The organism is Litchfieldia alkalitelluris, assembly GCF_002153425.1.
GTDB classification, from domain to species: domain Bacteria; phylum Bacillota; class Bacilli; order Bacillales; family Salisediminibacteriaceae; genus Evansella; species Evansella alkalicola.
On sequence record NZ_KZ119600.1, the window covers coordinates 378,835 to 436,505 of the forward strand.

Below are 57,671 nucleotides of genomic sequence, written 5' to 3' on the forward strand. Positions count from 1 at the left end.
CAGTTTACTAGAATTTGAGGTGAAAACAGTCCAAGGAAACGAGTATCAAGGACAGTTTACTAGAGTTTGAGGTGAGAACTGTCCAAGGAATCGAGTATCAAAGACAGTTTTCTAAATTTAGAGGTAAAACCTGTCCAAGCAAAGCAATAAGTCATGCATAACAGGTACTCATTTGCAGCTGAAGAATAGAAACTGTCCGTGCTGCGCTACCCAGAACATCATTCCCCAAAGAATAGAAAATGTCCGTGCCCCGCACCAAAAACATCATTCCCCCAAAAATGAAAAAGTCCACACCACCTCACCCCTAACCGAAATCAACCATTCCACTTTGAAAAATCATTATAGTAATTTGGTAAAAAAAGTTGTTTTTTCAAAAAAAATACGGACAAATTAACTCATTTTTCTGCATTGTTCATGTTATGATAGGCTTATGCAACTATCAGATAAATAGATTGATAGGATGCCGATATTATGTAGTAATAATATATAAGTTAACCTTATTGGTTTGTAAATACAAAGGAGGGCGTTGTCTTGAGGAGTCGTTCAGAACAATCTGTGGTGAGAGAGCCACAGGTAGCTAGCATGATAGAGAATGTAGAAAAAGTAGTAGTTGGGAAACGAAAAGAAATTGAATTAAGTGTCATTGCACTCTTAAGCGGTGGGCATGTTTTGTTAGAAGATGTCCCTGGAGTAGGAAAAACGATGCTGGTGAGGGCGATCGCAAAGTCATTAGGTGCGAACTTTAAACGAATTCAGTTTACACCAGATTTGCTACCATCTGACGTAACAGGTGTTTCTGTTTTTAACCAAAAGACAATGGAGTTTCAATTTAGACCAGGTCCTATCATGGCAAATGTTGTTCTTGCAGACGAAATTAACAGGACTTCTCCTAAAACACAAGCAGCTTTATTAGAGGCTTTAGAAGAGGGCAGTGTTACAACTGACGGACAAACGCGGGAACTTGATTCTCCTTTCTTCGTCATGGCTACGCAAAACCCAATTGAATATGGGGGAACATACCCATTACCTGAAGCGCAATTAGATAGATTCTTGTTTAAGTTTAAAATAGGGTATCCAACAAAACAGGAAGAATTAGATGTATTAAATCGTGTTGAAAAGAAGCACCCAATTGAGGGTATTAAACCTGTTCTTACATTAGCAAACTTAGTGGAAATGCAGAAGAAGGTTGTTGATGTCTATGTGGATGAAACAGTGAAAAGATATATTATCAACCTAGTAAATTCTACAAGAAAGCATCAATCTGTTTATTTAGGTGCAAGTCCACGTGCCTCCATCGCATTGATGAAGGCTGCTCAAGCTTATGCTTATATCCAAGGACGTGACTTTGTCGTGCCAGATGATGTTAAGTATTTGGCGCCATACACTTTGCAGCACCGAATTCTTCTTAATTCAGATGCAAAGCTTTCGAATCAAACGAATGAACGGATTGTTCAAGATGTGATTGATCAGGTATCAATTCCTGTTGGGAATGAGACTGCAAGATGAGCAGGAAAAAACAGATTTGGTACGGGCTAAAACTAGTTTTCAGAAGCCTATTCGTCCTGGGGCTGTTTGCTGCATTGTTTAGCTATGCCATGTTCCAAGGTGGATTTGTAAGCTGGTTTTTATTCTACAGTATTATGACACTAGTGGTTCTAATGCTTCTTTACGCTTTAATCCCCCTTGGGAGCTTTATGGCGGAGAGAGAATTTGGTGACGGTGTCCTTTTAGCAGGTGCGATAACGCAGGTGAAGGTGACAATCAGGAGAAAATGGCCATTTCCATTTTTATACTTATCAGTGGTTGATGATATTGACCAAAAGCTACTTAAGCAAATGCCCCGTTACCATAACAAGATGATATTTTACCCAACGATGAAGCGGGAGATAACGTTCACGTATGAAATTCCTGAAATTAAGCGTGGGGAATATGAGCTTCATGGTGTGTGGTTGGAAACAAGTGATATGTTCGGTTTGTTTGAAAAACAAAAGTACGTTTCCTTGAAAGAAACGGTTCTCGTGTACCCGAATTATCATAATATCGAACACTGGTCGGCATATGAAAAGCATGAAGCTGAGACACATATGTCCTCCCTTGATTTTGTAGAAGACGTTACATCAATTGCAGGAGCGAGGGAGTATGTTCCAGGAGATAAATTAACGAGTATTGATTGGAAAGTCACTGCAAGGTCCAATAAGTTAATGACCAAGGAATTTGAGGACCATTACGGTCAAAACTTTTTAGTGATTTTAAACAACCACCTTCCTGATAATCACTATCAAACACTAGAAGCTTACGAAAAATCAATTGAGCTTGCAACGTCCATTGTCATGCTTTCTAATCGTACACACTTGAAAATGAGCCTTTGGACGATAGGGGAAACAAGTAAAGCATTTTCAATGGATGCTGGTGCAGATCATCAAAAAAATATTGTAAAACACTTATCTAAGATTGAGGCGGATTTCCAAGGAGAGTTTGGAGCATCATTGAAGGAGTATGAGGATCATATTCCGCAGGGCATCACGATGATCATCGTTTCAACTGAAGTAACAGACGACATGTTAGAACGAGTTAGAATCTACCTATCTAGAAGAATAAATGTGTATTTCTGTTTAATGGATCGTGGGAAAAAAACAGATGCATGGGAAGAAAAGCGATTTGAACAACTTAAGCGATATGGTGCCGAAGCTTACATTCTATCAGGTAGTAATTTGGACCATGCAATACCAACCTACGCAAGTGCAGGTGATTAGATGAAACGACTGAATGGACAACAATCATTCTCTATTACACACTTATTTATATATGTATTAGCATTTCTACTTTTATGGGAATGGCTCCGTCCAATTCCGACGGTTTCAGATACAGGGCATATTGATGTATTTGTATGGTTTGCATTTTTTAGCGCCGTACTAATCTATTTGCGTTTCCCATTTAAAGTTACACTTCCTGCACTATTTGTCGGGACGATCTTTTGCTTAAATTTTATTTTCACCCAGGAAAGCTTTTTTAGCCGAGAAGGTGGTTTGGAAACACTCCGTATTTTTGTTTCTGATGTGATTTATAATTTTCAGCTTATATTTAGCTGGGAACTTGCCTCTTTAACAAATTCATTCCGTACCTTCTTATTATTCATGCTGTTAGCGTTAATTTGTTATTTATTATACTTTTGGATTTTTCATACTAAAAAAATCTTTTTCTTTTTACTATCAACGGTTATCTACATTACAGTGCTAGATACATTTACACCAGTAGATGCTTCTATGGCAATTATCCGAATTATCGTGATCGGATTCTTTATTCTAACCTTACTCCACATGTTGAAAGTACAGGAAGAAGAGAAAGCGATCAAAAGGAAAAGTGGTACGTTTATTTCGACGTCGTGGATGTATACGTTAATTTTTATGGTCTTAATAGCTACAGCTGTCGGATATGCTGCACCAAAATATGAGCCACAATGGAGTGACCCAGTTCCAACGTTGCAGAGATATGTTCTCGGAGAAAGTGGTAGTGGTACAGGTTCCATCAATCGTGTGGGTTATGGTGAAGATGATGAGCGCCTTGGTGGTGGTTTTATTCAAGACCACAATACAGTGTTTTACGCAATTGCACCAGATTCTTCTTATTGGAGAGGGGAGTCTAAACATGAATATACAGGACATGGGTGGACATCAGAACCGCTGGAATATGAGTCTACCTCCCTTTTTGAAGAAGGAAATGTAGATTATTACATGTTCTTTGATTCAGTGGAGGTTGAGGAGCGGGAAGTAAGGATCATGATGGAAGAAGACGTTTCATTTAACCACCTTTTCTACCCGGGACAATTGATAAATGTCAACGTTGGTTCTATAGCTTTTGATGTGGAAGTTGATAATGCTAATATGGAAGACCATTTACCCCTTACATTTATGACGGACGCTAACTCTGGAAAAATCACGTCGTACTCTCGTTTAGAGGAGAGGGTCATGCTAAAGGAGTATCAACTGTATTATGAATATCCAATGTTCTCATTGAATGATCTAAGGAACAGTACTGGAGAGGATCCAGAAAGAATCCAGGAACTCTACTTACAGCTTCCAGATGATTTGCCTGCACGGGTTGGGGAGCTTGCTGAAGAAATTATAGCTGATTATGATAACCGTTACGATCAAGCTGTAGCTGTCGAACAATTCTTTTCTGAAAACGACTTTGAGTATGAAACGGCAAATGTACCAATTCCTGACGATGGTCAAGATTATGTGGATCAGTTTTTATTCGAGACGCAATATGGATACTGTGATAACTATTCAACTGCCATGGCTGTTTTACTAAGGTCGGTTGGGATTCCAACACGTTGGGTGAAGGGGTTTACTGCTGGTGAGGAAATAGAAGAACTTGGTGGCGGGATGAACAGATATGAAATATCTAACTCCAATGCCCACTCCTGGGTAGAAGTTTATTTTCCAGAGGTAGGCTGGGTTCCATTTGAGCCCACTCAAGGTTTTAGTAATAACGTCGAGTTTTACGAAGAGGAAGAAGAGGATCTTGAGATTGATGTAGGTAGTATTGAAGAAGAGGAGTCAGACGAAGAAACTCCTGATCGTGATGATTTACTACCTGAATTTGACGACATGTTAGAAGAATCGGAAGAAGCAATGGCACCTGGTACTGGTGGTACACCAACTTCAGAGGAATGGTTTACACCTAAAAATGTAATTATCTCCATTGTTATACTGATTATGGTCATGCTTTTTTACCAAAATCAGAACAAGTTTCAGAACAGATATTTTATCATGAAGTATAACCTGCTAGGTAAAGATGAGAAATTCATGACAGCTTATGACCGATTACTCTGGATTTTAGAAAACGAAGGGTTACCTCGTGGAGAGGGCGAAACCCTTAGGGAATATGCTTCTCGGGTTGATCTTGTCCTAAGTTTGAGGGCGATGCAACAATTAACAGAAGCCTATGAAAAAGTGTACTACGGTGGAAAAGAGGCAAGTGGTGACTGGAAGAAACAAAAGAGCCAGTGGGAAGAAATTATTAAGACATTAAATAAACATTGATAGATGTAGGTTGTTCCAACAACACCTTTTATCAGGGGAGCCGTGCAAATGGAATTTTGCACTTTGGAAGATGAAAAAATGATATATTCCTTGTTGGAATAACAATTGGATAAACTATCCCCTTGACCATTTCGAAACTATACTGATAAAATTATCTCCGTGCTTATAGAGAAAAATTTACTATTATATTTCCTTCATATATCCTTAGGAATAGGGCCTAAGAGTTTCTACCGGGTTGCCGTAAACAACCTGACTATGAAGGCAGATGTTTATTTGTATTTGTAATGCAACTAGAAATTCTGCCTTCGTGTCTTCGGAGGGAGATTTCTAGTTTTTTTTCTAGTAACTGTCTTTAAAAACAAGGCAGGAAGATCATACTTAAAAGTAACAAAGAAATTGGAAGAATATATTTAGTAAAGGTGGATGTACAATGCAGGAAATCAGCGAGAAAATTATTGTCCTGGACTTTGGTGGTCAATACAATCAGTTAATTGCCCGTCGAATTCGTGATTTAGGAGTATTTAGTGAGTTATTAAGTCATAAAATTACTGCGGAAGAAATTAAAGAAATGAACCCAAGAGGGATCATCTTCTCAGGTGGACCAGGAAGTGTGTATGCTGAAGGTGCTCCAAAATGTGACGAGCGTATTTTTGACTTAGGAATTCCTGTATTAGGAATCTGTTATGGTATGCAGTTAATGACTCACCACTTCGAAGGAAGTGTAGAAGCGGCAAATCATCGTGAGTACGGGAAAGCAATGATAAACATTGAGAATCAAAGTAAGCTTTATGATGGACTAGCTAACCAGCAGTCTGTTTGGATGAGTCATGGTGATTTAGTTAAAGCGCCACCTGCAGGCTTTACTGTTGATGCGACAAATGTTTCTTGTCCTGTTGCTGCTATGAGTGATGAAAGCCGTAATCTATATGGTGTTCAATTTCACCCAGAGGTTAGAAATTCAGAGTATGGAAATGAAATGTTGAAGAACTTTGTTTATAAAGTATGTGAGTGCCAAGGTAATTGGTCCATGGAAAACTTTATTGACATGGAAGTGGAGAAAGTACAACAACTTGTTGGAGATAGAAAAGTCCTTTGTGCATTAAGTGGTGGAGTAGATTCATCTGTTGTTGCAGCACTACTTCATAAGGCTATCGGCGATCAGCTTGTATGTATGTTCATTGATCACGGTTTGTTGCGTAAAGGGGAAGCGGATAGTGTTATGAAAACTTTCTCTGAAGGCTTCGATATGAATGTCATTAAAATTGATGCACAGGAAAGGTTCTTATCTAAACTTGAGGGTGTGAAGGATCCTGAGCAAAAACGTAAGATCATTGGAAATGAATTCATCTATGTTTTTGAAGAAGAGGCTGGAAAGCTTAAAGAGGTAGACTTCCTAGCACAAGGAACACTTTACACGGATATTATTGAAAGTGGAACTGATACAGCACAAACAATCAAGTCACACCATAACGTAGGTGGACTTCCTGAAGATATGAAATTCGAACTCATTGAGCCGTTGAACACATTATTTAAAGATGAAGTACGAGAAGTTGGGGCAGAGCTGGGACTTCCAGATGAAATCGTTTGGAGACAGCCTTTCCCAGGCCCAGGACTTGGAATTCGTGTGTTAGGGGAAATTACAGAAGAAAAATTAGAGATTGTTCGTGAATCTGATGCGATTTTACGTGCAGAAATTAAAAAGGCTGGATTAGATCGTGAAATTTGGCAGTATTTCACTGCATTACCTGACATGCGTAGTGTAGGTGTTATGGGTGATGCTAGAACATATGATTATACAGTTGGAATTCGTGCAGTAACGTCTATTGATGGTATGACATCTGATTGGGCGAGAATTCCTTATGATGTTTTAGAAATAATCTCTACTAGAATTGTTAATGAAGTGAAACACGTAAACCGTGTTGTTTATGATATTACTTCTAAGCCACCTTCAACAATCGAGTGGGAATAAGTAAAATACTGTAAAAGACGAACGAAATTCACTATTTTAATTTTAATATTCGCTTTTAGGGTTGACATTACGGTGGCACGTTGGTAAACTGAACAATGTAAGTAACATAGAAGATTAATGTTCGTATAATTTCGGGGATAGGGCCCGACAGTTTCTACCGAGCTACCGTAAATGGCTTGACTACGAATGATGATAGATTTGGAAATAGCTTCAGATACATTTAATTGCTATTTTTTATATATCGTCGTTATGTCACATTTACTCTCTTTAGCTCTGGGCCCAATGAATTTGGTTCAGAGTTTTTTTATAGTTTGAAAGACTATAAGGTTTCAGGTTTTTGAAAAAATATGATTTTTAAAAAGGAGAGTTTAAGAGATGGATCGTTATTTCCAGTTTCAAGAATTAGGCACTAACTACAAAAGAGAAATAATGGGTGGTATTACAACCTTCTTAGCGATGGCGTATATTTTGTTTGTAAATCCTGATATCTTAAGCGCAGCAGGAATGGATTCAGGGGCTGTCTACGTTGCGACAGCTTTAGCAGCAGCAATTGGTACCATTATCATGGGTCTTGTCGCTCGTTATCCTATCGCCCTTGCACCAGGTATGGGATTAAATGCTTTCTTCACTTTTTCTGTTGTCCTTGGAATGGGAATTCCTTGGCAGACAGCTTTACTAGGTGTGTTTATTTCAGGTATTATCTTTATTATTATAACTGTAGTTGGAATTCGAGAATTAATTATCAATGCAATTCCTGCAGAATTGAAATATGCAGCAGCAGCTGGTATAGGGTTGTTTATTGCATTTATTGGTCTTCAAGGAGCAGGTATTGTAGAGGCAAATCCAGATACGTTAGTACAAATTGGTGATTTAACGAATGGACTTACATTATTAGCAGTTTTTGGTGTTGTCATTACAACTATACTAATTGCTTTAGGTTTACGCGGTGGTATTTTTTATGGAATGATTATCACATCACTGGTTGGAGTAATCTTTCAGCTTATCCCAATGCCAAGTGCTATTATTGATTTTTCAATTCCTAGTTTAGAACCAACATTTGGAGCATTTTTGCAGCCATTTGCAGAACAATCTTTTTCTGAAATTTTCACAATCAATTTGATTGTTGTTATTTTGACGTTTCTATTTGTTGACTTTTTTGACACAGCTGGAACATTATATGGTGTTGCAAATCAAGCAGGGTTAGTTAAGGACAATAAATTACCACGTGCTCAGAAAGCTCTATTGGCGGACTCATCTGCAACTGTTGTAGGGGCAGTTCTTGGTACATCTACGACTACTGCATATGTTGAATCTGCATCAGGGATTGCAGCAGGTGCAAGAACAGGTTTCGCTTCCCTAGTAACGGGCTTGATGTTCTTGCTTGCTTTGTTATTCTCGCCATTACTCGTAGTCGTTACATCGCATGTAACTGCACCAGCATTAATCATTGTCGGAATTATGATGGCTGGAGCGTTAGGGAATATCGAATGGAAAAAATTCGAAATTGCTGTTCCGGCATTCTTAACAGTGATTGCAATGCCATTAACGTACAGTATCGCAACTGGTATTGCATTAGGTTTCGTCATGTACCCAATCACAATGCTTGCTAAAGGTCGTGTGAAAGAAATTCACCCTATCATGTACGGATTATTCTTCGTGTTCATTGCATACTTTATTTGGCACTAAAATTATATTAAAACAGAAGCTCACTCGTTTTTATGCGGGTGAGTTTTTTATTGTTGAGTGAGTTGTTTTAAGAATGAGTTCGGTTCAAGGACAGTTTACTAGTTTTATCAAATGAACCTGTCCAAGGAAGGTCGTTTCAAGGACAGTTTCCCGTTTTTATCAAATGAAACTGTCCAAACAAGAGCAGTTCAAGGACAGCTTCCCGATCATAGCAATTGAAACTATTCCCCATAAGCGCAATGAATGTGATTAATTTCACAATATGAAGGTTTTCAGAACTTACACTATACTCCATTTACTTGAGAATGATTCTCAACGTATACTCTAAGTGAGAATGAATTTCAATTAATAGGTGGTGGCCGTAATGAAATCATTATACGACTTGAAAAAGTGTGAAACATGCGCTGTCATTCAAATACCTGAATGCCCAGCATTACATAGTTTAGGTGTACATAAAGGTTGTAAATTATCTTATGTTATGAAATCTCCTTGGAAAGGACCGTTGGTAGTTGCAACGAATGGATCTAGAGAGCTAGCCATTGATTATGTTTTAGCAAAACAAATTATGGTTGAAGAGGTAAGAACGAATGAAATGCCATAGTGAGGAAATTGGAATGACAGAGTTTAGCGGGAAAAAAAGAGTGTTGTTAATGGGAAATCCTAATGTGGGAAAAAGTGTCATCTTTTCTGCATTAACGAATAAAGCAGTAATGACTGCAAACTATGCAGGTACAACAGTCTCAGCATATAAAGGAAACCTAATTGGCGTAGATGATATAGAAGTTATTGATGTGCCTGGTATCTATTCCCTTGATGCAACTTCTGAAGCAGAAATGGCTGCAGTAAAAATGTATGAAGAAAAAACAGATTTAGTTGTTTGTGTGCTAGATGCAACGAACCTCGAGAGAAACTTAAAGCTTGGATTGGAATTAAGGAAGAAGCAATGTCCTGTTATCTATTTATTAAATATGTGTGACATTGCAGAGCGTAAAGGAATTAGGATCGATAAGAAAAAATTAGAAGAGCGTCTTCAAGCTCCAGTTATTCCAACTGTAGCAGTAAGACGTGCAGGTTTTCAAAGGCTGTTTCTATTAATTAAGAAGTATTTGAAAGATCCAGGTTCTTATCCATACAGTATAAATGCTAGTTTCACCACATCTATAGAGGAGATCTCTTATATTGCTGAAAGTGTACAGGAAAGGATAGAACCGCAGCCAAGCAAGATAGACCGATGGGAAAAGTGGACATTACAACCATTAACAGGGGTGCCAATTGCATTAATAGTTGTTATTTTGTCACTCGGATTTGTTGTTGGAGTTGGAAAAGCTATTCGTGCTGTCCTTCTTCTTCCATTGCTAAATAATTATTACGTTCCATTTGTGGAGAGTTTGGCTGGATTGCTAGTGAGTGATGAGTCTATGATCTATCAAATTTTAGTAGGAGAATTTGGTGTATTAATCAAAGGGATTGAATGGCCCTTTGCCCTCATCTTACCTTATGTCATCTTATTTTATATCGTTCTCTCAATATTAGAGGATAGTGGTTATCTGCCTAGATTAGGAGTTTTAATAGATGGCGTGTTTAAGAAAATAGGTTTACATGGAGGTAGTGTCATTCCTGTAACAATGGGCTATGGGTGCGCAGTACCTGCAATCATTGGGACAAGAGCTTCTTCAAGTAGAAAAGAGCGTATTATCATCGCTTCTTTAGTGACCCTTGCAGTTCCTTGTATTGCTCAGACAGGGGCATTTATTGCTTTATTAGGAGATCACTCAATCCTATTATTATTTGCAATATTCCTTGTATCTTTCTTTATTATGTTTATTAGTGGAACGATCCTTAATAGGAAAATTTCAGGAGTTTTAGAACCGACGTTAATAGAAGTTCCGAACCTTCTAATGCCTAGTAAACAAGCCCTTTGGAGAAAAGTATGGATGAGAACGAAACACTTTATGATAGAAGCTGAAATCCCAATGATTATAGGGATTCTTGTTGCTGCATTAACAATTGAAACAGGTGTACTAAATTATTTTAGCGTGATACTAGAGCCAGTAGTAGTATCTTGGTTGGGTCTTCCTCCAGAAGCAAGTGTCGCTCTCGTATTAGGGGTGATCAGAAGGGAGCTTGCCGTTCTCCCACTCCTTGGAATGGACCTTACAGTTAACCAAATGTTTGTTGGAGCTCTTATTGCCTTATTATATTTACCTTGTATGAGTGTGTTTTTTGTTTTGATAAAAGAATTTCGAATCCGCATAGCTGCAACGATAACTGCAGCCACAATTATATTAGCGTTTCTAGTCGGGGGATTAGTCAACCAATTACTTCGTTTATTTGGAGGGCTACTTTAATGATTCCTTATTGTACGAGAACGTGTGAGAAACTGTTGTGTAAATCAGGTATTTGTCAGAGAGTAGCTTCTTTATACTATGACCATGTAATTGAGAAAGAAATCGCCTTGGCTAACATCACATCCGAGGATAAAGTCGTTTGTATTGGTGGAGGTTCTACTCCATTTACAGCATGCTTAATCGCAGAAAAAACTGGGGCACAAGTGACAGTAATTGATTATGATAAGTGTGTCATGGAAAAGGCTAGAAACTTTATATTAAAGTGGAATCTTGACACCAAGGTTACATTAGAGTGTGTAGATGGGTTAGTCTATAATGTTAGCAAATATACTGTCGTTCATGTTGCAATGCAAGTAACTCCCCAAAGGGCAGTCTATCAACGTATGCTACATTCTATGAGTGTTGGTGGGCGGCTTATATTAAGAAGACCTAGAGTGTTTTTATCGCCGTTTTATGAAGCTCTTCCTGTAGCTGAATATGAAAAGGCATATGAGAACGTTTGGCACCCATTCTCCATGATGAAAGGCTCATGCTTGTTTCTCAAAAATGAAGTGAGATTAATAGGGGCATGAAGATAATCAAATATATATTATATGCTTTGTTGATTGTCCTTGTGGGAGCACTGCTTATTTTTATTGATGACAGTTGGATTTATTATATAAAAGAAGTGAATCCATTACTTTGTTTTAAAAAAAGAGAGGCTTCTACATATTTAATTCGTTGGGATAAAATTCCTTTCATGAGGAAAAATACTGGTAACTATTGAAAAAAGTTACTGGAGGTAACATATCATGCCTGCAATTGTATCCGTCAGCACAGAAATACCACCGTATACAATAGATCAAAAAGACACAGAAAATGTCGTTAGGGAACTCTTTAAAGAACCTTTCCAAGATATTGATAGGCTCTTAAAAATATTTGATAATGGTCAAATTGAAAAGAGAAATTTCGTCGTACCTAAGGAATGGTTTGAACAGGACCATTCCTTTAAAGAGAAAAATGACCTCTATATACAAGAGTCGGTGAACTTAGGAGTAGAAGCAGTTCAGACTTGTTTAGGTAATAAAGAATTTTTACAGAAAATGCTTGATCCAGCTGATATTGACGCGATTTTTTATATATCAAGTTCTGGACTTTCAACTCCTACCGTCGATGCCAAAATAATGAATGTTCTTCCATTCTCGCCAAACACAAAGCGCATTCCAATATGGGGGCTTGGTTGTGCTGGGGGAGGGGCGGGAATTGCGAGAGCTTATGAATACTGTATGGCATATCCAAATGCTAAGGTGTTAGTCTTGTGCAGTGAACTCTGTAGTCTCACCTTTCAGCGGAATGACGTTAGAAAAAGCAATTTAGTTGGAACCTCCTTATTTGCTGATGGGGTTGCTTGTGCGCTAGTAGTTGGTGATGATGTACTGAAAAAGGACTCTCTTGCAAAAGGGGCGCTTCCATTTATAAAAGGGGTTCAATCAACGCTCATGCCGCAATCGGAGGATGTCATGGGGTGGGACGTTACAAATGAAGGTCTTCAAGTCATCTTCTCACGGGATATTCCAAACGTCATTAAAGAATGGTTGAAACCTAATGTGGAGCAATTCTTAGAGAAACAGGGTATAGAGTTAAGAGATATTAAACATTTTGTTGCACACCCTGGTGGAAAAAAAGTGTTGGAAGCATATGAACAAGCTTTGGATTTCACACCTGAGATGACAGATATTCCCCGTCAAGTTTTAAAAGAAAATGGAAATATGTCTTCCCCAACAGTCCTGTATGTGCTAAAAAAATTCATGGAATCAGCACCTGAGGATGGGGATATTGGTTTAATGACAACACTAGGACCAGGCTTTAGCTCCGAATTAATACAGTTAAAGTGGAGGGAAGTGTGATGTTCATATTTTGGGTAGTCATTGTGCTGATTATTGTACAAAGGGGATTTGAATTATGGATAGCAAAACGTAATGAAAGATGGATGAAGGGGCGAGGAGCTGTGGAGTTTGGGCAAGATCATTATAAGTGGATTGTCCTCATGCATGGCGGCTTTTTTCTATTTCTTATAGGAGAAGTAGTGATAACAGGGGGAGAATTAATCCCCCGGTGGCCCGTCATTATAAGTTTATTTTTAACAGCGCAGGTGGGACGAATATGGGCGTTGACCTCCCTCGGGCGATATTGGAACACGAAAATCATTGTATTGCCTGGTGAAAAACTAGTGAGGAAAGGTCCATATCAATGGGTGAATCATCCAAACTATTGGATCGTGGCAATTGAATTACTAACTCTCCCTATTCTGTTTCAAGCATGGATCACTGCTGTAGTCTTTACTGTTCTTAATGGGTCTATATTATTGCTTGTAAGAATTCCGAAAGAAGAGGAAGCATTAAAGTGGCTAACAAATCAAGAGATTGAGTAAAAAAGAAGTAGGAGTTCCTCGATATAATAACGGGTTTACTTTATATGATATGGTCAAACCGGACTGTAGCAAGCATTATTATGATAAAAAACAAGACAAATTCACTATGTGAAAAAGTCTCGTTTTGTATAATTTTTAGTTTTCTCACGCTAAACGGAACTACTTATCAATATAGATTTAGCTTTGATAATGGGAGACCGTTGCTCCGCTTAATGAAAGAAATATGGGAAGGAAAAGCTAACTAGCAGGTAAATTCCAGATCCTAAAAGAATAGGATTAAAGATAATTCCGAGTGCTTCATGCTTAAATGTGTGAGAGCTATCATTGAATGTCTTTTCTTCCATGTCAACTTGCCAGGAAGCAGCGTCTCCCTGTAATGAAAAAAAGAAAATGATACCGAAAGCAACAATACTAATTGTTGTGGCAAGGTCTGTCCAATGGTACAAAGGAATTGTGCTACTTATGAACAGGACGAGCCCATGTAAAACGACCATCGTTAGTAGAAAAAAAACAATTTTAGCCTTCATCCTTACTTCCTCCCTTTCATTCATGTTAAAATCATAAAACGTAAGTATCTATCAAAAGATATTATTGTATATTTTACCACAATATCACATATGAGGAAGCGAGATTTCCAAAAAAAACAGGTTGGTAGAGGTCCTAGCCGCTCACAGCAAAGTAGACACTACGTTGACTGAGCAGATATCGTAGTTTACTATGTGGTAAAAGCGAGCGGACTGTAACAATTACCACTACTAGTTAAGTCTTTTCATGGTAGCATAAAGTAAGGGAGTGAGCTTAAGTATGTCGAAGAAAAGAGCAAAACAGAAATTCTACGTAGAAGATGGAGAAACAATCGATGACTGCCTTAACCGTATGAGAGCAGAAGGATATGTACCTGTGCGGAGGATGGAGGAGCCGATTTTAAAAGAAGTGAAAAAAAACGGTAAAACAGAGGTGGAAGTTGCAAAACAACAAATTGTTTTTGAAGGAAAGCTTTTATAAAGAAGTTTGGATATAAGTTAGGGTGACTAAGACGCGAAGGAACATGAATAGCAGCGCTTCGCGTTCTAGTCGAAGCGAATAAGAAACGAAGGAGAATCCCCACTTTTGTTTGTCTACATGCAACGGATGCTATTGCCACATTAACAACCTCAAAAAAACATTTACTATATCATCTTCCCCATTAATAAATGACTTTTCTAACGATTAGGTGTTTAATAAAATGTTAAAATTTGAAATAATAGACTAATAAATAATAGGAAAAGTATGAATCGGTATGTGTATTACTAAATATTTGAGAAGAAAAAGTTGATTAACCCCCTCACCCTGTACTGTTGAAATAAATTGATATATGGGAGAAACCAAACATGGAAAAAATAATGATCGTTGAAGATGACATTAAGATTGCTAATTACTTAAGGTCCTATATTGAAAAATACGGGTATGAAGTGGTCATTGCTAAAGAATTTGATAAGATCATGGATACATTTCAAAGGGAGATACCCAGACTTGTACTACTCGATATCAATTTGCCTAGTTTTGACGGTTATTACTGGTGCAGGCAGATTCGAAAAGAGTCCATCTGCCCAGTTATTTTTATATCGGCCCGTACAGGTGAAATGGACCAAGTTAGGGCACTTGAAAATGGTGGAGATGATTTTATTACGAAGCCTTTCCATCCTGACATAGTCATTGCGAAAATCCGAAGTCAGCTGCGTCGTGCATATGGGGAATATGCAGTGAAGTCCGAAGAAAGGATATTAATACAAGACGGATTACAATGTTATCCGGAGAGGTTAGAGCTACGTTTTGAAAACAATGTAACTACTTTAACAAAAAAAGAAGCGGACCTTATCGAAATATTGATGGAGCGGTATCCACGAGTTGCTGGGAGACAAGATTTGTTAGCCAAGCTATGGGATGATCAAGTATATGTCGATGAGAATACATTAAATGTTAATATAACTCGTGTTCGGAAAAAGTTTCAAGAGTTAGGGATTGAGGGTGCGGTGGAGACAGTGAGAGGTGCAGGATATCGCTTGTGTGTTACATGGAATGAGGAAAAGCAATGAAACTTTTTATTCGTGATCATTTGTTATACATTGTTTTCCAACTTATCATAAGTCTTTTAGTACCGATTCTCTTTTGGTTGGATGGTTATCGGGGGATTGGTGTAAGTTTGTATGCCATTTTTTTATCACTGGTATTATTTTCGGTATTTCTTATTTACCGTTATATTACAAGAAAGAATTTTTACCAAAAGCTTCAGAATCCAATGGAAAACTTGGATAGTTCTCTTGAAACTACCGAAGGAGCGCCAATATCTGGTGCACTCGATCAATTACTTAGGAAACAATATCGGTTATATCAGACAGAACTTCTACAAGGGGAAGAAAGACAGGGGGAACATTTATTATTTATGGATCGATGGGTCCATCAGATGAAGACGCCCCTTTCAGTGATTGAATTAACGGCACAAACGCTTGATGAGCCAGAGTCATCTAGTATTCGTGAGGAAACAGAGCGAATGCGGAATGGTTTGAATACCGTCCTTTATATGGCAAGACTTAGGACTGTTGAAGAAGATTTTCACATTAAGCAGGTAAAGTTAGCCAAGCTGATACATGAAGTGAATAAAGAAAACAAAAGATTTTATATCCGTCATGAAGTGTATCCACAATTCAAGGAGGAGAGGCCCGGGATCACGGTGGAGACTGATGAAAAGTGGCTTTTTTTCCTTATTACACAATTGGTACATAATGCTGTGAAATACTCTGTCGGAAAAAAGAACTACCTTGTCATATCCATTTATGAAAGGGATAGGGAAGCAGTACTTGAAGTGAGAGACTTTGGAGTTGGTATCCCCGTTGTCGATCAAAAACGTATTTTTAACAAATTTTATACCGGAGAAAATGGTCGGAAGTACCGGGAATCAACAGGGATGGGGCTTTATTTAGTGAAAGAAGTTGCTGAAAAGTTGGAGCACCGCATTGAATTGGAATCAGAGGTCGGAGAAGGAACAACTATCCGGCTTATTTTTTCCGAAACTCAAAACCTTACATCGATGTAAGGTTTGTGAAAGCATAATCGATAGTTTAATGCTCAATGCTCGGGCTATACTTCTTATCAGAAGGCTTTGAGAGGAGAATGATTATGCTAAAAATTAAAAAAGTAAGTAAGGTTTACGAAGGGAAAGTAGCTTATCGTGCCCTGACAGATATTGATTTAGAAATAGAAAAAGGTGAGTTTGTCGCGATCATGGGTCCATCTGGAAGTGGGAAAACGACGTTACTAAATATTATTTCCACTAATGATGTACCTACTACAGGAGAAATTAGTATTGAAGGGAATAATCCACATACACTGAAGAAAAATGATTTAGCTAAATTTCGTAGAAACGAATTAGGATTTATCTTTCAGGATTTTAATTTACTTCACACATTAACGGTTGAAGAAAATATCGTTTTGCCACTCACGTTAGACGGTACTCGTGTAAGAGTAATGAAAGAAAAGGCACAGGAAATTGCTAAGAGTCTAGGGATTTCATCTATTATGAATAAACGTACGTATGAAATATCTGGAGGGCAGGCGCAGCGGGTAGCTATTGCGAGAGCGATGATTCATGAGCCAAAACTATTGTTAGCCGATGAGCCTACAGGGAATCTTGATTCGAAAGCTTCAAAAGATGTTATGAAAATGCTCGTTTCCATCAATGAAAAGGAAAAAACAAGTTTGTTAATGGTCACACATGACCCACAGGCAGCAAGCTATTCAGACAGAGTCGTTTTTATTCGAGATGGTAAGCTTCATTCTGAAATTAACCGTGGGGAAAGCAGACAAGCATTTTTCCAAAAAATCATTGACATGCTTTCGTTGATGGGAGGAGATGGCAATGACTTTTCGTCAATTCGCGTTTAATAATGTAATGCGTAACAAAAGGTTGTATCTTGCGTATTTCCTAAGCAGTATGTTTACGGTGATGGTGTTTTTCACCTTTGCTATCTTTGCATTTCATCCTGCATTTTCGGAAGGGTCTGTGCATAATTATGCGCTGGTCGGAATGGCCGCTGCAGGAGGAATCATTTATGTCTTTTCATTCTTTTTTGTCTTGTATTCTATGAGTTCATTTTTACAGTCTAGAAAAAAAGAGTTTGGTCTGTTAATGATGATGGGAGCCTCGAACAGGCAAATTCGTCTGATGGTTTTTTTGGAAAATATTTTTATAGGAATTGCTGCAACCGTTGGTGGAATCTTGATCGGTTTATTGTTTGCAAAAGCCATTCTACTAACTGCTGAGAATGTATTAATTATTAATGAATCATTGTATTTCTACTTTCCAACGCTGGCAATTGTCATCACTTTAATTAGCTTTATATTTCTATTTTTTTGTATATCTTTATTTTTGTCGTTTATTCTGCGAACAAGTAAATTAATTGAATTGATTAAAGGGGAACAGCAATCAAAAGGAGAACCGAAAGCTTCTATTATTTTATCGGTTATTGCTACCGTATTACTACTAATCGGGTATGGGACAGCGCTCTACGTGAGAGGCGCTGGCGTTGTCTATGCGATGATACCAGTTATTATCGTTGTAATACTTGGAACATACCTTTTATTTACGCAATTGAGTGTATATTTTGTCCGTCTATTAAAAAATAACACATTGGTTTTTTGGCATAAAACAAATATGTTATTGTTCTCAGACCTTTCCTTTCGTCTGAAGGATAATGCAAGGACATTCTTTATGGTGGCAGTCATTTCAACAGTTGCATTTAGTGCAATTGGAACTTTATATGGATTTCAATCCTACCTGTTTAAAGGGGGAAGTGAGATTAGTCCATATTCTATCACGTATAATCCTTGGGCAGATTCTAGTAAAGAAGAGATCGCAGCAGATGTGGATAGAATTAATGGCATTTTGCAGGAAGAAAATGTCGCTGCAAATTACGAAGCGATGGATATGAATTACTATGATATGCCTGAACAAGATATGAGAGTGTTAATTGCAAGTGCTTCTGACTACAATCGTTTTGCAGCTTTAATAGGGGAGGAAAGCGTACACCCTGAAAAAGATGAAGCAATCATAGTTGAACAAAGTGGTGCTGTAATAATGCAGGGACCGAAAGCCAGTGAGGTCTTAATGCAGTCCAATATTACACTTGAAAACGGAGATGAACTCCAACCAGGTCGGATCATCGAGACGGAAGTGTTATCAGCAATAAATGGTTATTATATTGTAGCAGATGAGGTTTATGACCAGCTTGGATCGCCATCGTATAACGATATGAGTGTTGTTTGGAAAGTGGAAGAATGGCAAACGGAGCAAATCATAGAAGTGGGTAGGAAATTAAGTGAGGAACTGGAGTATAAGGCGTTTTCTGTAGAATATACACTTTATGAAATCAGTAAAGCATACGGTCCAATTTTATTTATCGGTTTGTTTATTGGTATCGTGTTTTTTGTATCGGCTGGAAGTTTCCTTTATTTCCGACTATTTACGGATTTGGAAGGGGAAAAACAAAAGTTCCGTTCTATAGCAAAAATTGGATTGAAACAATCTGAGTTGAAAAAAATTGTGAACAGGCAAATAGCCATTTTATTTTTCTCACCAATAATTGTCGCGTTACTCCATGGTGCCGTTGCACTCACAGCATTATCTCGTTTATTTGATTACAATTTAATGGTAGAATCCTCCCTCGTATTAGGAAGTTTTGCTTTGATTCAAATCATTTACTTTTCCATTGTTCGGTTTTTCTATGTGAAGCAGGTAGAGAGAATGGTTTATTAAGAATCATGGAGGAGCGTCCAAAGGTTCCTGCCCATAAAAAAGTGTCTGTCTCGCAGCTGAGCAATGTATTCATTTGCCGGGGGCAAAATGGGTGATGACACGATCATGTCTCAAGCCCCCGGAATTTATATTATTCTGTAGTGGTTCTTTCGTAAAACTATTATATTCCTTGATGGAAGATCGAATCCGTTTGTTTACCTTCTATTAGCAATTTTATCGTTTTCAGTGATAGACCTAATTACTTTACATGGAACACCTGCTGCAATCACATTGGAAGGCACATCTTTTGTTACCACACTCCCAGCCCCAATGATAGTATTATCACCAATCTTCACGCCGGGAACGATCGTAACAGATCCACCAATCCATACGTTCTCACCTATAGTAATTGGCAGAGAAACCTCATATCCTTGTTTACGCTCTTCTGCATCAATGGCATGATTTGGTGTGTAAAGACTTACGTTGGGTCCGATCAACACATTGTCTCCTATAGTAACCTTAGCGCAGTCCAGAATGGTACAATTCGTGTTTGCATAGAAGTTATCCCCAACCGTAATGTTATAACCATAATCACAGTTAAAAGGTGATTCAATCCAAGCGTTTTCACCTACAGAATGAAAAAGTTTATGAATAATTTGGTTTCTTTCAACGCGCATGGAAGGTTTTAAATTGTTTAATTCAAACAACAAATCCTTGGCTCTTTCCCTTTCATTGGTCAACTCGTCGTCCCAAGGTATGTAGTATTCTTGATTCAACATTTTATCTTTTGCACTCATTGTATTTTCTCTCCTTCAATTACTGAATTATTAGGCTCTGTTAAACTTTGCTGTAGATGTTCGCTACAATCAACTCAGGCGTCAATAATCAAGACTGTCTTTTTTAACAGAGTCAATTATAATAGTGACCAGGTTTTACATAAAGTCAAAAAAGTATCGGATGATATGGAAAAAGATCGGTGAAGTGTAAGTTAAACTATCAACTATTGAAATATAGTTTGCTCTTGAACTTCCATTATGATGCCGACCTCCAAGGGACAAATCTCTTCTCAACACGGATATGGTCAAGCTTCCAAAATAGCCTGAAATGCTGATGATTACCCCCGACAAGATGCCGAATGTTAATCCGAATGGTGTTAAATACGGATACAAAATAAAGGATATCAATGTTGTGAAAAGGAATCCCCCGAGGAATCCTTCCCAAGTTAGATTTGAATTAGCAGATGGTACAACTGATTTTTTTCCAATAAAAATAGAAATAAGGTTATGTATCATGTCGTTAACTTGTGTCAGGATAATCAAAAACAGAACAAGATTTGCGCCATATTCCGGTGTGGCAAACTGAAAATAAGCAAGATGACTCAGTCCGAAGACCATGAGCATCAGACCCCATTGCGTAGTACTGACGGAACGTAAAAAACCGACAGTCCCTTTACCAATAATTCTAGGCAAGGGAAGCAAGAGAAAGACATATACAGGAATAAAGATGATAAACATACCGTACCAATCAATTAAGATCCAATAAAAATGCACAGGAATAACAAGATAACACCAGAGGTAGAGTCTTCTATCCTGTCTCCTCGATTCAATCATGGAGAAGTATTCTTTCAAGGCAAAAAAGCTCAATACCATGATAGAAACTAAGGATACGACAGGGTTAAATAAAGTTGCAAAGCAGAAGATGACAAACATCCCCCACCATGTTTTTAGACGTAAAAAAATACTTCTAAAATCTTTTTCTGAAGTTAATTTGTTTAATATTAGAATGATGACTGTTGCTGTCAATAAAACTTTGAAAATTGCAGTTAAGATCCATATTGTTTCAGCCAAAGTGTTCACCTAGTTTCATTATTTCGAATTGCATTCATTTTACAAAAAATACGGTATAATTGGAAGATGGGAATGAAAGGGGGAATCGGTTTGGAAGGGAAAAAACACGTATACATCATGCTTTCTGATACAGGAACTTTATTTACTACGGTTATTAAAAAGTATACAAAAGCGCCATATAACCATGCCTCCCTTGCCTTTGACCCAGAGTTGACAGAGATGTACAGCTTCGGCCGAAAAAATCCTCGAAATCCCCTTTACGGTGGATTTGTAAAAGAAGATATTTTAAAGGGCACATATAGTAGATATAAAAAGACGACCTGTGTTGTGTACAGGTTGGAAGTGACTGAGCGGGACGTTGTAAAAATGAAGCGGGTTCTAAATGTTTTTATCAAAAACAATGGAAAGTACTTATACAATTTATTAGGGGTTATTGGTGTCTCTATCAATGAACCTGTGGAATTCAGCAATTCCTATTTCTGTTCCCAGTTTGTTGCAGATGTTCTCCGGCGCTCTGGAATTGTGCTGTGGGATAAACTCCCAGCTTTAGTGACACCTGATGATTTTCGGAAAAATGAACGGTTGGAGCTTATATATGAAGGGAAGCTCTTTGATTTTGGACCAATTAAGCGGAAGTTGGAGAATTTAGAGGGGGAAATCTGATAAATCTCCATTTTATGAGATAAGAAGAGTGGATTGGAACGTCTCATCCCACTCTTCTCGTGCATCTTCCTTTTCTGATTAATTCATAGCTGGATTTTTTCTCATTTTAGTCCCTTGTTCATACGCATAAGCAAGCTTTATTAGGGTTGCCTCTGAGTAAGGAGTGCTAGTGAAGGTGATTCCAACAGGCTCTCCTTCAGCTGAATATCCTGCAGGAACAGTAATCGATGGATAACCTGCTTTTGCTGGAATAGCTGCACCGAAATTATTTGGAAAAACAATGGCATCGAGATCGTGCTCCTGGAGGGTAGCGTCGATCCCACCTTCCTTAGATAAATATTGATCTTGTTCTAGGCTAGTTAAGTAGTCAGTTTCAGTTAGGTTTCCACTCGTTTTTTCAGCTTCAAGCAAGATAGATTGTCCGTATTTCAGCATGGCACCAGCATGTTCGAAGTTATAGGATATAACGTCTTTTAACGAACGGATACTTGTTTGATCGGTATATTCCTTTAAATATGCATTGATCCCAACCTTAAACTCGTGAGTAAGTACGTCGTAAGTCCATTTTGTTTTTGTGGAAGGGATTGTCACATCAATTACTAGTGCCCCTTGGTGTTCCAACTCCTTGATTGCCGCGTTTAAAACTTCTTTTTTGTCATCGGAAAGGTAGTCAAAATAAAACTCCCTAGCTATTCCGATCTTCGTTCCCCTTAAGCCGTCTTTATTTAGCACTGAAGTATAGTCGTAGTTACTCCAGCCCGCACTTGTTTTTGTGATCGGGTCAACTTCATCAATTCCTGTAATAGCATTGAGGAGAAGTGCTGCATCCGCCACAGTCTTTGTCATTGGCCCTGCTGTGTCTTGTGTATGGGAGATAGGGATAATTCCCGTACGACTAATGAGTCCAACTGTAGGTTTAATTCCCACAAGTGAGTTTTGACTTGCAGGACTTAAGATAGAGCCAGACGTTTCTGTTCCGATAGCAACTGTCGCGAAGTTTGCTGCGATGGCCGATCCAGATCCGGAGCTAGATCCTCCACAATCGAATTCTCCATAAGGGTTCTTTACTTGGCCACCACGACTGCTGTACCCACTAGGCATACCTTGTGTCATGAAGTTTGCCCACTCGGTCATGTTTGTTTTACCAAGGATAATAGCACCGGCTTCGCGAAGTTGTTTCGCAACGAAGGAATCCTTATTGGCGTAGGAATCAGCAAGTGCTAACGATCCTGCGCTCGTATGCATTTTATCGTTAGTTGCAATATTGTCTTTGATGAGCACGGGAACACCATGCAAAGGTCCTCGTGATCCCTTTTCCTTTCGTTCAGTATCGAGGCTCTCCGCAATTTGCAATGCGTCAGGATTCACTTCAAGTACAGCTTTCATTTGTTCATTAAAAACAGCAATTCTGTTTAAGTACATGAGTACAAGTTCCGTTGATGTGAGCTCTTCATTTTTGAACTTTTCTTGTATATCACTGATGGTGGCGTAAGGAAGCCAGTTTTGTTGAAGCTCTTTGAGTTTTGGGTTTTTCATGGTTTTTCCCCCTCGCAAAAGTAGTCAATATTTAGATTGTCTAAATAATACCATAAGTGTTATGTAGTGGGTAGAGTGGGGGCAATATGTCCCGGAAACAAAACTGAAATTCTATCATTCTCCTTACCTCTTGTTACTTGCGCAAAAACAACTACACCAGTCTCCTGCTCCCCTTCATAGTAAATGAATATTTTGAAAACCCTACCATTGCCCGTCTATAAGGGGTAAATATAAATGAAAAGGCTATCATTTTACCTGGGAATGTCATAAAAGCCGAACAATATCTTAAATAACGATATATATTGTTCGAATTTTGATTGACTATGATTTTTTATCTTGTTATGATAGAGTAAGGAAATCTAACAATTATATAACCTCATATAAAGTTGGGAATATGGCCCAAAAGTTTCTACCTGATGACCGTAAATCGTCAGACTATGAGGGTGACTGACGCGGTGGTGCAAAGACCTAGGATTGGGCTTTGTCTGTTCTCCGAGGTATTTCACGTGTCCGTTTGTCCCCTCAAAGGCCAAGCGGACACGTTTTTTTTCGCGAAAAAGTTCTGTTAAACGTTGATGTTGATTTTTCGTTACAGGCACTCGCTTTCCGCGGGCGGCTGGTAAGCCTCCTCGATGCTGTGCATCTGCGGGGTCTTACCCCTGCCTTTGATTCCGCAGGAACGAGCGTTACATCACGAATATGCTTCGAGTTGTCTCGACGGATACGCTTCTTAGCAAATTCTCGTAGAGGAAGAGACAGGTGTACCTTTCACGATAAATCAACCGTAATTTATAAACATGAACCTTTGGCAGAAGTTGCAAAAAATAAGATATGTTTTATAAAAGGAGGCATTTAGATGGCGAAGGTTGGTGTCATCATGGGTTCCACATCAGATTGGGAAACAATGAAGCATGCAGTAGAGACGTTGGAAGAGCTCCAAGTACCTTATGAGAAAAAGGTAGTATCTGCACATAGAACGCCAGATTACATGTTTCAATATGCAGAAACGGCAAGAGAACGGGGGTTAGAAGTAATTATTGCAGGTGCAGGAGGAGCAGCTCATCTGCCCGGCATGGTTGCAGCAAAAACGACTTTACCTGTGATAGGTGTTCCAGTTCAATCTAGGGCACTGAATGGCATGGACTCCCTTTTATCCATCGTTCAAATGCCAGCAGGAGTGCCTGTTGCGACTGTTGCAATTGGAAAAGCAGGAGCAACAAATGCTGCTCTTTTAGCAGCACAACAATTAGCTGTACACGACGAGGCATTGCATGAAAGATTAAGTGAGCGGAGAGCGGCGAAAGAAAAAGAAGTGTTAGAAAATGGGGATTTACAATGACAGATATGTGGATTGAACCAGGGAAAACAATAGGAATTCTCGGTGGTGGACAGCTCGGGAGAATGATGGCCATCTCTGCAAGAGAAATGGGCTATGGGGTTGCGGTATTAGAGCCTGCACCAAATTCACCTTGCGGACAAATTGCTGATGTGGAAGTGATTGCAGCTTATGATGATCTCGATGGAGCAAAGAAGTTAGCAAAAGCTTGCCATGTCCTCACATACGAATTTGAAAATATTAACTCATCAACAGCGTCGTTTCTAGAGGAAAACCTTTACTTGCCACAAGGTAGTGACCTTCTGTCTATTACACAGGACCGTATTCTTGAAAAGAGAGCAATTCAATCCTTTGGGGTGGAAGTTGTACCATTCAAAGAAATTTTAACATTGGAAGATTTGAAAAATGGATTAAAGGAATTAGGTCTTCCAGCAGTGTTGAAAACAACGCGTGGTGGGTATGACGGAAAAGGACAACATGTTTTTAAAGAAGAAGGGGAACTGGAATCGGTTTGGGATGAAATGGGTGAAAATGGCCCCTTTGTATTAGAAGCGTGGGTCCCGTTTGAAAAAGAAATTTCCGTGATTGTCACGAGGAGTGTCCATGGAGAATTAAAGACATTCCCTGTAGCAGAGAATATTCATATCAACAATATTTTACATCAATCTATAGTACCAGCAAGAATTAGTGGGGCAACGGAACAGGATGCAATACGAATTGCAACTAAGTTAGCTGAGTCCTTCAATCTTATTGGGACACTTGCAGTAGAAATGTTTTTAACGAAAGATGGGAAGATATTTGTAAATGAATTAGCGCCACGGCCTCATAACTCAGGGCATTATACTATCAATGCTTGTGTCACTTCTCAATTTGAACAACATGTTCGGGCAATTTGTGGCTGGCCATTAGGGAGTACGGAGTTACTAAAACCTGCCGTAATGGTGAATCTATTAGGAGAGCACATTCCATCTGTGAAGCAACACATTAGGGAATTGAACGGAGCCCACCTTCATTTATACGGTAAGACTGAAGCTAGAATGGGCAGGAAGATGGGGCATGTTACTGTTTTAGGTAATTCTGTAGAAGAGATTCTACATGACATAAATGAATCAACCATTTGGAAGTAGAAAATAGAAAAAAACGAAGTAACCCTAGGAGGAAGAAAAACTTATGATCGAACGTTATACGAGACCAGAAATGGGCGCCATTTGGACAGAAGAAAATCGTTTTCAAGCGTGGTTAGAAGTGGAAATACAAGCATGTGAAGCATGGGCAGAGCTAGGTGATATTCCAAAAGAAGATGTAAAGAAAATTCGTGACAACGCAAGCTTTGACGTTTCAAGAATCCTTGAAATTGAAGCAGAAACTCGTCATGATGTTGTTGCCTTTACACGTGCAGTATCTGAAACATTAGGTGAGGAACGAAAGTGGGTCCATTATGGTTTAACATCTACAGACGTTGTGGATACGGCATTATCCTACCTACTCAGACAAGCGAATGAAATTATAGAAAAAGATATTTTAAACTTCATTGATATTTTAAAAGACAAAGCAAAAGAGCACAAAATGACAGTCATGATGGGACGTACCCACGGTGTTCATGCAGAGCCAACGACCTTTGGATTAAAGCTTGCACTTTGGTATGAGGAAATGAAGCGAAACTTAGAGCGTTTCCGTCAAGCAGCAGAAGGGGTTCGTGTTGGGAAAATCTCTGGTGCTGTTGGAACATATGCAAACATCGATCCTTTTGTTGAAAAATATGTGTGTGAAGGATTAGGACTTGAAGCATCTCCAATCTCCACACAGACATTACAACGTGACCGTCATGCACACTACATTGCGACATTATCATTGATTGCTTCTTCTATTGAAAAAATGGCAGTAGAAATCCGTGGTCTACAAAAAAGTGAAACTCGCGAAGTAGAAGAGTTTTTTGCAAAAGGTCAAAAAGGTTCATCGGCAATGCCTCATAAGCGTAACCCAATCGGTTCAGAAAACATGACTGGTCTTGCGCGTATCCTAAGAGGTCATGTCGTGACAGCATATGAGAATGTAGCGCTATGGCACGAAAGAGATATTTCTCACTCCTCTGCAGAACGAGTGATTTTACCAGATGCAACAATCACATTGAACTATATGTTAAATCGTTTCGGGAATATTGTGAAAAACTTGACTGTTTTCCCAGAAAACATGAAGCGCAATATGACAAGAACATACGGTTTAATATACTCTCAACGAGTGTTGTTAACTTTAATTGATAAAGGTATGGTGAGGGAGGAAGCATACGATCTTGTTCAACCAAAAGCAATGGAAGCTTGGGAAAAAGGCGTTCAGTTCCGTACGTTAGTCGAAGAAGATGAAACAATCATGAAGCATCTTTCAAAAGGAGAACTAGACGACTGCTTCGACTACAACCATCACCTTAAACATGTAGATACAATATTCGAAAGACTAGGCTTGAACGACTAACGGATTTCAATCAAACAGAACTACTTAATTTAAGGGAAGTTGATGAGATTGGCGCAAGCGAGACTCCTGTGGAAAAGGAAGGCAGGGCAAGACCCTGCAGAGCGTAGCTCGAAGCGGCTTGCCGGCTTCTCCACGGAAAGCGAGTTTGCGCAAGTCTCATCAACCTCAAAATTTTATATTGGAGGGGCCTGCTGTGAATACATTAACGAAGGGCGAATGTCTCTACGAAGGAAAAGCAAAGCGAATCTATGCCACAGAAGAACCAGAAGTGCTTTGGGTAGAATACAAGGACGATGCAACTGCTTTTAACGGAGAAAAGAAAGACGTGCTCGAAGGGAAAGGTCTATTAAATAATGAAATTAGCTCTATAATTTTCTCAAGATTAAAAGAAGTCGGAATTGACAGCCATTTCATTAAGAGGCTCTCCTCTAATGAGCAGCTAGTACAAAAAGTAGAGATTGTACCAATTGAAGTTGTTGTAAGGAATGTGGCTGCAGGGAGCTTAGTAAAGCGACTTGGAATTGAAAGAGGGACAGCCTTTTCCCCAGCAATTCTTGAATTCTATTATAAAGATGATGATCTCGGTGATCCGCTAATGACCGAAGAACATATTCGAGTAATGGAGCTTGCAACGCCAGAGGAGCTTGCCCAAATAAAAGAAATTGCTTTACATGTAAACGATCGTTTAAAAGAGATTTTCAAAGACATTGGCATTCAATTAGTAGATTACAAATTGGAGTTTGGTAGAGATCATACTGGTGAAATCTTATTGGCTGACGAAATCTCGCCAGATACATGTCGCCTTTGGGACGAAAAGACAGGAGAATCCTTTGATAAAGATTTATTCCGTTTTGAGCAAGGGAACTTGCAGGATGGCTATACAACTATACTATCAAGACTTGGGGGAAATGAATAATGTTCAAAGTAAAAGTGTACACAACATTAAAAGCAGGTGTTCTAGATCCACAAGGTTCGGCAGTGACAAACTCTCTTCACCATTTAGGGTATGAAGGGGTAGAAGACGTTCGTATTGGTAAAGTTATGACTCTTACAATTAACAGCACGGAAGATAAAATCGAAGGTCTTGTTAAAGAGATGTGTGAGAAGCTGTTAGCTAATCCAGTCATTGAGGATTACCGCTATGAAATTGAGGAGGTAGTCGCACAATGAGGTTTGCAGTCATCGTATTTCCAGGCTCCAACTGTGACTTAGATATGTACCATGCAGTGAAAGATGAGCTTGGTGCAGAAGTAGAATATGTTTGGCATGACGAGACGAGTCTAGAAGGTTTCGATGGTGTACTACTACCAGGAGGCTTCTCGTATGGAGACTATCTACGTACAGGAGCTATTGCGAGGTTTTCCCCAATCATGAAAGCAGTTGTGGAAGCTGCTGAAGCTGGAAAACCTGTACTGGGTGTTTGTAACGGATTTCAGATTTTACTAGAAGCAGGCCTTCTACCAGGTGCAATGCGTCGCAATCAAAACTTAAAGTTTATTTGCCGCCCAGTAACACTAGTAGTAGAAAATAATGAAACACTGTTTTCAAATGGCTACCAAAACGGTGAAGAAATTACAGTTCCAGTGGCGCACGGAGAAGGAAACTATTATTGCGATGAGGCGACACTCGCACAGCTTAAAGAAAATAATCAAATTGTTTTCACATATAAAGACAACATTAACGGTTCTGTTGATAGTATCGCTGGCATAACAAATGAGGCAGGAAATGTGCTTGGTATGATGCCTCACCCAGAGCGTGCTGTTGATAGTTTACTAGGATCAGCAGATGGTCTTACTTTATTTAAATCGATTTTAACTCACTGGAGGGAACGACATGCAATTACTTCATGAACCATCACCGCAACAAATTAAGGATTTGCGCGTCTATGCTGAAATGGGCGTCACAGACGAAGAGTTTGCTTTAGTGGAAAAAATTATGGGGAGACTCCCTAACTATACAGAATTAGGTTTGTTCTCGGTGATGTGGTCAGAGCATTGTAGTTATAAAAACTCTAAAGTTTTACTCAAAAAATTCCCGACAGATGGACCTAAAGTACTTCAAGGACCAGGGGAAGGTGCTGGGATCATTGATATTGGTGACGAGCAAGCAGTCGTGTTCAAAATTGAAAGTCACAACCACCCATCAGCGATTGAGCCATACCAAGGCGCAGCAACAGGTGTAGGTGGGATTATCCGAGACATTTTTTCCATGGGAGCTCGTCCAGTTGCAATTCTTAATTCCTTACGTTTCGGTGAGTTGACGAAGCCACGGGTGAAATTCCTATTTGAAGAAGTAGTTGCAGGAATCGCGGGCTACGGTAACTGTATTGGTATTCCTACTGTTGGGGGAGAAATTCAATTTGACCCTTGCTATGAAGGAAATCCACTAGTCAATGCCATGTGTGTTGGATTAATCGACCATAAAGATATTCAAAAGGGCCAAGCAAAAGGTGTAGGAAACTCTGTCATTTATGTTGGGGCGAGCACTGGTCGCGATGGGATTCACGGTGCAACGTTTGCATCGGAGGAATTGAGTGAAGCGTCTGAAGCAAAACGTCCAGCAGTACAGGTAGGAGATCCATTTATGGAGAAGCTCCTTCTTGAAGCTTGCTTAGAGGTTGTGAAAAATGATGCCCTCGTTGGAATTCAAGATATGGGTGCAGCGGGACTAACGTCTTCCTCTGCAGAAATGGCGAGTAAAGCTGGTTCAGGAATTGAAATGGATTTAGATAAAGTACCGCAGCGTGAAAAAGGAATGACACCATATGAAATGATGCTTTCTGAATCACAGGAGAGAATGCTTCTTGTGGTGGAAAAAGGAAGAGAGCAGGAGATCATCGACTTATTTGAACATTGGGATCTTCATGCAACAGTTGTTGGGAAAGTAACAGATGATAAGCGTCTTCGTCTTCTTCATAAGGGGGAAGTTGTGGCGGATGTACCAGTTGACTCATTGGCTGAAGATGCGCCAGTGTATCACAAGCCGTCTGCGGAGCCAGCTTACTACCGTGAATTTCAACAGCAAGGTTCATATCGACCTGCAGTTACAGATATGAAAGATACATTACACAATCTATTAAAACAACCTACAATTGCTAGTAAAGAGTGGGTTTATGATCAATATGATTATATGGTGCGAACGAATACGGTTGTTGCTCCAGGCTCTGATGCGGCTGTTCTTCGGATTCGCGGTACGGAAAAGGCAGTAGCCATGACAACAGACTGTAACTCCAGATATCTATATTTAGATCCATACGTAGGTGGCCAATTAGCGATTGCTGAAGCGTCAAGGAACCTTGTCTGCTCTGGCGCAAAACCCTTAGGTGTAACGGACTGCTTGAACTATGGGAATCCAGAGCGCCCTGAGATCTTCTGGCAGCTTGAAAAATCAACAGATGGCTTAAGTGATGCATGTAGAGTTTTAGAAACGCCAGTAATTGGTGGTAACGTCTCTCTATATAATGAGCGAAGTGGTGTAGCTGTTTATCCAACACCTGTCATTGGGATGGTTGGTCTTGTGGATCATGTGGACCACATTACAAGACAGCAGTTCCAACAAGCCGGAGACCTCATCTATGTTGTTGGGGAAGCGGGAGAAGATTTTGGTGGAAGTGAGCTTCAAAAGTTGATGGAAGCTGGGAAAGTTTTTGGTCAACCACCTGCGTTTGATATACAGGTAGAGAAGCGTCGTCAGGAACAAGTTTTACATGCAATCCAAGAAGGGACGGTTTCTTCTGCCCATGACTTAGCAGAAGGTGGCTTCCTAGTGGCTTTAGCGGAATGTACATTCGGAACAGCTTTCGGAGCTTCTGTAAAACTAACTGGTAGCGATCAGTTAACAGAGTTCTTTAGCGAAACACCGTCACGATATATTATTACTGTTTCAAAAGAAAATCGTGAACAATTTGAAAAGTTCGTTCCAGATGCAATTCTAGTTGGAGAAGTAACAGAAGAGCCGACATTACAGGTGCAAGATAACCAAGGGAATGTCGTGTTAGAGGAAAATATTGAAATTCTTGAAGACACATGGAGAGGTGCCATTGCATGTTTGCTGAAATCAAAGGTTTAAACGAAGAGTGTGGCGTGTTTGGTGTTTGGGGACATAAGGAGGCAGCACACATTACGTATTATGGTCTCCATAGCTTACAACATCGTGGACAAGAAGGTGCAGGGATCGTCGTATCCAACGGTGAAAAACTGCAATGTCATAAAGGATTAGGACTCGTTAATGATGTTTTCGGTCATGGAGAACTGGAGCAGTTACATGGGTCAGGTGCCATTGGTCATGTTCGTTATACAACGGCGGGGGCAAGCGACTTAACAAACTGTCAGCCGTTTCTATTTAACTCTCAAACTGGCAGCCTTGCGTTAGCGCACAACGGTAATTTAGTAAACGCTAATGCCTTAAAGCACCAGCTTGAAAGACAGGGGAGTATTTTTCAAACAACATCTGACACGGAAGTTGTGGCACATCTCATTAAACGCAGTGGCTATGAAACGTTAGAAGATAGAATCAAAAATGCGTTAACAATGGTTAAGGGTGCATATGCTTTCGTTATGATGGAGGAAGACAAACTCATTGCAGCTTTGGACCCTAATGGCCTCCGTCCGTTATCAATCGGCAGAATTGGGGAAGCGTATGTCATCTCCTCTGAAACATGTGCGTTTGATATTATCGGAGCGACTTATGAAAGGGAAGTAGAACCTGGTGAATTGATCATCATTGATGACAATGGACTACGAAGTGAGAAGTTTTCCTTATCACCGAAGCGTGCCATTTGTTCTATGGAATATGTTTATTTTGCCCGTCCAGACAGTAATGTTGATCAGATCAACGTCCACTATGCTAGGAAAAACCTCGGGAAGGAACTTGCGTTGGAAAAACCAATTGAAGCAGATGTTGTTACGGGAGTACCAGATTCTAGTATCTCTGCTGCCATTGGCTATGCAGAACAAGCGGGGATTCCTTATGAGTTAGGCTTAATAAAAAATCGTTATGTTGGTCGAACGTTTATACAACCATCACAGGAGCTTCGTGAGCAAGGGGTAAAAATGAAGCTTTCTGCAGTACGTGGTGTCGTGGAAGGGAAACGAGTTGTGATGATTGATGACTCGATTGTTCGAGGAACAACGAGCCGAAGAATTGTTAAATTATTAAGGGAAGCAGGAGCGTTAGAAGTCCATGTTCGAATCAGTTCCCCTCCTATTCAAAACTCTTGTTTCTACGGAATTGATACTTCGACAAAGGGAGAGTTAATCGCTTCCGATAAATCGGTTCAGGAAATCTGCGATGAGATTGGAGCAGATTCCCTTGAGTTCTTAAGTGTTGAAGGGTTAATGAGAGGGATTGGAAGGCCAGACACAGAGGAAAATCACGGACAGTGTCTTGCTTGTTTTACAGGTCAATATCCAACAGAGATCTACCCAGAATCAGACCACCCATATGAAAAGGTATAAGGAAGGGGCATATCATGTCTAAAGCGTATGAATCGGCAGGAGTTAACATTGAAGCAGGGTATGAAGGTGTTAGGAGAATGAAAAAGCACGTGGAGTCCACAAGGCGTCCTGAGGTCATGGGTGGTCTTGGAGGATTCGGTGGATTGTTTGATCTATCAGGCTTCTCATACGAAGAGCCTGTCCTTGTATCTGGAACAGATGGTGTTGGAACGAAGCTTTTGCTTGCACAGGAGATGGGAAAACACGATACAATTGGCATCGATGCTGTTGCCATGTGCGTCAATGACATTGTTGTTCAAGGTGCTTCACCATTGTTTTTCTTAGATTATCTTGCTTTAGGTGTCAATGACCCTGAAGTGGTGGAGCAAATAGTTGCTGGTATTGCTGACGGCTGCAGGCAGTCTGGCTGTGCCCTGATCGGTGGGGAAACTGCTGAAATGCCTGGATTATATCAGCCTGAGGAATATGATGTTGCTGGATTTGTCGTCGGGATTGGGGAGAAAAAGCATCTGCTTAATCCTGCCAATGTGGCAGAAGGAGATGTTCTCATCGGTCTTCCTTCTACAGGGGTTCACAGCAATGGTTTTTCCCTTGTTAGAAAGATTGTCACAAGCCAAGGCTACAACTGGAATGACTCCTTTGTGGCGTCGGGTGATACGGAAAAAACGATAGGGGAGGTTCTTTTAACCCCAACGAAAATTTATGTGAATGCCTTAAAACCTTTTCTCGGAAAAGGGGTTGTAAAGGCGGCTGCACACATCACTGGCGGTGGTTTTATCGAGAATGTTCCGCGCATGTTGCCTGAGGGTCTTGGGGCTACTATCGACACTTCTAAATGGGATGTTCCTGAGGTGTTCGGTTGGTTAAAGGAGAAGGGCAATCTCTCGGATCGTGATCTCTACGAAACGTTCAATATGGGGATTGGCCTTGTTTTAACTATTTCTCCAAATGATGTTGATCAAGTTCTAGGTTTATTGGAAGAGGCTGGGGAGACGGCTCATGTGATTGGTCAGGTTACTCGTGGTTCTGGGATTGTTCTTGAAGGGGTTGACGTGGAATGAAGCTTGCCGTGTTTGCTTCTGGCAGTGGGAGTAATTTTGAAGCAATTGTAGGGGCTGTGCATGCAGGTGATATAGCTGGAACGGTGCAGGTGCTCATTTGTGATAAGGGGGATGCGTTTGCTCTAGAGCGGGCTGAAAGGCTTTGCATCCCTGCTTATGTTTTGGAGCCTAGGAAGTATGGCTCTAAAGTGGAATATGAGGAGGCTGTGCTCCAGGTGCTGCGTTCCTACGAGGTGGAGCTCATTATCCTCGCTGGCTATATGAGGCTAGTAGGAGACACCCTGCTTTCGGCGTATGAAAACAGGATTATTAATATTCACCCATCACTTTTGCCTGCATTCCCTGGTTTAGATGCAATTGGGCAAGCTTTTGATGCGGGGGTCAAAATAACTGGTGTTACAGTACATTATGTAGATGCTGGAATGGACACTGGCCCGATTATCGCACAGGAAGCGGTCAAGGTGGAGGATTCGGATAACAAGGAAGCGGTGCAGCGAAAAATCCAAGCGGTGGAGCATTCGCTGTATCCAAAGACGGTTCAGCATGTAATAGAAGATTTGGGTAGGAGGATTAATCAATGAATAAACGGGCGTTAGTAAGTGTATCTGATAAAACAGGTATTGTGGAGTTTGTACAAAAGCTAGAGGCACTTGGTGTTGAGATTATCTCTACTGGGGGAACGAAGAAGGCGCTTCAAGATGCAGGTGTGAAGGTGATTGGTATTGAAGAGGTGACTGGTTTTCCAGAAATGATGGATGGGCGTGTGAAGACGTTACACCCTGTCATTCATGGTGGTTTGTTAGCTGTGAGGGATAATGAGGAGCACATGGCTTCCGCAAAGGAACATAGTATCGGATTGATTGACTTTGTTATCGTCAATTTATATCCATTCCAGGCGACGATTGAGCGTCCTGACGCAACTTTTGCTGATGCCATTGAAAATATCGACATTGGTGGACCTTCAATGATTCGTTCTGCTGCGAAAAATCATGCATCTGTTTCTGTTATTGTAGATGCTGCTGATTATGGTGTTGTTGTGGAGGAATTGGAAACTGCTGGAGAAGTATCGAGTGACTTGAAGCGCAAGCTAGCTGCTAAAGCGTTCCGTCACACAGCTGCTTATGATGCGCTCATTGGAGAATACTTAACAAAACAGGTGGGAGAAGATGCACCTGAAAAGTTAACGATCACGTATAACCGCAAGCAAATGCTTCGTTATGGAGAAAATCCTCATCAGATGGCAGCATTTTACGAGCGTCCATTAGGAAATCCTGCTTCCATTGCAAATGCAAAGCAGCTTCATGGAAAAGAGCTTTCTTACAACAATATTAACGATGCTGATGCGGCTTTAGCTGTGGTGAAGGATTTTAAAGAGCCTGCTGTATCCGTGATCAAGCATATGAATCCTTGTGGAGTAGGTACAGGGGAAACGGTTTATGAAGCTTTCATGAAAGCATATGAGGCTGATCCTGTTTCTATTTTCGGGGGCATCGTGGCCTCTAACCGTACGATTGATGGTCCTACTGCAGAGAAATTGAAGGAGATTTTCCTTGAAATTGTTATTGCACCTGATTTTACGGAGGAAGCCCTAACTATTTTAACGGAGAAAAAGAATATCCGCTTATTGACAGTTAATGTGAAGGACAACCAACCGTTTGAACAGCGTATTACTACTGTTTCAGGTGGGGCGTTAATGCAGGAGACTGACACGTTAAGTTTTGAAGATGTAACGGTGACAAATCCTACGAAGCGTGAGCCTTCTGAGGACGAATGGAATCAACTGAAGATGGCGTGGAAGGTTGTCAAGCACGTGAAATCCAATGCCATTGTTTTAGGTAAGGCTGATCAAACAATCGGAATCGGAGCAGGTCAGATGAATCGTGTAGGTTCTGCGAAGATTGCTATAGAACAGGCTGGAGAAAAAGCTCAGGGTTCTGTTCTAGCATCCGATGCATTTTTCCCAATGAGCGATACAGTAGAAACGGCTGCTAAAGCTGGAATAACGGCAATTATTCAACCAGGTGGATCGAAGCGTGACCAAGAATCTATCGATATGGCAGATAAGTACGGAATTGCAATGGTGTTTACAGGCGTACGCCACTTTAAACATTAAAGAAATTAGGTTATTTAAAACTTCAACTCAGTAGTCATAATGCAGTGATTGGAGTGGAAGACACGAGACTCCTGCGGGATAAAAGGCAGGGGTGAGACCCCGCAGAAGCAGGAGGCAGGACGCCGACATTACGCCGTTGCCCACAGGACGTGGGCATGTACTTAGGCGGAATTTGGAGGAGGCTCACCAGCCGCCCGCGGCAAAGTAGACACTGCGAAGAATGAGCAGATGTCGCACTTGTACCTTGCGTGAAAGCGAGTGTCTGGAGCGTAAATCACAACTATAGACTATAGTGAATCCTATTAAAATCAAGAGTTTAAATATAACGTAAGGGGGGCGATGGCGATGAAGCTTTTAGTTGTTGGTAGTGGTGGACGAGAACACGCAATGTGTTGCAAGCTGATGGAATCAAAGAAGACTACAAAAGTTTTCGCAGCACCTGGCAGTGATGGTATGTCCTTGGATGGTGTTTCGTCCACTGGGATTTCAGAATTAGATCATGTTAGATTGGTTCAATTTGCGAAGGAAGAAGGCATTGATTTAACGATTGTAGGCCCCGAAGTTCCTTTAGTAAATGGGGTCGTAGATGAATTTGAAGCGGAAGGGCTAAGAATTTTTGGTCCATCAAAAGCAGCGGCTCAACTTGAAGGAAGTAAAGAATTTGCTAAGAAAATCATGGTTGATTACAATATTCCAACTGCAAAATATCAGGCTTTTTCAGACTTGGAAGCAGCAAAAGCATATGTTGTTGAAAATGGTGCGCCTATAGTGGTTAAGGCTGATGGTTTAGCTGCAGGAAAGGGAGTAGTTGTGGCGGAAACAGTGGCGGACGCCCTTACTGCACTAGATGAAATTATGGGTGATCGAGCATTCGGTGAAGCTGGTTCTATGGTTGTCATTGAAGAGTGTCTTCGTGGTGAGGAACTTTCCCTTATGGCTTTTGTAAGTGGAGAGACAGTTGTTCCAATGGTTCCTGCACAGGATCATAAACGAGCTTTTGACGGAGATGCAGGTCCTAATACTGGTGGAATGGGTGCATATTCTCCAGTTCCACATATTGATGCTGCGATTGTTGAAGAAGCAGAGCGTACAATTCTTCGACCGATGGCAAAGGCAATGGTAGCAGAAGGTGTTCCTTTTACTGGCATTTTATATGCAGGTTTAATGGTCACAGAGGACGGTCCGAAGGTAATTGAATTTAACGCTCGTTTTGGTGACCCTGAAACGCAAGTTGTCCTTCCACGTTTAGAGTCTGATTTAGTTGATGTGGTGGAAGCTGTTATGTCTGGGGAAGAACTCGCGCTTTCATGGACGGAAGAGGCTTGTGCTGGCGTCGTATTGGCATCAGAAGGATATCCAGGTTCCTATGAAAAAGGAGTTTCCTTTGATGTACCAGTTAATTTAAGTCCTGGGCAAAAATGGTATCATGCTGGTACGAAGGAAGTGGTTGGCCAAAAGGGGCAGTGGGAGACAAACGGAGGAAGAGTAATCCTTCTATCAAGTTTAGGTGTGGACTTTAAAGATGCCCTAGAGCGTACTTATCGCGTTCTTGATAATTCAACCTTTAATGGATTATTTTATCGTAGTGATATTGGTAGTCGCGCACTTAATGCGTCTATCGAGAACGGGAACGCTTCTTTGTCCAAATTAATATGAGAGCAATAATACTTCCAAATACTAAAAAGAATAAAAAGAAAAAGTCAGTAATCAATTCCATTAACATATTTTCTAACTCCTTAACTTTAATATAGTATGGGGCTAAGTATGCCCCATACTTATTTTTTGATGAAAAGTTCAGTTCTGATTGAACTTCGATGTTAGACTGTAGCGAGTTCAATTACATTTATGCCTATTTTCAGTGCATTTACGAAGGATTCAGTGGTGCGTAGTCTTCGTAATGTTCATCTTCATGATCATCATAGTACTCCCTTGTTTCTTCAAACAGATAAACGATCGGGCAGAAGCGCGTAATCCCTTCTGCTATTTTCATCCCGCCAAGCATTGCTACAATAAATGGCATTGTATCATTGTTTCTGCGCCGGACTAATTTTGATGTTGCCCAAGCTAAAACAGTAAAACCACAAGTTATTCTAATTAACGCATTTACTAGACCGATATTAGGTCTCATCTGAATGCCCCCATTTTTTTTGTAATTTACAATCTTTTCTTTAATAATTTAAAGCAGATGTATGGTAACATAGGAAATAATACTAAAAATTGGGTGATGGAAATGGTGAAAGGGTTCTCGCATTACTGGAAACGAAAAGAAATTAGACAGCAACTCGATGTCATTAAAGGAAATAGGCCTCCAACAAAGGTCATAACGAATGCCAAATGGTTAAATAGTGTCAGAAAATCCTGGATGGAAGGGAATATATGGATCAGTCATGACCGTATTGTTTATGTGGGTAAAGACATGCCTATAAACATGACAGGTACGGAAGTGATTGACGCTGCTGATTCCTATGTTGTTCCAGGTTATATAGAACATCACTCACACCCTTTTCTGTTATATCATCCCCTTACCTTAGCGCAATATGCATCGGAGCGTGGAACAACAACTTTGATTAATGATAATTTAATGCTTCTTTTATATTTGAATAAAAAGAAAGCGCTTACTTTATTAGATGATCTACAGAAAACGCCAACAACGATGCTTTGGTGGGCAAGGTATGACTGTCAGACGGAATTGATAAACGAGGCAGATGTTTTATCTTATTCAAATATGAAAGCATGGCTAGATCACCCTTATGTGGTGCAAGGTGGAGAACTCACTGACTGGCCTAGTGTCCTTCAAGGTGATGATTCTATGCTCCACTGGATGTTAGAGACAAAGGACGTAAGGAAACCAATCGAAGGGCACCTTCCTGGGGCAGGGGAGAAGACTTTAACTAAAATGGCCCTTCTTGGAGTGGATGGAGATCATGAGTCCATGTCTGGGGAAGAGGTGTTGAGAAGACTGGATGTTGGGATGACAGCTTCCATTAGATATTCTTCTATCCGCCCAGACCTATCCCGCATTATTAATGAATTACACGAACTAGGGTTACATGATTATGATCGTCTACTCATGACGACAGATGGCTCCTCACCTGAATTTTTGGAAAACGGTATGATGGACCATTTAATTAAGCTTGCAATGGAGCAAGGAGTGCCGTTCATTGATGCTGTTGGCATGTGTACGTACAATGTGGCAAGGCATTATCATATGGACGATGTTGTTGGAATGATAGCACCTGGTAGGCTTGCGAACATTAATTTCCTAAGCTCACTTTCTAACCCATTACCAGACCATGTTTTGGCAAAGGGGGAATGGGTGCGCAAAAATGGAATACCATGTTTTCCAGATATTCAGTTTCCTTGGGAAAAATACGGTTTTGAGCCACTAAATTTAGATTGGGATTTAACAGAAAAAGACTTTCATTTTTCTATCCCAGCAGGACTAGATATGGTTAATGAAGTTATATTAAAGCCATACCGAATAGAGCATGATCTTACGGTAGAACGTCTTTCAGATGATAGCGATGAATTGTATTTTATGTTGATTGACCGAGCGGGTGAGTGGACGGTAAGCACTGCTATTAAAGGGTTTGGGAAAAACATTGAGGGGCTGGCTAGCTCATATTCTAATACAGGGGATATTATTTTAATCGGAAAAAGTAAAAAAGGTTTGATGAGTGCCTTTCAAGAGTTGAAGAAGCAAAAGGGTGGTATTATTCTTGTGGATCAAGATGGACCCGTAACTCAAATACCCCTAACTCTAAGTGGAGGTTTATCCTCTGCTCCAATGGAAACACTTATTAATCAAGAACGAAAATTGAAGGAAGCATTAAAACAAAGGGGCTACAAATTTAATGATCCTATATATAGTCTGCTGTTTTTCTCTTCTACACACCTACCTTATGTACGTGTGACTCAAAAAGGGATTTTTGATGTAAAACAGAAAAAAGTACTCTTTCCTTCTATTATGCGTTAAACTATAAAAGTAGAATTGAATAGGAAAGGTGAGCATGACAATGAAAAAAAGGAGAGCCTTAGCAATTGTTACTTTCGTTACTCTATTTATGTTCACGATGTTTCTCCTTGGTTGCTCGGATAAAACAAAAGGCACGTTGACGAATGCGGAATTAGATGAAAGGACGGTCCTTTTAGACATAAGGGAAAATCCTAAAGAAAAGGCTCCGTATGGGTACTTTCCATTAACTGGGGAAGTGGTTCCTGAAGCACTTGCTTCTGACTATCGTGCATTTGGAGTGATGATTGAGAACTCCTTGTCAGCACGTCCTCAGTCAGGGCTATATCAGGCTGATATAGTATATGAAGTTTTATCTGAAGGGACGATCACAAGGTTTTTAGCTATTTTTCATAGTCAACAGCCAGAAAGAATTGGTCCCATCAGGAGTGCCCGTAGTTATTACGTGCATTTGAATAAGGGTTATGATGCCATTTATGTGAATGCAGGTGGCAGCCCAGGAGGATTAAATCTAGCACAGAGCAGCTACGTGGATGATATATCAGGTTTAGCATATGATGGCCGGTTTTTCACACGTTCGCGAGATAGGTCTGCTCCACATAATATGTATACAACGTATGATGATTTAGTTTCTGCTGCTAATCAAATTGGTTATGAGATGGACAGGAAGCCACCTGAGTTATATATTGAGCAAGAAGCTAGAGCTGGTGACAAGGTCGCAAGTACGGTTGAGATAAACTATGGAAGTTCGAGTAATAACGTCCGCTATAATTATGATGAAGATACGAGGAAGTACAGTAGATTCGTAGGAGGGCAACCTTCCCTTGATTTAGATACGAATGAACCAGTTATGCCGAAAAATATATTTATTATTGAAGCAAACCATAGGGTAATCCCTAAAGGGGAAGATCATATTGATGCTGGTTCTAATCGAAGGGAAATTAATATTGAGTCTGGTGGAAAAGGCTACTTAGTTCAAGAAGGATCAGTTACTGAGGTTGAATGGAAAAATGAAGATGGGCTAATCCTTCCGTATAAAGATGATGAACTCCTCCCGTTTTTACGTGGACAAACATGGATTAATATCGTTCCATCAGGGAATGGTGGACTAGAAGCGAAAGTAAATTTCGCCGATTAGAATAAAGCTTTGTTGGATAAAACTTTGTTGGAAGGATGGATACGAGAATGCAGATTGATAAATTACGCGGTAAAGAACTAGATCAGCTATTTAATGCAATTTTAAATTTACGAGACTTGGAAGAGTGCTATCAGTTCTTTGATGATCTTTGTACAATGAATGAAATCCAGTCCCTTGCTCAGCGTTTGGAAGTTGCTCGTATGCTGATGGAAGGCTACACATATCAAAGGATTGAGAAAGATACTGGAGCTAGCACAGCCACGATTTCTCGCGTGAAGCGCTGTATAAATTACGGGAATGACGGCTACCAAATGACACTAGAACGAGTACATAAAGAAGAATAGCTAAGATACTTCCTATTCACTGTGCGAAGCATGTAGGTGAAGTAATAAGGTGGAGTATTATAATGAGAAATCCCTGCGAGTATCAGCTGATCTGATAGTCATAGGGATTTTTTTGTTAAAAAGATATGAAGTCTTTATGATTGATTCGAGCTCGTCCAACCATAAAAGAGTGGAATCACTGGACCGAGGAGTGATCAGGTATGAGATTTAGATTTTTGAGTTTTTCGTACCTGATCAGTAACCTGGGTTGATATTATAAAGGGAGAAACTACCCTTATTTAAGTAATGGCACTAAAAATCGTGAAAATAGATGGAGAAATTCCCGTTATTTACTTGGAAACAATGATATTTTGGTTTTAGAGTGCTCTTAAAGGGAAAACCTACCCTTATTCTCCACTAACGAAGATATGTTCTGCAGTTTAATGGGAATTCCTCCCCTTAATTTTGGATTTCCTTGGTCACACAATTAAGGAGAATGAGCTAATTTAAAGTATATTTAATATGTTTTTTTAGATAAAAAAACGAGACAAATCCACTATGTCAAAAAGTCTCGTTTTGGCTACATATAGTTTCTCCCTCAAAACGTAACTACTATCTGTTTTTAACTTAGTTTATATAAATAGTATCCTCCATAGTGTGAACTTAGTAATAATAATAAGGGCGTTTACTTCTTCTCTCTATCCTCATATAATCTTTCGTTTTTTCAGTGATAATATTATGTTTCTCAGCAAAAAACAAGAGATGGTCATAAGCTACTGCCGGACCATATTAGCTAATCTAATATTCAACCCTTTTTTTAACCGAAGAATCGCAGCCTTTTTAAGCCACCCTACTCGGAAAAACTTAATTTCGTTAATTTGATTTGGGTAAATTACTCTGTTAAAAATAGGTACTTTAAACAAGATGTAAACTTGATATTGTACGTGATCATCGTGAATGGAGAATTTAGATTGAAATGAACCGAAGAATATAACGGTTGAAATTAGGGCGATAAGAGGAATAAAAGAACCAGTTATAATATTCCACACTAAAATAGTAGCTGCAATACCGAAAGTAGGTAGATTTAATCGTTGCACTTGATACATGTAAACTCCTCCCAAACAACTAAGTGGCTTCTAAGGATTAGGTAACAATTTAAGTTTAACATAAATTACCAACACCCTCACATATACTTCTCTAAATATCTATGTACCTTGTAACTAAAAAGTCTTAAGTAGAAGTAGAAAAGAGGTTATGAGCAACGTCCTATTTTTTGATATACTATCATAGTGAAATAATAGTTAAAATGAGTTTGGGGGATTAGTATCATGCTGGAGTATAACGAATGGAAGCATGTCTTTAAATTAGATCCGAATAAAACGATAGATGATGATGCGTTGGAAGCATTGTGTGAATCAGGCACCGATGCCATCATAGTTGGTGGAAGTGATGGTGTTACAGAAGAAAATACAATAGATTTACTCATGAGAGTGCGCAGGTATTCTGTAGCTTGTGCTATGGAAGTATCAAATCTCTATTCGATTGTTCCAGGATTTGATTACTATTTAATCCCTTCTGTGCTAAATTCCCGTCACGCGACTTGGATAAACGGCTTACATCATAGGGCCTTGAAAGAGTATGGTCATATCATCAATTGGGATGAGGTACTTGCTGAAGGATATTGTGTTTTAAATGAAAAATCAAAAGTAGCTCAGTTGACAGATGCCTATACAGACCTAGGAGAAGATGATATTGTAGCGTATGCAAGAATGACGGACAAGCTATTCAAGATGCCGATTTTTTATCTTGAATATAGTGGAGAATACGGAGATCCACGAGTGGTGGAAAGGGTAAAACGAGAATTAGAATCTGTACAGCTTTTTTACGGCGGTGGTATTACGAATGAAACGAAAGCGTCGGAAATGGCCATGTATGCAGATACGGTTGTAGTTGGTAATATCATTTATGATGACTTGAAAGCTGCCCTTAAAACCGTAAATGCCGTGAAAAAAAGAGTATAAATAAAATATACAAAGACAAGTTGTTGAGGTAAAATAGAGAGTAATAAAAGAACGTACGTTTGGATGGTGAAAAGGGATGCAACATCAATTATTAGAAGGATTAAACCCTGAACAAGGGAACGCAGTCAAGCATGGTGAAGGCCCTCTTTTAATTATGGCAGGTGCAGGAAGTGGAAAAACTAGAGTTTTAACACACCGTATTGCTTACTTGATTGAAGAAAAAGGTGTGCCGCATTGGTCCATTTTAGCAATAACCTTTACAAATAAAGCGGCTAGGGAAATGAAGGATCGTGTTGCTAGAATCGTGCAGGGAACGGCAGATGATATATGGATCTCCACCTTTCACTCCATGTGTGTACGCATTTTGCGCAGGGATGTTGACCGAATAGGGATTAATAGAAACTTTACGATTCTTGACTCGACAGACCAACTGTCGGTTATTAAGCGTGTCATGAAAGATCTAAATGTGGATGCGAAGCAGTTTGAACCTAGAACCATCCTTGGTACAATCAGTTCTGCAAAAAATGAGTTGAAGACACCGAAGGATTATGAGAAATCTATTGGGGATATTTATGCTCGCACTGTACACAAAGTTTATGAAGCGTATCAAAAGGAATTAGAAAAAAATCAATCGATGGATTTCGATGATTTAATTATGAAGACGATACACCTCTTTAAGAAGGTACCAGAGGTATTGGAGTATTACCAAAGGCGTTTTCGATACGTCATGGTTGATGAGTATCAAGATACTAACCGCGCTCAGTATATGTTAGTAAAACTAATAGCTGAACGTTTCAAGAATATATGTGTGGTAGGTGACTCGGATCAGTCGATCTACCGTTGGAGGGGGGCAGATATCCAAAATATCCTGTCCTTCGAAAAGGATTATCCGAATGTAACAACGATCATGCTCGAACAAAACTACCGTTCTACGAAAACAATTCTTGATGCTGCTAACAAAGTTATTGAAAATAACCCAGATAGGAAGCCGAAGAAGCTTTGGACTGAAAACGAAGATGGGGATAAAATAAATTATTATGAAGCTGCTGATGAACATGATGAAACAAGGTTCGTAGCAGGGAAAATAAAAGAAATGACAGAATCAGGTAGGGTAAGTCCATCTGATATTGCCATTTTATATCGAACAAATGCCCAATCCCGTGTCATGGAGGAAATGTTGATGAAATCAAACATTCCTTATACGATTGTTGGGGGCATGAAGTTCTATGATCGTAAAGAAATTAAAGATTTATTGGCTTATTTACGACTTGTTTCCAACCCAGATGATGACATTAGTTTACGTCGGATTATCAACGTTCCTCGTCGTGGGATTGGCCCAACGACTTTAGAAAGAGTAGAAGCCTATGCAGCTCAGCATGGATTATCTATTTTTAAGGCACTAATGGAAGTGGAGAAGATTGGTCTAAGTGCCCGTTTTACGAAAACTTTAGGTGATCTCGCAATTCAAATTCATGGCTGGGTCCAAATGCAAGACTTATTGGCAGTTACAGAATTAGTAGAAGAATTATTAAATAAAACTGGATATCGGGACATGCTAAAAAATGATAAAAGCATTGAAGCGCAAGCCCGTTTAGAAAATATTGATGAGTTTTTATCCGTAACAAAAGAATTTGAAAAAACAAATGAAGACAAGTCCCTCATCGGATTCTTAACAGATTTGGCCCTTGTCGCGGATATTGATAAAGTGAATGATGATGACGATGACCCCGCAGATCACGTGCTCTTAATGACACTCCACTCTGCAAAAGGTCTTGAATTTCCTGTTGTATTCCTTCTAGGATTAGAAGAAGGGGTCTTCCCACATAGCCGTTCCTTAATGGAGCAAGCGGAAATGGAAGAAGAGCGTCGACTAGCTTATGTAGGGATTACAAGGGCAGAGGAAGAATTATATCTTACTAGGGCGAGAATGAGGACATTATTTGGCAGAACGAACAGCAACCCAGCTTCTCGTTTCTTGAAGGAGATACCTGAGGAATTAATGGAATCCATCAATATGAGACAAGAGGCTTCGACACCGCCTTGGGCAAAAACGAAGACTTCTATTGGTGGTCAAGGGAATCGTTTTTCTACAAACACCTCTCATAGCAAGACCGTGGGATTTGGTCGTGGGCGTGCTGAAGCAAGCGCAAGCACTACTGTATCGAGAACAAAGGAACGTCCGACAACAACGAAAACAGGCGGTGATTCATTCAGTTGGGGTGTTGGTGATAAAGCTTCCCATAAAAAGTGGGGAGTGGGAACGGTAGTGAGTATCAAAGGGGAAGGGGAAAATATCGAATTGGATATTGCCTTTCCGCAGGTTGGTGTTAAACGACTGTTTGCTAAGTTTGCACCAATAACGAAAATGTAAGGTGGGACGAGCATGACAGAGGATGTAAAAAAGAAAATAAAACACTTAACAGACCTACTAAATGAGTATGCTTATTCATATTATGTATTGGATCAACCAAAGGTATCTGACGCTGAATACGATCAGTTGCTTCGTGAATTAATAAAACTAGAAGATTCACACCCAGAATTTAAAAGAGACGATTCACCAAGTGAACGGGTTGGTGGTAAACCACTGGATCAGTTTAAGAAGGTACAGCATACCATTCCTATGCTCAGCCTTTCGAATGCCTTTAATGAGGAGGATCTTCGTGATTTTGACCGTCGTGTTCAACAAGGATTAGGCCATGCCCCAACATATAGTTGTGAATTGAAAATTGATGGGCTTGCAGTCACGTTAATTTACGAGGAGGGCCGCTTCGTTCTAGGCGCTACACGAGGGGACGGAACGACGGGGGAAGACATAACGAGTAACTTAAAAACGATTCCCTCCATTCCCCTAAGGTTAAGGGAATCAGTGGATATTGAAGTTCGTGGAGAAGCTTTCATGCCAAAAAAATCATTTGTCCGTTTAAACGAAGAAAAGGAAAAGAACGAAGAACAGCTTTTTGCTAATCCACGTAATGCAGCTGCAGGTTCATTAAGGCAATTGGATCCGAAAATTGCAGCAAAACGAAATTTAGATATCTTTATCTACTCTATTGGTCAAATAAGGGGTAAAGAAATTGACTCCCATCATGGAGCTTTAGAATATGTGGGTAATTTGGGGCTTAAAACGAATAAGGAACAAAAGCATTGTAAAACAATTGATGAGGTTATTGAATATTGTGAGAGCTGGCTGGATAAAAGGGCAGATCTTCCTTATGAAATCGATGGGATCGTGATTAAAGTAGATGCTTTAAAGGACCAAGAAGCCCTCGGTTTTACAGCGAAGAGTCCTCGCTGGGCAATCGCATTCAAATTCCCGGCAGAAGAAGTAATTACAACGCTTCATGATATTGAGTTGAGTGTCGGAAGAACAGGTGTCGTAACGCCAACTGCCATCCTTGAGCCTGTTTCAGTAGCAGGAACAACGGTGAAGCGTGCTTCCTTGCATAACGAAGACTTAATTCGTGAAAAGGACCTAAAGCTTGGAGATAAGGTCATTATTAAAAAAGCAGGCGACATCATCCCAGAAGTAGTGAATGTATTGACGGAACATCGTACAGGTGATGAAAAGGATTTCGCCATGCCTACTCATTGCCCAGAATGTGAAAGTGAGCTTGTACGCATTGAGGGGGAAGTGGCTTTACGATGTGTGAATCCGAAGTGCCCTGCTCAAATACGAGAAGGTTTAATTCACTTTGTTTCTAGGAATGCAATGAATATTGATGGTCTTGGTGAACGTGTCATTACTCAGCTATTCGACCATGAACTTATTACTGATGTAGCCGATCTGTACAAGCTTGAAAGGGAAGAACTTTTGAACTTGGAGCGTATGGGTGAAAAATCGGTTGATAACCTGCTAAAGGCGATTGACACTTCAAAGGGTAACTCTCTTGAAAAGCTGTTGTTTGGATTAGGAATACGTTTTGTTGGCGCGAAGGCGGCGAAAACTTTAGCCCAGCACTTTGAAACGTTGGATAAGCTTCAAGCGGCAACACAGGAAGAATTAGAAGCAGTCAATGAAATTGGTGTTAAAATGGCAGATAGTATTGTAACTTATTTTGCACAACCAGAAGTGAACGAACTAATGAACGAATTAAGGAGCTTAGGTGTAAATACTGAATATAAAGGGCCTAAAGCGACGGAGTCAGCCAGTGAAACATATTTTTCCGGTAAAACAATTGTATTAACTGGTACAATGGAACATATGGCTAGGGGCAAAGCTAAGACAGAAATTGAAGCCCGTGGTGGGAATGTTACTGGAAGTGTTAGTGCTAAGACAGACCTATTAATTGCTGGTGAAAAAGCAGGTTCTAAGCTTAAAAAAGCGGATGACTTAAATATCGAAGTATGGGACGAAGCACGTTTCCTAGAAGAGCTAGAGAAATAGGGAAAGGCTTGTTGCGTGTAGATCAGAGTTTGTTCTAACAAAACCTTTTTTTACGGTAGCATAAATGAAAGCTAATGTTACAGGCGGATATGCTTTTAGTTAGAGAAGCTTGTATACTATTAATTAGTGATGTGCCCAAATCATTGATGGGCGAGGAGTGTGTGAATGATGTATAAAAAATTCTTTTTCGCGTGTATAGGGCTTCTTTTGTTTTTAACCGGCTGTATCCCTTCTTTAGATCAAGAAGAAGAAGAGATTATCATCGTAGAGGAAACGGATGATGTGGACGAACAGCAGTTTATCCTAACACCTACAATCGATACTCCAGAAAACTTCTATCGAACGGTTTTATTGGATGGGGAGTATCAACGAAGTCCTGCTAGGGGAGTAGTAGCTAGTGCAATGACCAATAGAATAGACATCAACCAATTTGAAGTAGGACTAATGGAAATTGCATCTGCATTTTACGAACAAAGTGAGTATTATTTTCAAGAAGGAACTTACTTAAGTGGTGATACAATTAATAGCTGGATTAGGCGATATAATCCTGCAGAGTCCAGATATGCACGTGGTTTAAATCCTTCTCTAGGTGAACTTGAGGTAGAAGAAAATGAAGATGGGGAAGAAATAGAAGTAGGACTTGCAGAGGATGTGGATTCCTTGTCAGTACCTGAATTATCGGAACTTATGAGGGAAAATCCATTAGTATTATCAAATGTTTTGGAGCATAATTACGTATATGGTAGTGCTGAAGAAGGTGTCAATTTAGGGGGAATGGTTATTGGGTTATCCCTCCGTGCAGTCTATTACTTTCAGTTATATGATGATGATGGGAAAATGTATCAGTATGAACAACCTCTTGAACTAGACGAAGTTGAAGAAAAAGGGAAAGAGATAGCTCAGCAGGTCGTAAATCGAATTCGTACCCATCATGAGGATTTAGCGGAGGTTCCAATTACAATTGCACTATTCCAGGAACGCCCAAGAGGCTCAATTGTACCTGGCTCATTCATTGCTATGACTCATGTAGAAGAAAATGAGACTGGAATTCAAGAGTGGGAAGCGATTAATGAGGAATTTTACTTTTTCCCATCAAGGGCTGCCAGACAGGCTTATCCCAACCATTCTAATGCTTTTGAGCAGTTTAAAGATGAAATGGAACAATTCATGGGAAGGTCAATTGGAATTGTCGGGAAAGGCCGCTTTAAGAATGGGGCAATAGATGAATTGACAATTGAATTCAACATGCAGTCTCACGGTAAGGCAGAGATTATCGCCTTAACGCAGTTTGCAAGTGGACGCATAGAGGAAATATTTAATCTACAAGTACCTATTAGTGTTTATATTAACTCTATCAATGGTCCAGAAAGCATTGTCGTTAAGTATCCTGATCACGATCCGTTTATTCACGTATATAAATAAATTGTTTGGAAAGACAACCAATACAACGTTGGTTGTCTTTTTTGTTCGCCCATGCTGGGCGAACAAAAGGACTGGATCATATTAAATCCAGCCCCAAAATTAATATTGACTTTTGATTGAAAAAACCGATTGAATACATATTGGTCTGACTGCTGCTCTTCCCGCTTCCTTTACCGTTTGGTTACAAACTATTTAGTTCCCCACACTCTATCCCAATGCCTCAACACCCATTTGCACCAATCCATCTAAAATAATGTATTGAGATGAGAAAACCTACGAGAAGGCTGTCATTTAAGGGTACCAAAGGTAAATCCTGAGTCTACTGAGCTCTTTAAGATAGACGTAAATAGCGAAAAAAGGAATATAACATTGTCCTAATTTATCCCTATTTTCCGAATGGAAAATCATGACAAAAACGCTCTTCATGCGTTATTTCAGGTATTAATAACTATTTATTGACTAGACTCTTGCAAAAAACATGTCATATCGAATTACGTCTATAATTTAGGATTTATTAGAACCTTTGTCGCATTAGAAAAATAAAAAAGGACATTCTTACCTATTTGGTGAAATTTTGGTTACCACGCCAAATTCCCAAAGGAGAATGTCCAATATTATGGTAACCTTCTATTCACCGATCGTCAACTTTATTTTAGCGTTGAAACTTTGTCTTTCGAAGCCACAAATGAATCACATTTTCACATTTGTTAATGGAATTATTTTGACCGACGGAAGAATCAACGTTTCTCAAATTCGTCGATCCACTAATGAAAAAAGAGATCTTAGTTGCATGACTCGTTTTCTTAACGAGTCACCGTGGTGCCCGAACTATGTGACCAACAAACGGATTCATTTTGAATCACATAAGGCAAAATCGAACCAGCACAAGTGATACAAGGCCAATCACATTTTTCATTATCGATGATTCCCAATGTAAGAAGGATCGTTCCACCAAGAAGATGGAAGGGTTGGATAACCACTTTTCTCATTCAGATGGAAAGGCCGTTTGGTCTCATTGTGTCGTGACAGCTCATGTCGTCAGTGACAATCACTCGTTTGCTTGGGATTTCCGTTCCTACTTTCGTGAAGAATATTGTCAAAATGAAGATATTCCTTTTAAAAGCAAAAATGATCTGGCGATCGAGTTAATCAATTCCTATCCAGCCACGGAAAACGAACAGGTATATGTGTTGGTGGATAGTTGGTACACAAGTAAAAAGTTGATTGAACACTGTCTTCAAAGAGGATTTCATCTCATCGGTGGTCTTCGTGCGAACCGAAAGATTTATCCTCATGGAATTGGCATTAAAATCACTGATTTTGCGTCCACTTATATAGAGTCATCTGATCTCCACTCCGTTACCGTGGATGATCATTCCTATAAGATTTACACTTATGAAGGAAATTTGAATGACACCGAGTACGCCAAAGTCCTTTTGTCTTGGGAAGACAAATTCGATTCGAGCAAAACGCCGTTTTGTATCCTTTGTACAGATAGTAGCCTGGATCTCGTAACCATCCTGCGCTATTATAATGTGCGTTGGAACATCGAAACCGGATACCGTTATTTCAAAGAATTACTGGGCTTTGACGAATATCAGCTTCTTTCACGCAAAGGAATTGAACGCTTTTGGACCATTGAATTTATTACTTACAACTACTTGGAGTATCAACGGCAAGAATGGCAAAAGGAGATTCCGATGACCATTGGAGATGTCGTGCGACGTATTCGTAAGGATCATCTTGGTCAACTTGTCGTTTACACCTATGAACAAGCAATGGCTCAAAAGTCGCTTTTTGATATGTTGAAAGAACTAAAACTGGCAGCATAACTGAATTTTTTTCAACTGTCAGTTCATACGCAATCCGTATGCCCTTTTTTAGGAATACTGATTAAAAATGCAAGAATCAAGTTGATTAACTAAAAGTGATGTAGAGAGGGGAATAAAATTATGCAAACTCAAAAACCAACTCAACTTTCTTTATATGATTTCAATTTCTGTGAACCGGATCTAGAAGACAGCATCGACAATTTATTTACTGAAAACGATATGATCCGTTTCGGAAAGGGTAGGAAAGGTTGGCAAGAGAATGATATAATGTCACTCATGGTTTTCTACTTTAGTATTGATTTCGGTAACAAGCCTATATCTTTACATTAGGAGATTTTTTATGCCTGTACAATGGTATATATCGCAAACCCCTTATTTTGGAAGTTGTTTGACTAGTGATCTTAAGTACCAAAGCGCTTAGTTTTAATTCTAATATTACGAATTTTCTTTAATATTTTATAATAACCTTACTGATGGGAAAGTCGTAGTGTAAAGGACCATGTACCTTAATTTAAGTATCGCTTTTCCTTTAGTTCAATGTAAAGTTCATTGAGAAATTTCTTTTCACCGTAGACTTGGATATCTTCCAATGACAGCTCGTCTACACCTCCACTTCCTTTCTTTCGTTTCACTCTTTGCCATGCTTCCAATAAGATATCCGGTCGATAGATGTTATCATATAGAGCGTGAAAAAGACATATCTTATTCCTTGGCACAAAGATATAATGTTTCCAGAGTTATTAAGATTTGACATTATTGGCGTAGTTTGCCATTTTCTTGACTGGCATTCACTGACTCTTACCTCCCTCACACATATGAATAAAGTAGGGCTCCTTCCCTGATAACGTTATGTTGTTGTTATCGTCATTGGTACTATGCCCCCTCCCACCATTCCACCATTTCGTTTACACTTATATGTTTCTGCTTTACTTCCATAAAGGTAGTGATGAGTAAGGTATCCCCAGTTCCGTTAAACACTGAACAAACGTATCGTTCCCCATACCCCGAGGGATTATTCGGTGCTGTACTTCCAAGTTCTTCACACCTTCCGTTGGTTTTTGTCTATTGTCCCGAGGCTCAACTTCCCCTTTTCCTTTAGTTTAGTTTGCTAGCACTATTTACGAGTTACATTTTCACAGAGTTTCAATCTTAGGGTCTCTCCACCATTTGCCTGTCAACTACTGAGCGTCTTGGTACTTACTCAAATTGAAATTACACCAGTTAGCAATTAACGGTTTGCTGGTTACGTAAAAAAAATAGTAGTAAGAGATTATTGCTACTACTATTTTTTCTCTCATTATGTACTCTGATTTTTCACTTAAACAAAGAATAGAAATGAGCTAATGCTGTTCCGGTAAATCATTAAAAGGTTCAAGTTCGTAATAGTCACTAGCATAATCATTAGTAATGTTTATGCTAAACACACTAATGAAACATAAAGTTAAGAAAATCTTTCGACATATATCCATTTGGATTCCTCACTTCGTTTAAATTAATATCTTGATAAAATCATAGAACAGATATATATAATGTCCAATACACAAAAATTAGCAATTTTCCCAATAAAAGATTAATAAGATGAACAACCTCCAGTTTTATGGTAATATTAAAGTAGTATATTAATTTATTAATAGGTGAGGAAAAGATGGATATAAAATATGGTTCCTTAATAAAGGATGCCCGGATTAAAAAAGGGGTATCTCAAAAACAATTATCAGATAATATTTGTTCCCAGGGTCTTATTAGTCAAATTGAAATGAATCAAACAATCCCTACAGTAGATATATTTCTTAAAATTGCATCGAAACTAGAAATTAATCTTGATGTATTAACCTCAAAGAAAGTTGAATTTGATGATCAATATTATTTTTCAGAGTTTATTTTTTTAGTAAATAAGGCAAAACGTGACAGAAACTATAGAGAGATTCAATTGATCTTAAACGATGAGGAAAGTAACATAATGAAGAAAGGTAGAGATCAAGTTAAACAATTTTTCTATTGGCATAAGGGAATTTGTTTTTTTCACCTATATGATGACTTTATAAAAGCGATTATGTATTACAAAAAAGCATTAGGAATAACAGGAAGTTCAATTGGACAAGAGTATTTTATTGGTTTAGAATTAGAAATTCTTATTAGTATTGGGATTACATACAGTGCTATTAAAAATCAACCAAAAGCTATTCACCTATTTAAAAAGGTAAGTAACTCTTTGAGTAAATCTTCAGATATAAACAACAATAAAAAGTTAGAACTTAAGTTGCTTTATAATCTTTCAAAAGCCCACGGTTTAAATAAAGATTTTTGTCTAGCCCTTAAATATGCCAAGAAAGGAAGAAATATATGTATTTCACATGGGTATTTATACTTGCTAGGTGAATTTAATTATCAAATAGGGATTAATTTAATTGAAACAAAGGAAATTGAAAAAGGGGTGGAATACTTGGAACAAGCTATCACCGTTTTTGATATTGAAGGTAAGAAGGTAATGAGTGAATTTGTAAATAATAAAATTGAAAAACTTGAATAATATATCTTAAGGAGAAGAATAAAAATCTAGCATAAATGTTTGTGCTAGATTTTTATGCGCTTGGCAACGCATCGAACTAATGGGTGAAAGTACCTAACACGCCGAAATGGCGGAAGTGTATAGCAGGTAGTGCATGTCCGTGAGGAATTGTGTGGAGTACCTAAAGGCAAATCTCGGAACAGACGACTAACCATCATGTTGGCTGACAGAATCGGAGGATCTTGCAAAGGAGGGGGAAGTCCATTGCCACAAGAAGATTCTGTAAGTTATGAGGAATTGGTTCGAGGAATTTGATGACGTGACCCAAGGAGATCTCATCATCTCCACTATCTGGTGGTAACTTTCAAACAAGTCCGTGTTGGGCAAGTTGGGATTACGGGTGGTGAGAAGTCAGAGCAGTGGATATTAGTGAATAGGATCGTCGGAAAAGTTGTAATGTCGAGTGACTTGATGCGAAGCCTGTCTGCCCATGAAAGAAAAGTAATTCAATTTAGGAAGACGTCATGTGCCAAGCAGAAGCCAATGACGTAGAGCCTAAGAACTGGGGTCGAATAGTAAGTAGACAGTTTGGGCGGAGTACTTTAGGTATAACTCGGAAAATGCCGTGTGCTAGTCATCCGAGAGAGCCAAGGGAAGGATAAGAACATGAGTGAGCGATTATATCAGAGGAGTTTTCGTGATGGAGTAAAGTCTACACAAAAGAGAAAATGGTATAGCTTAATAGATAAGGTATGGGCTATATCCAACATGGTATGGAGGAAGCGTTCAAAGAGGTAAAACGCAATCGAGGATCTGCAGGAGTAGATGGAGTTTCTATCAAAACTTTTGAGCATTGGGGGAAGGACAATGTACAAGTTCTTCAACGTGAATTAAAAGAAAAGATTTATAGACCGAGACCTGTAAAGCGTGTATTTATTCCAATACCATATAGAACGAAAAGACCTTTAGGAATACCTAACGTTAGAGGCCGTGTTGTTCAGGCAGCTGTACGTCGCATTATAGAGCCGATTTTCGAAGACAAATTTTTGGACTGTAGTTTCGGATTCAGACCGAATAAAAGTGTACATATGGCTTTAGAGAAAATCCAAAAGGATTTAATGGATGGATTTGTGCACGTAATTGACGATGATCTAAAGGCCTACTTTGATACAATCCCACAGGATAAAAGGCGGAGTCATCAGTCCATGAGAAGAAAGTGGAAAGGAGATCTCCCTAGTTTGCGTATGGATAAATGGAGAAGCTCTTTGTCAACCCCAGTACATACTGCTTTATATAATGAATGGTTTGTAGAAATCGGTCTTATCTCACTTGTGAAGCTTTATAATGATCATCATCTCCAGCGGGGATAATCATGGAGGAGCCGTATGCGATGACCTGTCAGACTGTCCAACAAATAATAACCTTCATTTTAACATGAGAATGGATTTCCTTTGTCGAATTAATATATCAAGGGAGATGAGCTCATATGCCATTTATAGAAGTTGAAGATAGACATTAAATTCATTATTGTCAAATACGGGAGACTTTGTAGAAGAAGACAATCCTGTCCGACTAATTGATGCTTAAATCGATAGTTTGGCCCTAGAAGAATTGGGTTTTCAAGTGTTTTCAGGTACCGAAGCCGGGCAAAAACCATACAGGCGTGAAGATCTTCTTAAGCTCTAACTTTACTGTTTTATGAACGGTAACCGTTTCTCTCACAAAGATGGAAAAAGAAACGACAAGGAACATAGGAATAATGTGGTTAATTGGAAAGCTACAGCCGGATCACGGCACATTATCTGCTTTTATGAAGAATAACAAAATGGCTATAAAAAAGCTGTCTAAGAATTTTACCTTGATGTTAAAAGGTTTTGAGTGATTGATGGTCAACTTGTCGCAATTAATGGTACAAAACTAAAAGCAAACTGCTGTAAAAACCATCATTTCAATGCCTATATTGTCAATAAGAAACTAGATCATATCGATGAGAAAATCAACTATGTATTACTGATCCGGATGCCAAATCCATGAAAAACAACGGGAAACATGAAGTTTATTTTTAATGTTCAAACAGCGGTGGACAGCAAATACAAACTGATCGTGGACTGCGATACGGTAATGATGTTAACGATCAAGGCTAGCTATCTAATATGGTGAAAAAAACAAAGCAAGTTTCCCATGATCAAAAAACCAAAATCCTTGCTGATAAGGGCTATTATAATTGCTTTGAAATTATTGAAGTTGTCGACGGAAGCACCGAACTCTTAATTAAGCAAAAAAAAGGAAAGAAAAACAAAGTAGCAAGCGGATTTGATAAAGAGAACTTTGAATATGATACCATTAACGATCAATATATTTGCCCGTTGGGTTATGAGTTACCTTTTAAATGGAATGGAAAACAAGATGGGAAAGAGTATAAGCGTTACACTTTCGAGTCTTACGATATTTTCTGTCAAAAAGAGTCTTGCACTTCTGCCAAAAACGGAAGGGCGGTAATCTCGGCTATACATACTTTTTAACACGAGGGTTGGCCTCAGTAGGTACTGAGACCACTCTAATTTTTCTTGCTTATAATCTCAAGAGAATGATCAAAATAAAGGGATTGAAGGAGCTCGTAGGTCTCTTCAGAAGCCTATATGCATAACACTTCTTTGAGCAAAGTGCATAAACCCATGTTTTCAAGTGTACTCCGAATTCAATTGTTAGACTGCCTGATGTCCGGATCACCGAGAGGTGCATGAATAATTTCATTCGCCTACTCTATTTTATTGAGACTATAAATCTTACAATACTTAAAGAGATTATAAATATTAATATATTATTTCTTTATTTAATAATAAGAAGTGTAAGTGTTTATACATTGGCTTTTCGTAATGGAAACTTAAGAAACTGTCTATTTCGGAGGTTTAATGAAGGATGTGTTATAGCCTATAATTCATTGTATAGGAGAGGGAATCGTAGAGGGAGGTGATAACATGAAATTCGAATTAAAAGATTCAGTTGCTTTAACTGAGAATTCTAAGTCTTCCGACACAGCTTGCTAATATTTGATATGTATATTTATATTTAATGTTCCCCCCTCTCCTATTAATATCTTTATAAGGAGGTAATGATATTTTGATTTCCCTGGAGATCCTAAAAGAGAGAATTATCGATATACTAAAATTACAAATAGACCCATCTTCTATATCATTAAAAACTAAATTAATTATGTCAGATCAGTTAGAAATTGATTCATTAGATTTGGTTGACTTAATAGTAACTTTAGAAAGTGAGTTTGACATCGATTTAACTGATTTAGATAATAAAAACCTTTATACAGTTGGGGATTTACTTGATACCATTAATAGTAAACTTGAAGATAGGAGTACAGGTTTATATGATGATACCAAAATTTAAGAGTACTATAGAAGTAAGAGTTGCTCATAATGATATACATTTTATTGATAATATCAAAAGCACTATAAAGATATTTGAAAGTGAAGAAAAAGTAGTTGAATTAATAAAGGAAATTGACGGCAGAAATAGTGAAGATGAAATCTATTATAAACTAAAACAAAACTTTGAAGATATTACTTTAGAAGATGTCAAAGAAACTTTAGATTCTATGCTTAAATTTGGTCTGATTTCTGATGAATATAAGAATAGTCATCAATATTCCAATCCTATTTTTGAAAAATGGAATAGACAAATTCTGTTTTGGGATGCCTATGGTCAAGAAGGGATTTCAGGTATCGATATACAAGAAAAACTCTTTAACTCAAATGTATTAATTGTAGGGGTTGGGGGACTAGGTTCGTGGGTTGGTATGTATTTAACTCAAATTGGTTTAGGGAACATTACAATAATTGATTATGATCATGTAGAAAAAAGTAACTTAAACAGGCAAGTTCTGTTTTGTGAAAAAGATGTTGGCAAACTTAAAACTGTTGCTGCGAAAGAATCATTATTAAATATAAACTCTTCTATAAATGTTACTACCTATAATACTAAGATAGACGATTACATTGTATTAGATGAATATCTAGATGGGATAGATTTTGTTATAAATTGTGCGGATGAACCAAATGTTTTTGATACGGGAATGATTGTTGGAAAGGCATGTATGGAAAGAAGTATCCCTCACATTATAGGTGGTGGGTATAATCATCATATAGGAATGTTAGGTCCCACTGTAATACCATATAAATCTCCATGTTGGGGATGTTATGAACTCCAACTTAAACTTCCCGAGTGGAGCAGTTATGAAGTGATAAAAAACAGAACCAAAGGGGAAGCGCCAAGTCTAAATATTTTGACAAGTCACATTGCAAACATTCAATCTTTTGAAATTATTAAAGTACTTACAGGAATAACT

Annotated in this window: 51 protein-coding genes and 3 riboswitches (1 of these 54 running past the window's edge); of the genes, 44 read left to right on the top strand and 7 right to left on the bottom strand. The window is 39.1% G+C overall.

The window, feature by feature from the left end; genetic code table 11:
• Positions 1-582 precede the first annotated feature (582 nt).
• The 11 genes from BW724_RS01905 to BW724_RS01955 all read left to right on the top strand — a co-directional run bounded on the left by BW724_RS01905 (position 583) and on the right by BW724_RS01955 (position 13,458).
• Positions 583-1,506 carry an AAA family ATPase gene (locus tag BW724_RS01905; RefSeq protein WP_088077600.1) on the top strand — a complete coding sequence of 308 codons (924 nt, stop codon included), beginning with the start codon at positions 583-585 and terminating at the stop codon, positions 1,504-1,506.
• The gene (locus BW724_RS01910; RefSeq protein ID WP_088073413.1) at positions 1,503-2,753 is read left to right on the top strand and encodes a DUF58 domain-containing protein; all 1,251 of its coding nucleotides are present in this window, start codon (positions 1,503-1,505) and stop codon (positions 2,751-2,753) included. The genes BW724_RS01905 and BW724_RS01910 overlap by 4 nt, the downstream gene beginning before the upstream one ends.
• Complete coding sequence (locus BW724_RS01915; protein ID WP_088073414.1) at positions 2,754-5,045, top strand: DUF4129 domain-containing transglutaminase family protein; 2,292 nt, start codon at positions 2,754-2,756, stop codon at positions 5,043-5,045.
• Positions 5,046-5,219: 174 nt separating this feature from the next.
• Positions 5,220-5,321, top strand: a riboswitch (purine riboswitch).
• A gap of 154 nt (positions 5,322-5,475) precedes the next feature.
• On the top strand, positions 5,476-7,014 hold the full coding sequence (guaA, locus tag BW724_RS01920; RefSeq protein ID WP_088073415.1) for a glutamine-hydrolyzing GMP synthase: 1,539 nt from the start codon (positions 5,476-5,478) through the stop codon (positions 7,012-7,014).
• A gap of 101 nt (positions 7,015-7,115) precedes the next feature.
• Positions 7,116-7,217, top strand: a riboswitch (purine riboswitch).
• A 172-nt stretch (positions 7,218-7,389) separates the two neighbouring features.
• On the top strand, positions 7,390-8,700 hold the full coding sequence (locus BW724_RS01925) for an NCS2 family permease (protein ID WP_088073416.1): 1,311 nt from the start codon (positions 7,390-7,392) through the stop codon (positions 8,698-8,700).
• Positions 8,701-9,064: 364 nt separating this feature from the next.
• Positions 9,065-9,301: a FeoA family protein gene (locus tag BW724_RS01930; RefSeq protein WP_088073417.1), complete on the top strand. Its 237-nt coding sequence runs from the start codon at positions 9,065-9,067 to the stop codon at positions 9,299-9,301.
• Positions 9,288-11,048, top strand: a complete 1,761-nt coding sequence (locus BW724_RS01935) for a ferrous iron transporter B (protein WP_088073418.1) — start codon at positions 9,288-9,290, stop codon at positions 11,046-11,048. The genes BW724_RS01930 and BW724_RS01935 overlap by 14 nt, the downstream gene beginning before the upstream one ends.
• Positions 11,048-11,620, top strand: coding sequence for a class I SAM-dependent methyltransferase (locus BW724_RS01940; RefSeq protein ID WP_088073419.1), 573 nt, complete (start codon positions 11,048-11,050; stop codon positions 11,618-11,620). The genes BW724_RS01935 and BW724_RS01940 overlap by 1 nt, the downstream gene beginning before the upstream one ends.
• The gene (locus BW724_RS01945; protein ID WP_088073420.1) at positions 11,617-11,814 is read left to right on the top strand and encodes a hypothetical protein; all 198 of its coding nucleotides are present in this window, start codon (positions 11,617-11,619) and stop codon (positions 11,812-11,814) included. The genes BW724_RS01940 and BW724_RS01945 overlap by 4 nt, the downstream gene beginning before the upstream one ends.
• 25 nt (positions 11,815-11,839) lie before the next feature.
• Positions 11,840-12,934 (top strand): type III polyketide synthase, encoded by a 1,095-nt coding sequence (locus BW724_RS01950; RefSeq protein ID WP_088073421.1) that lies wholly within the window; start codon positions 11,840-11,842, stop codon positions 12,932-12,934.
• Entirely contained in the window at positions 12,934-13,458 is a 525-nt protein-coding gene (locus BW724_RS01955; RefSeq protein ID WP_088073422.1) for an isoprenylcysteine carboxyl methyltransferase family protein, read from the top strand. The genes BW724_RS01950 and BW724_RS01955 overlap by 1 nt, the downstream gene beginning before the upstream one ends.
• Before the next feature lie 209 nt (positions 13,459-13,667).
• Here the strand turns inward: BW724_RS01955 and BW724_RS01960 are convergent, their stop codons facing one another.
• A complete protein-coding gene (locus BW724_RS01960; RefSeq protein ID WP_088073423.1) occupies positions 13,668-13,985 on the bottom strand; it encodes a hypothetical protein in 318 nt (105 codons plus the stop codon).
• Between the two features lie 277 nt (positions 13,986-14,262).
• On the opposite strand from BW724_RS01960, the gene BW724_RS01965 reads away from it, so the two are divergent.
• The 5 genes from BW724_RS01965 to BW724_RS01985 all read left to right on the top strand — a co-directional run bounded on the left by BW724_RS01965 (position 14,263) and on the right by BW724_RS01985 (position 19,249).
• The gene (locus BW724_RS01965) at positions 14,263-14,463 is read left to right on the top strand and encodes an NETI motif-containing protein (RefSeq protein ID WP_088073424.1); all 201 of its coding nucleotides are present in this window, start codon (positions 14,263-14,265) and stop codon (positions 14,461-14,463) included.
• Positions 14,464-14,828: 365 nt separating this feature from the next.
• Entirely contained in the window at positions 14,829-15,533 is a 705-nt protein-coding gene (locus BW724_RS01970) for a response regulator transcription factor (protein ID WP_088073425.1), read from the top strand.
• Positions 15,530-16,531, top strand: a complete 1,002-nt coding sequence (locus BW724_RS01975) for a sensor histidine kinase (RefSeq protein WP_088073426.1) — start codon at positions 15,530-15,532, stop codon at positions 16,529-16,531. The genes BW724_RS01970 and BW724_RS01975 overlap by 4 nt, the downstream gene beginning before the upstream one ends.
• Positions 16,532-16,614: 83 nt before the next feature.
• Complete coding sequence (locus tag BW724_RS01980; protein WP_088073427.1) at positions 16,615-17,379, top strand: ABC transporter ATP-binding protein; 765 nt, start codon at positions 16,615-16,617, stop codon at positions 17,377-17,379.
• Positions 17,354-19,249 (top strand): ABC transporter permease, encoded by a 1,896-nt coding sequence (locus BW724_RS01985; RefSeq protein WP_088073428.1) that lies wholly within the window; start codon positions 17,354-17,356, stop codon positions 19,247-19,249. The genes BW724_RS01980 and BW724_RS01985 overlap by 26 nt, the downstream gene beginning before the upstream one ends.
• Before the next feature lie 194 nt (positions 19,250-19,443).
• Here BW724_RS01985 and BW724_RS01990 read toward each other — a convergent pair whose 3' ends face one another.
• Together BW724_RS01990 and BW724_RS01995 are read right to left on the bottom strand one after the other, a co-directional pair.
• Positions 19,444-20,025, bottom strand: coding sequence for a sugar O-acetyltransferase (locus BW724_RS01990; protein WP_088073429.1), 582 nt, complete (start codon positions 20,023-20,025; stop codon positions 19,444-19,446).
• Between the two features lie 135 nt (positions 20,026-20,160).
• On the bottom strand, positions 20,161-21,075 hold the full coding sequence (locus BW724_RS01995; protein WP_088073430.1) for a phosphatidate cytidylyltransferase: 915 nt from the start codon (positions 21,073-21,075) through the stop codon (positions 20,161-20,163).
• 90 nt (positions 21,076-21,165) lie between these two features.
• Here BW724_RS01995 and BW724_RS02000 point away from each other — a divergent pair, with 90 nt between their 5' ends.
• Positions 21,166-21,738, top strand: coding sequence for a C40 family peptidase (locus BW724_RS02000; RefSeq protein WP_235848871.1), 573 nt, complete (start codon positions 21,166-21,168; stop codon positions 21,736-21,738).
• A gap of 78 nt (positions 21,739-21,816) precedes the next feature.
• Here BW724_RS02000 and BW724_RS02005 read toward each other — a convergent pair whose 3' ends face one another.
• Positions 21,817-23,274 (bottom strand): amidase family protein, encoded by a 1,458-nt coding sequence (locus tag BW724_RS02005; protein ID WP_088073432.1) that lies wholly within the window; start codon positions 23,272-23,274, stop codon positions 21,817-21,819.
• 356 nt (positions 23,275-23,630) lie between these two features.
• Positions 23,631-23,732: riboswitch (purine riboswitch) on the top strand.
• A 398-nt stretch (positions 23,733-24,130) separates the two neighbouring features.
• Here BW724_RS02005 and purE point away from each other — a divergent pair.
• From purE to purD, 12 genes are all read left to right on the top strand, one after another.
• Positions 24,131-24,613 (top strand): 5-(carboxyamino)imidazole ribonucleotide mutase, encoded by a 483-nt coding sequence (purE, locus tag BW724_RS02010; protein WP_088073433.1) that lies wholly within the window; start codon positions 24,131-24,133, stop codon positions 24,611-24,613.
• Positions 24,610-25,737, top strand: a complete 1,128-nt coding sequence (purK, locus tag BW724_RS02015; RefSeq protein WP_088073434.1) for a 5-(carboxyamino)imidazole ribonucleotide synthase — start codon at positions 24,610-24,612, stop codon at positions 25,735-25,737. Before purE ends, purK begins: the two co-directional genes overlap by 4 nt.
• A gap of 43 nt (positions 25,738-25,780) precedes the next feature.
• Complete coding sequence (purB, locus tag BW724_RS02020; protein ID WP_088073435.1) at positions 25,781-27,079, top strand: adenylosuccinate lyase; 1,299 nt, start codon at positions 25,781-25,783, stop codon at positions 27,077-27,079.
• Positions 27,080-27,272: 193 nt separating this feature from the next.
• Positions 27,273-27,995, top strand: coding sequence for a phosphoribosylaminoimidazolesuccinocarboxamide synthase (purC, locus tag BW724_RS02025; RefSeq protein WP_088073436.1), 723 nt, complete (start codon positions 27,273-27,275; stop codon positions 27,993-27,995).
• The gene (gene purS, locus BW724_RS02030; protein WP_088073437.1) at positions 27,995-28,249 is read left to right on the top strand and encodes a phosphoribosylformylglycinamidine synthase subunit PurS; all 255 of its coding nucleotides are present in this window, start codon (positions 27,995-27,997) and stop codon (positions 28,247-28,249) included. Before purC ends, purS begins: the two co-directional genes overlap by 1 nt.
• Positions 28,246-28,929: a phosphoribosylformylglycinamidine synthase subunit PurQ gene (gene purQ, locus BW724_RS02035; RefSeq protein WP_088073438.1), complete on the top strand. Its 684-nt coding sequence runs from the start codon at positions 28,246-28,248 to the stop codon at positions 28,927-28,929. The genes purS and purQ overlap by 4 nt, the downstream gene beginning before the upstream one ends.
• On the top strand, positions 28,913-31,147 hold the full coding sequence (purL, locus tag BW724_RS02040) for a phosphoribosylformylglycinamidine synthase subunit PurL (RefSeq protein WP_088073439.1): 2,235 nt from the start codon (positions 28,913-28,915) through the stop codon (positions 31,145-31,147). Before purQ ends, purL begins: the two co-directional genes overlap by 17 nt.
• Positions 31,123-32,535, top strand: coding sequence for an amidophosphoribosyltransferase (purF, locus tag BW724_RS02045; RefSeq protein WP_088073440.1), 1,413 nt, complete (start codon positions 31,123-31,125; stop codon positions 32,533-32,535). The genes purL and purF overlap by 25 nt, the downstream gene beginning before the upstream one ends.
• A 14-nt stretch (positions 32,536-32,549) precedes the next feature.
• Positions 32,550-33,596, top strand: a complete 1,047-nt coding sequence (gene purM, locus BW724_RS02050) for a phosphoribosylformylglycinamidine cyclo-ligase (protein ID WP_088073441.1) — start codon at positions 32,550-32,552, stop codon at positions 33,594-33,596.
• On the top strand, positions 33,593-34,177 hold the full coding sequence (gene purN, locus BW724_RS02055) for a phosphoribosylglycinamide formyltransferase (RefSeq protein ID WP_088073442.1): 585 nt from the start codon (positions 33,593-33,595) through the stop codon (positions 34,175-34,177). Before purM ends, purN begins: the two co-directional genes overlap by 4 nt.
• Entirely contained in the window at positions 34,174-35,709 is a 1,536-nt protein-coding gene (purH, locus tag BW724_RS02060; protein WP_088073443.1) for a bifunctional phosphoribosylaminoimidazolecarboxamide formyltransferase/IMP cyclohydrolase, read from the top strand. The genes purN and purH overlap by 4 nt, the downstream gene beginning before the upstream one ends.
• Before the next feature lie 345 nt (positions 35,710-36,054).
• A complete protein-coding gene (purD, locus tag BW724_RS02065) occupies positions 36,055-37,365 on the top strand; it encodes a phosphoribosylamine--glycine ligase (RefSeq protein ID WP_088073444.1) in 1,311 nt (436 codons plus the stop codon).
• Between the two features lie 208 nt (positions 37,366-37,573).
• On the opposite strand, the gene BW724_RS02070 is transcribed toward purD, so the two are convergent.
• A complete protein-coding gene (locus tag BW724_RS02070; RefSeq protein ID WP_176371257.1) occupies positions 37,574-37,837 on the bottom strand; it encodes a YgaP family membrane protein in 264 nt (87 codons plus the stop codon).
• Positions 37,838-37,939: 102 nt separating this feature from the next.
• Between BW724_RS02070 and BW724_RS02075 the strand changes: the two genes are divergently transcribed.
• The 3 genes from BW724_RS02075 to BW724_RS02085 are packed head-to-tail and all read left to right on the top strand — an operon-like array spanning position 37,940 to position 41,164.
• A complete protein-coding gene (locus BW724_RS02075) occupies positions 37,940-39,685 on the top strand; it encodes an adenine deaminase C-terminal domain-containing protein (protein WP_088073446.1) in 1,746 nt (581 codons plus the stop codon).
• Between the two features lie 40 nt (positions 39,686-39,725).
• A complete protein-coding gene (locus BW724_RS02080) occupies positions 39,726-40,820 on the top strand; it encodes a DUF3048 domain-containing protein (protein ID WP_176371258.1) in 1,095 nt (364 codons plus the stop codon).
• A gap of 47 nt (positions 40,821-40,867) precedes the next feature.
• The gene (locus BW724_RS02085) at positions 40,868-41,164 is read left to right on the top strand and encodes a YerC/YecD family TrpR-related protein (RefSeq protein ID WP_088073448.1); all 297 of its coding nucleotides are present in this window, start codon (positions 40,868-40,870) and stop codon (positions 41,162-41,164) included.
• Between the two features lie 752 nt (positions 41,165-41,916).
• Here the strand turns inward: BW724_RS02085 and BW724_RS02090 are convergent.
• Complete coding sequence (locus BW724_RS02090; protein ID WP_088073449.1) at positions 41,917-42,249, bottom strand: hypothetical protein; 333 nt, start codon at positions 42,247-42,249, stop codon at positions 41,917-41,919.
• Between the two features lie 222 nt (positions 42,250-42,471).
• Between BW724_RS02090 and BW724_RS02095 the strand changes: the two genes are divergently transcribed.
• The 6 genes from BW724_RS02095 to BW724_RS02120 all read left to right on the top strand — a co-directional run bounded on the left by BW724_RS02095 (position 42,472) and on the right by BW724_RS02120 (position 51,132).
• The gene (locus BW724_RS02095; protein ID WP_088073450.1) at positions 42,472-43,164 is read left to right on the top strand and encodes a heptaprenylglyceryl phosphate synthase; all 693 of its coding nucleotides are present in this window, start codon (positions 42,472-42,474) and stop codon (positions 43,162-43,164) included.
• A 76-nt stretch (positions 43,165-43,240) separates the two neighbouring features.
• Positions 43,241-45,535 (top strand): DNA helicase PcrA, encoded by a 2,295-nt coding sequence (gene pcrA, locus BW724_RS02100; protein ID WP_088073451.1) that lies wholly within the window; start codon positions 43,241-43,243, stop codon positions 45,533-45,535.
• Between the two features lie 12 nt (positions 45,536-45,547).
• Positions 45,548-47,548, top strand: a complete 2,001-nt coding sequence (ligA, locus tag BW724_RS02105; protein ID WP_088073452.1) for an NAD-dependent DNA ligase LigA — start codon at positions 45,548-45,550, stop codon at positions 47,546-47,548.
• Between the two features lie 165 nt (positions 47,549-47,713).
• On the top strand, positions 47,714-48,970 hold the full coding sequence (locus BW724_RS02110) for a CamS family sex pheromone protein (RefSeq protein WP_088073453.1): 1,257 nt from the start codon (positions 47,714-47,716) through the stop codon (positions 48,968-48,970).
• A gap of 854 nt (positions 48,971-49,824) precedes the next feature.
• Entirely contained in the window at positions 49,825-50,802 is a 978-nt protein-coding gene (locus BW724_RS02115) for an IS701 family transposase (RefSeq protein WP_176371259.1), read from the top strand.
• A 120-nt stretch (positions 50,803-50,922) separates the two neighbouring features.
• Positions 50,923-51,132 carry a hypothetical protein gene (locus BW724_RS02120; RefSeq protein ID WP_088073455.1) on the top strand — a complete coding sequence of 70 codons (210 nt, stop codon included), beginning with the start codon at positions 50,923-50,925 and terminating at the stop codon, positions 51,130-51,132.
• Between the two features lie 176 nt (positions 51,133-51,308).
• Here the strand turns inward: BW724_RS02120 and BW724_RS24225 are convergent, their stop codons facing one another.
• Complete coding sequence (locus BW724_RS24225; RefSeq protein ID WP_268876131.1) at positions 51,309-51,434, bottom strand: hypothetical protein; 126 nt, start codon at positions 51,432-51,434, stop codon at positions 51,309-51,311.
• A 1,013-nt stretch (positions 51,435-52,447) separates the two neighbouring features.
• Here BW724_RS24225 and BW724_RS02125 point away from each other — a divergent pair.
• From BW724_RS02125 to BW724_RS02155, 6 genes are all read left to right on the top strand, one after another.
• On the top strand, positions 52,448-53,332 hold the full coding sequence (locus BW724_RS02125; protein WP_088073456.1) for a helix-turn-helix domain-containing protein: 885 nt from the start codon (positions 52,448-52,450) through the stop codon (positions 53,330-53,332).
• Positions 53,333-54,063: 731 nt separating this feature from the next.
• Positions 54,064-54,681: an RNA-dependent RNA polymerase family protein gene (locus BW724_RS02135; RefSeq protein ID WP_088073458.1), complete on the top strand. Its 618-nt coding sequence runs from the start codon at positions 54,064-54,066 to the stop codon at positions 54,679-54,681.
• A 356-nt stretch (positions 54,682-55,037) separates the two neighbouring features.
• On the top strand, positions 55,038-55,193 hold the full coding sequence (locus BW724_RS24395) for a transposase (RefSeq protein WP_088073459.1): 156 nt from the start codon (positions 55,038-55,040) through the stop codon (positions 55,191-55,193).
• 271 nt (positions 55,194-55,464) lie between these two features.
• Positions 55,465-55,833 carry a hypothetical protein gene (locus tag BW724_RS02145; protein WP_088073460.1) on the top strand — a complete coding sequence of 123 codons (369 nt, stop codon included), beginning with the start codon at positions 55,465-55,467 and terminating at the stop codon, positions 55,831-55,833.
• Positions 55,834-56,431: 598 nt separating this feature from the next.
• Positions 56,432-56,713, top strand: coding sequence for a phosphopantetheine-binding protein (locus BW724_RS02150; protein WP_176371260.1), 282 nt, complete (start codon positions 56,432-56,434; stop codon positions 56,711-56,713).
• A protein-coding gene (locus tag BW724_RS02155) for a HesA/MoeB/ThiF family protein (protein ID WP_088073462.1) crosses the window boundary here: on the top strand, positions 56,694-57,671 show its 5' portion. The gene runs 159 nt beyond the window's last position; only the first 978 of its 1,137 coding nucleotides appear in the window; it begins with the start codon at positions 56,694-56,696; the stop codon falls past the right edge of the window. The genes BW724_RS02150 and BW724_RS02155 overlap by 20 nt, the downstream gene beginning before the upstream one ends.

Excerpts from the sequence above, each read along its gene's own strand:
- BW724_RS01905 (WP_088077600.1), top strand. The coding sequence starts at position 583 with ATGATAGAGAATGTAGAAAAAGTAGTAGTTGGGAAACGAAAAGAAATT.
- BW724_RS01910 (WP_088073413.1), top strand. The coding sequence starts at position 1,503 with ATGAGCAGGAAAAAACAGATTTGGTACGGGCTAAAACTAGTTTTCAGA.
- BW724_RS01915 (WP_088073414.1), top strand. The coding sequence starts at position 2,754 with ATGAAACGACTGAATGGACAACAATCATTCTCTATTACACACTTATTT.
- guaA (WP_088073415.1), top strand. The coding sequence starts at position 5,476 with ATGCAGGAAATCAGCGAGAAAATTATTGTCCTGGACTTTGGTGGTCAA.
- BW724_RS01925 (WP_088073416.1), top strand. The coding sequence starts at position 7,390 with ATGGATCGTTATTTCCAGTTTCAAGAATTAGGCACTAACTACAAAAGA.
- BW724_RS01930 (WP_088073417.1), top strand. The coding sequence starts at position 9,065 with ATGAAATCATTATACGACTTGAAAAAGTGTGAAACATGCGCTGTCATT.
- BW724_RS01935 (WP_088073418.1), top strand. The coding sequence starts at position 9,288 with ATGAAATGCCATAGTGAGGAAATTGGAATGACAGAGTTTAGCGGGAAA.
- BW724_RS01940 (WP_088073419.1), top strand. The coding sequence starts at position 11,048 with ATGATTCCTTATTGTACGAGAACGTGTGAGAAACTGTTGTGTAAATCA.
- BW724_RS01945 (WP_088073420.1), top strand. The coding sequence starts at position 11,617 with ATGAAGATAATCAAATATATATTATATGCTTTGTTGATTGTCCTTGTG.
- BW724_RS01950 (WP_088073421.1), top strand. The coding sequence starts at position 11,840 with ATGCCTGCAATTGTATCCGTCAGCACAGAAATACCACCGTATACAATA.
- BW724_RS01955 (WP_088073422.1), top strand. The coding sequence starts at position 12,934 with ATGTTCATATTTTGGGTAGTCATTGTGCTGATTATTGTACAAAGGGGA.
- BW724_RS01960 (WP_088073423.1), bottom strand. The coding sequence starts at position 13,985 with ATGAAGGCTAAAATTGTTTTTTTTCTACTAACGATGGTCGTTTTACAT.
- BW724_RS01965 (WP_088073424.1), top strand. The coding sequence starts at position 14,263 with ATGTCGAAGAAAAGAGCAAAACAGAAATTCTACGTAGAAGATGGAGAA.
- BW724_RS01970 (WP_088073425.1), top strand. The coding sequence starts at position 14,829 with ATGGAAAAAATAATGATCGTTGAAGATGACATTAAGATTGCTAATTAC.
- BW724_RS01975 (WP_088073426.1), top strand. The coding sequence starts at position 15,530 with ATGAAACTTTTTATTCGTGATCATTTGTTATACATTGTTTTCCAACTT.
- BW724_RS01980 (WP_088073427.1), top strand. The coding sequence starts at position 16,615 with ATGCTAAAAATTAAAAAAGTAAGTAAGGTTTACGAAGGGAAAGTAGCT.
- BW724_RS01985 (WP_088073428.1), top strand. The coding sequence starts at position 17,354 with ATGACTTTTCGTCAATTCGCGTTTAATAATGTAATGCGTAACAAAAGG.
- BW724_RS01990 (WP_088073429.1), bottom strand. The coding sequence starts at position 20,025 with ATGAGTGCAAAAGATAAAATGTTGAATCAAGAATACTACATACCTTGG.
- BW724_RS02005 (WP_088073432.1), bottom strand. The coding sequence starts at position 23,274 with ATGAAAAACCCAAAACTCAAAGAGCTTCAACAAAACTGGCTTCCTTAC.
- purE (WP_088073433.1), top strand. The coding sequence starts at position 24,131 with ATGGCGAAGGTTGGTGTCATCATGGGTTCCACATCAGATTGGGAAACA.
- purK (WP_088073434.1), top strand. The coding sequence starts at position 24,610 with ATGACAGATATGTGGATTGAACCAGGGAAAACAATAGGAATTCTCGGT.
- purB (WP_088073435.1), top strand. The coding sequence starts at position 25,781 with ATGATCGAACGTTATACGAGACCAGAAATGGGCGCCATTTGGACAGAA.
- purS (WP_088073437.1), top strand. The coding sequence starts at position 27,995 with ATGTTCAAAGTAAAAGTGTACACAACATTAAAAGCAGGTGTTCTAGAT.
- purQ (WP_088073438.1), top strand. The coding sequence starts at position 28,246 with ATGAGGTTTGCAGTCATCGTATTTCCAGGCTCCAACTGTGACTTAGAT.
- purL (WP_088073439.1), top strand. The coding sequence starts at position 28,913 with ATGCAATTACTTCATGAACCATCACCGCAACAAATTAAGGATTTGCGC.
- purF (WP_088073440.1), top strand. The coding sequence starts at position 31,123 with ATGTTTGCTGAAATCAAAGGTTTAAACGAAGAGTGTGGCGTGTTTGGT.
- purM (WP_088073441.1), top strand. The coding sequence starts at position 32,550 with ATGTCTAAAGCGTATGAATCGGCAGGAGTTAACATTGAAGCAGGGTAT.
- purN (WP_088073442.1), top strand. The coding sequence starts at position 33,593 with ATGAAGCTTGCCGTGTTTGCTTCTGGCAGTGGGAGTAATTTTGAAGCA.
- purH (WP_088073443.1), top strand. The coding sequence starts at position 34,174 with ATGAATAAACGGGCGTTAGTAAGTGTATCTGATAAAACAGGTATTGTG.
- purD (WP_088073444.1), top strand. The coding sequence starts at position 36,055 with ATGAAGCTTTTAGTTGTTGGTAGTGGTGGACGAGAACACGCAATGTGT.
- BW724_RS02070 (WP_176371257.1), bottom strand. The coding sequence starts at position 37,837 with ATGAGACCTAATATCGGTCTAGTAAATGCGTTAATTAGAATAACTTGT.
- BW724_RS02075 (WP_088073446.1), top strand. The coding sequence starts at position 37,940 with ATGGTGAAAGGGTTCTCGCATTACTGGAAACGAAAAGAAATTAGACAG.
- BW724_RS02080 (WP_176371258.1), top strand. The coding sequence starts at position 39,726 with ATGAAAAAAAGGAGAGCCTTAGCAATTGTTACTTTCGTTACTCTATTT.
- BW724_RS02085 (WP_088073448.1), top strand. The coding sequence starts at position 40,868 with ATGCAGATTGATAAATTACGCGGTAAAGAACTAGATCAGCTATTTAAT.
- BW724_RS02090 (WP_088073449.1), bottom strand. The coding sequence starts at position 42,249 with ATGTATCAAGTGCAACGATTAAATCTACCTACTTTCGGTATTGCAGCT.
- BW724_RS02095 (WP_088073450.1), top strand. The coding sequence starts at position 42,472 with ATGCTGGAGTATAACGAATGGAAGCATGTCTTTAAATTAGATCCGAAT.
- pcrA (WP_088073451.1), top strand. The coding sequence starts at position 43,241 with ATGCAACATCAATTATTAGAAGGATTAAACCCTGAACAAGGGAACGCA.
- ligA (WP_088073452.1), top strand. The coding sequence starts at position 45,548 with ATGACAGAGGATGTAAAAAAGAAAATAAAACACTTAACAGACCTACTA.
- BW724_RS02110 (WP_088073453.1), top strand. The coding sequence starts at position 47,714 with ATGATGTATAAAAAATTCTTTTTCGCGTGTATAGGGCTTCTTTTGTTT.
- BW724_RS02120 (WP_088073455.1), top strand. The coding sequence starts at position 50,923 with ATGCAAACTCAAAAACCAACTCAACTTTCTTTATATGATTTCAATTTC.
- BW724_RS02125 (WP_088073456.1), top strand. The coding sequence starts at position 52,448 with ATGGATATAAAATATGGTTCCTTAATAAAGGATGCCCGGATTAAAAAA.
- BW724_RS02135 (WP_088073458.1), top strand. The coding sequence starts at position 54,064 with ATGGGCTATATCCAACATGGTATGGAGGAAGCGTTCAAAGAGGTAAAA.
- BW724_RS24395 (WP_088073459.1), top strand. The coding sequence starts at position 55,038 with ATGGAAAAAGAAACGACAAGGAACATAGGAATAATGTGGTTAATTGGA.
- BW724_RS02145 (WP_088073460.1), top strand. The coding sequence starts at position 55,465 with ATGGTGAAAAAAACAAAGCAAGTTTCCCATGATCAAAAAACCAAAATC.